At 61.9% G+C, this 57,526-nt stretch carries 50 protein-coding genes and 1 pseudogene (1 of these 51 cut by a window edge); 23 read left to right on the top strand and 28 right to left on the bottom strand.

The genetic code is table 11. The features are described 5' to 3' along the window. From PUQ42_RS04345 to PUQ42_RS04280, 14 genes are all read left to right on the top strand, one after another. On the top strand, positions 1–640 hold the final stretch of the coding sequence (locus PUQ42_RS04345) for a DNA/RNA non-specific endonuclease (RefSeq protein ID WP_273371313.1). It extends 881 nt beyond the left edge of the window; only the last 640 of its 1,521 coding nucleotides appear in the window; its start codon lies beyond the left edge, outside the window; the stop codon is at positions 638–640. A 15-nt stretch (positions 641–655) separates the two neighbouring features. After that, the gene (gene mnmL / locus PUQ42_RS04340) at positions 656–1,630 is read left to right on the top strand and encodes a tRNA modification radical SAM protein MnmL/YtqA (RefSeq protein ID WP_273371311.1); all 975 of its coding nucleotides are present in this window, start codon (positions 656–658) and stop codon (positions 1,628–1,630) included. Positions 1,631–1,705: 75 nt separating this feature from the next. After that, entirely contained in the window at positions 1,706–2,602 is an 897-nt protein-coding gene (locus PUQ42_RS04335; RefSeq protein ID WP_122120115.1) for a YitT family protein, read from the top strand. Between the two features lie 9 nt (positions 2,603–2,611). Continuing rightward, positions 2,612–4,873 carry a replication restart helicase PriA gene (gene priA / locus PUQ42_RS04330; RefSeq protein ID WP_273371309.1) on the top strand — a complete coding sequence of 754 codons (2,262 nt, stop codon included), beginning with the start codon at positions 2,612–2,614 and terminating at the stop codon, positions 4,871–4,873. Further along, positions 4,857–5,579, top strand: coding sequence for a ComF family protein (locus PUQ42_RS04325; RefSeq protein WP_087309675.1), 723 nt, complete (start codon positions 4,857–4,859; stop codon positions 5,577–5,579). The genes priA and PUQ42_RS04325 overlap by 17 nt, the downstream gene beginning before the upstream one ends. A 124-nt stretch (positions 5,580–5,703) precedes the next feature. Then, entirely contained in the window at positions 5,704–7,296 is a 1,593-nt protein-coding gene (dnaB, locus tag PUQ42_RS04320; protein WP_273371306.1) for a replicative DNA helicase, read from the top strand. A gap of 21 nt (positions 7,297–7,317) precedes the next feature. Then, positions 7,318–8,859: a YifB family Mg chelatase-like AAA ATPase gene (locus PUQ42_RS04315; protein ID WP_273371304.1), complete on the top strand. Its 1,542-nt coding sequence runs from the start codon at positions 7,318–7,320 to the stop codon at positions 8,857–8,859. A gap of 269 nt (positions 8,860–9,128) precedes the next feature. After that, positions 9,129–10,229, top strand: a complete 1,101-nt coding sequence (gene murG, locus PUQ42_RS04310; RefSeq protein WP_273371302.1) for an undecaprenyldiphospho-muramoylpentapeptide beta-N-acetylglucosaminyltransferase — start codon at positions 9,129–9,131, stop codon at positions 10,227–10,229. Continuing rightward, complete coding sequence (gene murC, locus PUQ42_RS04305; protein WP_273371300.1) at positions 10,229–11,611, top strand: UDP-N-acetylmuramate--L-alanine ligase; 1,383 nt, start codon at positions 10,229–10,231, stop codon at positions 11,609–11,611. The genes murG and murC overlap by 1 nt, the downstream gene beginning before the upstream one ends. 12 nt (positions 11,612–11,623) lie before the next feature. Next, positions 11,624–12,736, top strand: a complete 1,113-nt coding sequence (locus PUQ42_RS04300; RefSeq protein ID WP_273371297.1) for a cell division protein FtsQ/DivIB — start codon at positions 11,624–11,626, stop codon at positions 12,734–12,736. Between the two features lie 14 nt (positions 12,737–12,750). Further along, positions 12,751–14,268 carry a cell division protein FtsA gene (gene ftsA / locus PUQ42_RS04295; RefSeq protein WP_122120122.1) on the top strand — a complete coding sequence of 506 codons (1,518 nt, stop codon included), beginning with the start codon at positions 12,751–12,753 and terminating at the stop codon, positions 14,266–14,268. A 268-nt stretch (positions 14,269–14,536) separates the two neighbouring features. Beyond that, positions 14,537–15,871: a cell division protein FtsZ gene (gene ftsZ / locus PUQ42_RS04290; protein ID WP_087309685.1), complete on the top strand. Its 1,335-nt coding sequence runs from the start codon at positions 14,537–14,539 to the stop codon at positions 15,869–15,871. 16 nt (positions 15,872–15,887) lie between these two features. Beyond that, positions 15,888–17,171, top strand: coding sequence for a gliding motility-associated protein GldE (gldE, locus tag PUQ42_RS04285; RefSeq protein ID WP_273371292.1), 1,284 nt, complete (start codon positions 15,888–15,890; stop codon positions 17,169–17,171). Continuing rightward, positions 17,168–17,734 (top strand): 4'-phosphopantetheinyl transferase family protein, encoded by a 567-nt coding sequence (locus PUQ42_RS04280; RefSeq protein ID WP_122120125.1) that lies wholly within the window; start codon positions 17,168–17,170, stop codon positions 17,732–17,734. The genes gldE and PUQ42_RS04280 overlap by 4 nt, the downstream gene beginning before the upstream one ends. A 439-nt stretch (positions 17,735–18,173) precedes the next feature. Here the strand turns inward: PUQ42_RS04280 and PUQ42_RS04275 are convergent, their stop codons facing one another. From PUQ42_RS04275 to PUQ42_RS04230, 10 genes are all read right to left on the bottom strand, one after another. Then, entirely contained in the window at positions 18,174–19,367 is a 1,194-nt protein-coding gene (locus PUQ42_RS04275) for a C1 family peptidase (RefSeq protein ID WP_122120126.1), read from the bottom strand. 26 nt (positions 19,368–19,393) lie between these two features. After that, a complete protein-coding gene (topA, locus tag PUQ42_RS04270; RefSeq protein ID WP_273371286.1) occupies positions 19,394–21,691 on the bottom strand; it encodes a type I DNA topoisomerase in 2,298 nt (765 codons plus the stop codon). A gap of 78 nt (positions 21,692–21,769) precedes the next feature. Then, positions 21,770–23,548, bottom strand: coding sequence for a DUF4270 family protein (locus PUQ42_RS04265; protein ID WP_273371283.1), 1,779 nt, complete (start codon positions 23,546–23,548; stop codon positions 21,770–21,772). After that, on the bottom strand, positions 23,532–24,338 hold the full coding sequence (locus PUQ42_RS04260) for a glycogen/starch synthase (protein ID WP_273371281.1): 807 nt from the start codon (positions 24,336–24,338) through the stop codon (positions 23,532–23,534). Before PUQ42_RS04260 ends, PUQ42_RS04265 begins: the two co-directional genes overlap by 17 nt. Before the next feature lie 40 nt (positions 24,339–24,378). Further along, positions 24,379–25,428: a tRNA preQ1(34) S-adenosylmethionine ribosyltransferase-isomerase QueA gene (gene queA / locus PUQ42_RS04255; protein WP_087309699.1), complete on the bottom strand. Its 1,050-nt coding sequence runs from the start codon at positions 25,426–25,428 to the stop codon at positions 24,379–24,381. A gap of 63 nt (positions 25,429–25,491) precedes the next feature. Further along, positions 25,492–26,181, bottom strand: coding sequence for a tRNA pseudouridine(55) synthase TruB (gene truB / locus PUQ42_RS04250; RefSeq protein ID WP_273371340.1), 690 nt, complete (start codon positions 26,179–26,181; stop codon positions 25,492–25,494). 26 nt (positions 26,182–26,207) lie between these two features. Beyond that, positions 26,208–26,999, bottom strand: a complete 792-nt coding sequence (locus tag PUQ42_RS04245) for an undecaprenyl-diphosphate phosphatase (RefSeq protein ID WP_273371278.1) — start codon at positions 26,997–26,999, stop codon at positions 26,208–26,210. An 18-nt stretch (positions 27,000–27,017) separates the two neighbouring features. Next, entirely contained in the window at positions 27,018–27,278 is a 261-nt protein-coding gene (locus tag PUQ42_RS04240; RefSeq protein ID WP_087309705.1) for a DUF3098 domain-containing protein, read from the bottom strand. After that, the gene (locus tag PUQ42_RS04235) at positions 27,279–28,160 is read right to left on the bottom strand and encodes a cell division protein FtsX (protein ID WP_087309707.1); all 882 of its coding nucleotides are present in this window, start codon (positions 28,158–28,160) and stop codon (positions 27,279–27,281) included. Next, on the bottom strand, positions 28,150–30,690 hold the full coding sequence (locus PUQ42_RS04230; protein WP_273371274.1) for a YfhO family protein: 2,541 nt from the start codon (positions 30,688–30,690) through the stop codon (positions 28,150–28,152). Before PUQ42_RS04230 ends, PUQ42_RS04235 begins: the two co-directional genes overlap by 11 nt. An 87-nt stretch (positions 30,691–30,777) precedes the next feature. Here PUQ42_RS04230 and PUQ42_RS04225 point away from each other — a divergent pair, with 87 nt between their 5' ends. Beyond that, positions 30,778–31,767, top strand: coding sequence for a polyprenyl synthetase family protein (locus PUQ42_RS04225; protein ID WP_087309710.1), 990 nt, complete (start codon positions 30,778–30,780; stop codon positions 31,765–31,767). Positions 31,768–31,802: 35 nt separating this feature from the next. Continuing rightward, positions 31,803–33,092: an MFS transporter gene (locus tag PUQ42_RS04220; RefSeq protein ID WP_122120133.1), complete on the top strand. Its 1,290-nt coding sequence runs from the start codon at positions 31,803–31,805 to the stop codon at positions 33,090–33,092. A gap of 230 nt (positions 33,093–33,322) precedes the next feature. Here PUQ42_RS04220 and rplS read toward each other — a convergent pair whose 3' ends face one another. Further along, the gene (gene rplS, locus PUQ42_RS04215) at positions 33,323–33,700 is read right to left on the bottom strand and encodes a 50S ribosomal protein L19 (RefSeq protein WP_122120134.1); all 378 of its coding nucleotides are present in this window, start codon (positions 33,698–33,700) and stop codon (positions 33,323–33,325) included. Positions 33,701–34,243: 543 nt separating this feature from the next. Here rplS and surE point away from each other — a divergent pair. From surE to PUQ42_RS04200, 3 genes are all read left to right on the top strand, one after another. Then, positions 34,244–35,050, top strand: coding sequence for a 5'/3'-nucleotidase SurE (gene surE / locus PUQ42_RS04210; RefSeq protein WP_122120135.1), 807 nt, complete (start codon positions 34,244–34,246; stop codon positions 35,048–35,050). 69 nt (positions 35,051–35,119) lie between these two features. Next, positions 35,120–36,103 (top strand): sensor histidine kinase, encoded by a 984-nt coding sequence (locus PUQ42_RS04205; protein ID WP_273371266.1) that lies wholly within the window; start codon positions 35,120–35,122, stop codon positions 36,101–36,103. 1 nt (position 36,104) lies between these two features. Then, entirely contained in the window at positions 36,105–36,740 is a 636-nt protein-coding gene (locus PUQ42_RS04200; protein ID WP_273371264.1) for a response regulator, read from the top strand. A 119-nt stretch (positions 36,741–36,859) separates the two neighbouring features. Here the strand turns inward: PUQ42_RS04200 and cls are convergent, their stop codons facing one another. Then, complete coding sequence (gene cls / locus PUQ42_RS04195) at positions 36,860–38,275, bottom strand: cardiolipin synthase (protein WP_273371262.1); 1,416 nt, start codon at positions 38,273–38,275, stop codon at positions 36,860–36,862. 176 nt (positions 38,276–38,451) lie between these two features. Next, positions 38,452–39,465, bottom strand: coding sequence for a DUF4837 family protein (locus PUQ42_RS04190; RefSeq protein ID WP_273371260.1), 1,014 nt, complete (start codon positions 39,463–39,465; stop codon positions 38,452–38,454). Positions 39,466–39,583: 118 nt separating this feature from the next. Between PUQ42_RS04190 and PUQ42_RS04185 the strand changes: the two genes are divergently transcribed. Further along, entirely contained in the window at positions 39,584–40,156 is a 573-nt protein-coding gene (locus PUQ42_RS04185) for a polysaccharide deacetylase family protein (protein ID WP_087309813.1), read from the top strand. Between the two features lie 154 nt (positions 40,157–40,310). Then, positions 40,311–40,877, top strand: coding sequence for an elongation factor P (gene efp / locus PUQ42_RS04180; protein WP_087309726.1), 567 nt, complete (start codon positions 40,311–40,313; stop codon positions 40,875–40,877). A gap of 76 nt (positions 40,878–40,953) precedes the next feature. Here efp and argH read toward each other — a convergent pair whose 3' ends face one another. The 9 genes from argH to PUQ42_RS04135 form a co-directional block, all read right to left on the bottom strand. Further along, the gene (argH, locus tag PUQ42_RS04175; RefSeq protein ID WP_273371256.1) at positions 40,954–42,270 is read right to left on the bottom strand and encodes an argininosuccinate lyase; all 1,317 of its coding nucleotides are present in this window, start codon (positions 42,268–42,270) and stop codon (positions 40,954–40,956) included. Then, the gene (locus PUQ42_RS04170) at positions 42,267–43,331 is read right to left on the bottom strand and encodes a M20 family metallo-hydrolase (protein WP_273371255.1); all 1,065 of its coding nucleotides are present in this window, start codon (positions 43,329–43,331) and stop codon (positions 42,267–42,269) included. Before PUQ42_RS04170 ends, argH begins: the two co-directional genes overlap by 4 nt. Positions 43,332–43,377: 46 nt before the next feature. Beyond that, complete coding sequence (gene argB, locus PUQ42_RS04165; RefSeq protein WP_273371252.1) at positions 43,378–44,145, bottom strand: acetylglutamate kinase; 768 nt, start codon at positions 44,143–44,145, stop codon at positions 43,378–43,380. Further along, the gene (locus tag PUQ42_RS04160; protein WP_087309738.1) at positions 44,142–45,098 is read right to left on the bottom strand and encodes an N-acetylornithine carbamoyltransferase; all 957 of its coding nucleotides are present in this window, start codon (positions 45,096–45,098) and stop codon (positions 44,142–44,144) included. The genes argB and PUQ42_RS04160 overlap by 4 nt, the downstream gene beginning before the upstream one ends. A gap of 227 nt (positions 45,099–45,325) precedes the next feature. Continuing rightward, positions 45,326–46,456, bottom strand: coding sequence for an aspartate aminotransferase family protein (locus tag PUQ42_RS04155; RefSeq protein WP_273371250.1), 1,131 nt, complete (start codon positions 46,454–46,456; stop codon positions 45,326–45,328). Between the two features lie 196 nt (positions 46,457–46,652). Then, complete coding sequence (gene argC / locus PUQ42_RS04150) at positions 46,653–47,615, bottom strand: N-acetyl-gamma-glutamyl-phosphate reductase (protein ID WP_122120140.1); 963 nt, start codon at positions 47,613–47,615, stop codon at positions 46,653–46,655. Further along, on the bottom strand, positions 47,612–48,829 hold the full coding sequence (gene argG / locus PUQ42_RS04145) for an argininosuccinate synthase (RefSeq protein ID WP_087309745.1): 1,218 nt from the start codon (positions 48,827–48,829) through the stop codon (positions 47,612–47,614). Before argG ends, argC begins: the two co-directional genes overlap by 4 nt. A 20-nt stretch (positions 48,830–48,849) precedes the next feature. After that, entirely contained in the window at positions 48,850–49,470 is a 621-nt protein-coding gene (locus tag PUQ42_RS04140; protein ID WP_273371247.1) for a GNAT family N-acetyltransferase, read from the bottom strand. A gap of 63 nt (positions 49,471–49,533) precedes the next feature. After that, the gene (locus PUQ42_RS04135; protein ID WP_273371244.1) at positions 49,534–51,738 is read right to left on the bottom strand and encodes a RelA/SpoT family protein; all 2,205 of its coding nucleotides are present in this window, start codon (positions 51,736–51,738) and stop codon (positions 49,534–49,536) included. Positions 51,739–51,830: 92 nt separating this feature from the next. On the opposite strand from PUQ42_RS04135, the gene trhA reads away from it, so the two are divergent. Together trhA and PUQ42_RS04125 are read left to right on the top strand one after the other, a co-directional pair. Then, a complete protein-coding gene (trhA, locus tag PUQ42_RS04130) occupies positions 51,831–52,487 on the top strand; it encodes a PAQR family membrane homeostasis protein TrhA (RefSeq protein ID WP_122120143.1) in 657 nt (218 codons plus the stop codon). Next, positions 52,447–53,145, top strand: a complete 699-nt coding sequence (locus PUQ42_RS04125) for a class I SAM-dependent methyltransferase (RefSeq protein ID WP_273371241.1) — start codon at positions 52,447–52,449, stop codon at positions 53,143–53,145. Before trhA ends, PUQ42_RS04125 begins: the two co-directional genes overlap by 41 nt. A gap of 13 nt (positions 53,146–53,158) precedes the next feature. Here the strand turns inward: PUQ42_RS04125 and PUQ42_RS04120 are convergent, their stop codons facing one another. From PUQ42_RS04120 to PUQ42_RS04095, 6 genes and pseudogenes are all read right to left on the bottom strand, one after another. Beyond that, positions 53,159–53,932, bottom strand: coding sequence for a class I SAM-dependent methyltransferase (locus tag PUQ42_RS04120; protein ID WP_273371238.1), 774 nt, complete (start codon positions 53,930–53,932; stop codon positions 53,159–53,161). Next, positions 53,929–54,129, bottom strand: coding sequence for an exodeoxyribonuclease VII small subunit (gene xseB / locus PUQ42_RS04115; protein ID WP_087309755.1), 201 nt, complete (start codon positions 54,127–54,129; stop codon positions 53,929–53,931). Before xseB ends, PUQ42_RS04120 begins: the two co-directional genes overlap by 4 nt. A 111-nt stretch (positions 54,130–54,240) precedes the next feature. Further along, on the bottom strand, positions 54,241–55,503 hold the full coding sequence (xseA, locus tag PUQ42_RS04110; RefSeq protein WP_273371235.1) for an exodeoxyribonuclease VII large subunit: 1,263 nt from the start codon (positions 55,501–55,503) through the stop codon (positions 54,241–54,243). A 15-nt stretch (positions 55,504–55,518) separates the two neighbouring features. Beyond that, positions 55,519–56,430, bottom strand: coding sequence for a 1,4-dihydroxy-2-naphthoate octaprenyltransferase (gene menA / locus PUQ42_RS04105; RefSeq protein ID WP_273371232.1), 912 nt, complete (start codon positions 56,428–56,430; stop codon positions 55,519–55,521). A gap of 207 nt (positions 56,431–56,637) precedes the next feature. Continuing rightward, positions 56,638–57,195: a TonB-dependent receptor gene (locus PUQ42_RS04100; protein WP_232009134.1), complete on the bottom strand. Its 558-nt coding sequence runs from the start codon at positions 57,193–57,195 to the stop codon at positions 56,638–56,640. A 55-nt stretch (positions 57,196–57,250) separates the two neighbouring features. Continuing rightward, positions 57,251–57,526, bottom strand: a pseudogene (locus PUQ42_RS04095) (peptide chain release factor 1); the annotation flags it as partial.

Below are 57,526 nucleotides of genomic sequence, written 5' to 3'. Positions count from 1 at the left end.
GCACGCCTGCTATGAGGTAAAAGGTACGAATCGGACGGATGCCTACGGCAAGGATCCCGATATTCGCTCCGATATTCAGTACAACAGCGATGCAACGGGTGGCGGCTGCAACAAGGGGCACATGCTCGGTTCGGCCGAGCGGTTGGTGACGAGGGCCGTCAACCGCCAGGTCTTCTACTATACGAACATTGCCCCGCAGTACTCCTCCTCCTTCAATACGGGCGACGGCGGATGGAACATCCTCGAGGACTGGATCGACACGAAGGTCTGCGCCGATACGACCTACCTGGTCATCGGCACCTATTTCGAGAAGTATACCGACCGCTACGGCAATACGGCCTCGCCCAAGAAGATCTCGTTCGGCGGGCGGAACGACGTTTCGTGCCCGACGATGTTCTACATCGCGGCCCTGCGCACCAAGTCGGGCCGGACGGGCAAATCGGTCATGGAGTGTTCGGCCGACGAGCTGATGTGCGCCGTCTTCGTGCGCTGCCACAACAACAACCTCATGGGTGTGCGGGTTTCGTCGAAGGACATGATCAGCCTGGCGGAGCTGGAACAGCTCACCGGATTCCACTACTTCGCCAACGTCCCGAACGTCCCGAAGACGGAGTATAACCCCGCCGACTGGGGGCTTTAACCGCACGCGGGGACGATGATCTATCCGTGGGGTGACAGCCGGCGGTTCAACTCCTATGCGGGGTACTTCCGCCGGCGGTTCGGCGGCCGGGTGCAGAAGCTTTCGGTCGATGCGGGCTTCACCTGTCCGAACCGCGACGGAAAGCTGGGGCGCGGCGGGTGTACGTTCTGCATCAACGGCGCCTTCACGCCGTCGTACTGCTCGCCGTCGAAGAGCATCACGCAGCAGATCGACGAGGGGATCGAGTTTCACCGCAACCGCTACCGCACGGCACAGCGCTACCTGGTCTATTTCCAGTCCTACTCGAACACCTACGCGCCGTTGGAGCGCCTGCAGGAGCTTTACGGCGAGGCGCTGCGCCATCCGGATGTGGCGGGGCTGGTGATCGGCACGCGTCCGGACTGCATCGACGAGCGGACACTCGACTATCTGGCCCGCGTGGCCCGCGACCGCTACGTGGCCGTCGAGTACGGCATCGAGTCGACCTTCGATACGACGCTGCGGGCCGTGAACCGCGGCCACGACTTTGCCGCCGCCCGGCGGGCCGTGCGGATGACCGCCGAGCGGGGCCTCAGCGTCGGAGGGCACTTCATTCTGGGGCTCCCGGGCGAGACCGACGCGATGCTTCTCGAACAGACGGCACGGATCAACGCCCTGCCGCTCACGACCGTGAAGTTTCACCAGCTGCAGGTTTTCCGCGGCACGGCCATGGCCGCCGAGTACGACGCCCACCCCGAACGCTTCCGCTTCTGGACGCTCGACGAGTACCTCGATCTCTTCGTGGAGATCCTCCGCCGCCTGCGCCCCGATCTGGTTGTCGAACGCTTCGCTTCGGAGGCCCCGCCGCGCTACCACTACGGCCGCAACTGGGGCCTGGTGCGCAACGAACAACTTCTCTCGATGTTGGAGCGAAGATTGGAGGAACGGGATGTTTGGCAAGGCGAAATTTTTACTACCTTTGTGGAGGATAAAGAAAACAATCCCCAATAGGAGCGTCCGAAGGCGGCGGAATCCGGATCTCCGGGATCGACCGTACGGGGCCTGTTGCCGAATAATCAATCGCCCATGAAACCTAGAATTACACTGGAACTGGTGCTGAGGACCGTCAAGGAGTATTTCCTGATGTTTTTCGGCATGATGTTGTATTCGTTCGGCTGGATCGGCTGCATCCTTCCGGCCAACGGTGTCGGCGGTGGTGCCGCGGGACTTTCGCTGGTGCTGTGCACGGCGCTCGAGAACATCGGCTTCCACATCCAGATCGGTACGATGGTCTTCCTGATCAACGCCGTGCTGCTGATCGTTGCCGGGTTCATCGTGGGGTGGAATTTCGGCATCAAGACGATCTTCTGCGTGCTGGTCATCTCCGTGGGGATGAACTTCTGGCAGGATGTGCTTCCCGAGGGCAATTTCCTGGGCATCGACAACCTGCTGGCCATCGTCATGGGCGGTATTCTGGCCGGTGCGGGTATTGCGCTCTGCTTCTCGCAGGGGGGCTCGACGGGCGGTACGGACATCGTGGCGATGATCATCAACAAGTACCGTACGATCAGCTACGGCAAGATCCTCATCTATTCGGATTTCGTCATCATCGCCTCGTCGCTGCTCGTCGGCAAGGGCATCAGCGCCGTGATCTACGGCTACGTGATGACGGCCGTAGTGGGCTATACGGTCGACATGATCATGGCCGGCAGCCGGCAGTCGAGCCAGGTGCTGATCGTCACGCACGACTACGAGAAGATGGCCGACGCCATCGCGCAGAACATCCACCGCGGCGTGACGCTGATCGATTCGCAGGGGTGGTACTCGAAGGAGAAGTCGAAGATCGTGATGGTGGTCTGCCGCAAGAGCGAGACGGCGATGATCCTGAAGTTCGTCAAGACGATCGATCCGGACGCCTTCCTCACCGTGGGTTCGGTGATGGGGGTCTACGGCAAGGGTTTCCAGGCCATCAACAAGGTCTGACGCGATCGAATGCCGCAATATGCCGATATCATCCTGCCACTGGCGCAACCGGCCTATACGTTTGCTGTGCCCGAGGGGCTGACGCTCCGCGAAGGGCAGGCCGTAGCGGTTCGGTTCGGCCCGCGCAACAAGTTCTGTACGGGGATCGTCTGGCGGCTGCATGAGCGGCGTCCCGATTTCCCGCGTATCAAATCCGTACAACGTATTCTCTACGACGAGCCGCTTCTTTCGGCCCCGCAACGGCGGCTGTGGGAGTGGATCGCCTCGTATTACATGTGCTCGGTGGGCGAGGTGATGCGCTGTGCGCTGCCGTCGCTGATGAAGCCCTCGGGCGATACCGAGGAGGAGTTTTCGGAGGAGGAGTTCCGCCCCCGGATGGAGAGTTACGTCTCGCTGGCGCCGGAACTTGGCGGCGAGGAGGCCTTCCACGAGGTGTGCGAACGCCTCGAACGGCGGGCTCCGCGCCAGTACGAGGCGCTGCTGGAGATCGCCTCGGCGGGCGACGAGACGCGCATCTCGACGGGCGAGGTGGCGCGGCGACTGCTGCAGGCCGATTCGACGGTGCTGCATACGCTCGAACGCAAGGGGCTGATCCGGCGCACGGAGCACGAACGTACCGTCGAACGGGGCGGCTCGACCTTCCGCCTGCCGCAGCTGAGTCCCCACCAGCAGCAGGCACTCGATACGCTGCGCGCCCAGTTTGCCGCCGGGCGGAGCACGGCGCTGCTGCAGGGAATCACGGGCTCGGGCAAGACCGAAATCTATATCCACCTGATCGCCGAAGTGCTGGCGCGGGGGGGCGACGTGCTGCTGCTCGTGCCGGAGATTGCGCTGACGGCCCAGCTGATCGAACGCATGGAGCGGATCTTCGGCAGTCGCGTGACGGCCTACCACTCGAAACTCACGAACCGCCGCCGTACGGAGACCTACCTGCGGCTGAGCCGGTCGCAGGGGGGCGAGTTTGTCGTCGGGGTACGGTCGTCGATCTTCCTGCCGCTGAAACACCTGCAACTGATCGTCGTCGACGAGGAGCACGACGCCAGCTACAAGCAGGTGGATCCGGCGCCGCGCTACAACGCCCGGGACTGCGCCGTGGTGATGGCGCGGCTGACCGGGGGCCGCACGCTGCTCGGCAGCGCCACGCCGTCGTTGGAGTCGTGGTCGAATGCCGCTTTGGGCAAATACGGAAAGGCGGTGCTGAACGAACGCTACGGCGAGGCGCGGCTGCCGGTGGTCTACATCTCGGACACGCTGCGTGCGGCCCGCCGGGGCGAGCGCCACGCCCACTTCAACAAGCTGCTGCTGGACAAGATCGGGGAGACGCTCCAGCGCGGCGAACAGGTGATGCTGTTCCAGAACCGGCGGGGGTTCTCGCCCTATGTCGAGTGTACGGAGTGCGGGTGGACGGCGCGCTGCCCGAACTGCAACGTGACGCTGACCTACCACAAGAGCGGCCGGAAGCTGGTCTGCCACTACTGCGGCCATACGGAGGAGGTGCCGGCGAAGTGCCCCTCGTGCCGTGTGACGGATGTGGTCCCGGTGGGCTTCGGAACCGAAAAGATCGAGGAGGAGATCGCGCGGATCTTCCCCGAGGCGCGTGTGGCGCGACTGGACCGTGACAGCGTCACCTCGGAGCGCGCCTTCAACGCCATTATCGACGATTTCGCGGCGCGGCGCACCGACATTCTGGTCGGTACGCAGATGATCACCAAGGGGTTTGACTTTGCGGGGGTCTCGCTTGTCGGAATCCTCAATGCGGACAACCTGCTGAATAACCCCGATTTCCGGGCTGCGGAGCGGGCCTTCCAGCTGATGATGCAGGTCTCGGGCCGGGCCGGGCGGCGCGGTGACGGGGGTGAGGTGGTGATCCAGACGGGTGACCCGACCAATCCGGTGATCCGCCAGGTGGCCACGGGCGACTACGAGGCGATGGTGCGCACGCAACTGGCCGAGCGGCAGCAGTTCTTCTACCCGCCCTACGCGCGGCTGACGTCGCTTACGCTGCGCCACCGCGATCCCGAGACGCTGCGCAGCGGCGTCATGGAGCTGGCGCAACGGCTGCGCGTGCGCTTCGGGCGGCGCGTGCTGGGGCCGATGACCCCGCCGGTCGACCGCATCCGGGGCGAATACCTCGTGGGGCTGCTGCTCAAGATCGAGAGCGGGGCCTCGTCGGCCCGGGCCCGCGAACTGCTGGGCGCCGAGCTGAAATCTTTCTCTGAAAATCCGGCCTGCAGGGCCATAACCGTCGTGGTGGATGTCGATCCTCAGTGAGTTGCTGCACGATGTGGCGTCGTTGTTCTTCCCGGCGCGGTGTGCCGTCTGCGGCGAACCTCTCGCGCGGGGCGAGCGGACGGTCTGCACGCTCTGCCGCGCCACGGCCCCGCTGACGGGCTTCTGGCGCGAGGCGGACAACCCCGTCGTGCGCCGATGCTGGGGGCAGGTGCCCGTCGTGCAGGCCTCGGGATTCCTCTATTTCGTCCACCGGAGCGGCTGGCGGCAGCTGATCCACTCGTTCAAGTACCGCGGTGCGTGGCGTACGGCGCGCGAGATGGGCGAGTGGTACGGGCGCTACCTGCGCGAGAGCGGGCTCTACGGCGATGTGGATTGTGTCGTTCCGCTGCCGCTGCACCCTTTCAAGCGGTGCCGGCGGGGCTACAACCAGTCGGAATACATTGCCGAGGGGATTGCCCGCCAGCTGGGCGTCGGGGTCGAGCGGCGGAGCGTCTACCGGCGGCGCAACACGCAGAGCCAGGCTCGCAAGTCGCGCCGCGAACGGGCCGGGAATGTCGAGGGGGCCTTTGCCGTGCGGCATGCGGAGCGATTGTCCGGTCGCCACGTGCTGCTGGTCGACGACGTGATGACGACGGGCTCGACCCTGTTGTCGTGTGCCGCGGAGATCCTGCGGGCGGTTCCCGACTGCCGGATCAGCCTGGCGGCGCTGGCCGTTTCGCAGCGTGAACTGGGTGTCGGGGAGTGATCCGGCCGCGCCTCTCGCTGCGGTGGTGGCCGCGGCGGGGCGAATCTGAAAAAAGTATGCCCGGGAGGTTTTGATATGTCGGGCCGAATCCGTATTTTTGAGGTCCGAACAGAGCGGAAAATTCATGGCAAGAGACTACAACAATACAACCCAGCGCGGCAGCGCCTATTCGCGCAACCGCGAGGCCTACGAGGCCCTGACGGAGGGTGCGGGCAACGTGCCGCCCCAGGCTGTCGAGCTGGAGGAGGCGGTGCTCGGCGCGCTGATGCTCGAGAAGGACAGCATCATTGCCGTGCAGGAGTTCATCACCCCGGAGGCCTTCTACACCGAGGAGCACCGGTTGATCTACAAGGCCATCGAGGAGCTCTCGATGGAGCTCAAGCCCATCGACCTCTACACGGTGACCGAGCGGCTGAAGGCCAAGAAGGAGCTGAAGAAGGTGGGCGGCGCCGCCTATCTGGCTCAGCTGACCCAGAAGGTGGACTCGGCGGCCAACGTGGAGTTCCATGCCAAGATCATTGCCCAGAAGTATGTCCAGCGCGAGTTGATCCGCTCGGCCACGGAGATCCAGAAGCGGTCGTACGACGAGTCGACCGACGTCACGGAGCTGATCGGTTTTGCCGAGGGCGAGATCTTCAAGGTGGCCGAGGGACACGTCAAGCGCTCCGTGCAGTCGTCGAAGGAGATCCTGGCCCGGGCGCTCGAGCAGATCGAGGAGGCCTCGAAGAATACCAGTTCGTACAGCGGCGTGCCGTCGGGCTTCGCGGCGCTGGACCGCGTGACGCTGGGCTGGCAGCTGTCGGACCTGATCATCGTGGCGGCGCGTCCTTCGATGGGTAAGACGGCCTTCGTGCTGTCGATGGCGCGCAACATGGCCGTCGACCACGAACAGGGCGTGGCCTTCTTCTCGCTGGAGATGTCGGCCGTGCAGCTGATGATGCGTCTGATCATCGCCGAGACGGGCCTCTCGGGCAACGACGTCAAGTCGGGTCGTCTGACCCCCGAGCAGTGGCGCCACCTCGAGTCGGCGACCAAACCGCTGGGTGCCGCTCCGCTCTATATCGACGATACGCCGGCCCTGTCGGTCTTCGAGTTCCGCTCGAAGGCGCGGCGTCTGAAGATCCACCACGACATCAAGATCATCATCATCGACTACCTGCAGCTGATGACCGGCAACCAGGATACGAAGGGCAACCGCGAACAGGAGGTGGCCTTCATCTCGCGTACGCTCAAGGCGATCGCCAAGGAGCTGAACGTGCCGGTGATCGCCCTTTCGCAGCTGAGCCGTGCGACGGAGATGCGCGGCGGTTCGAAACGCCCGCAGCTGTCGGACCTCCGCGAGTCGGGTGCCATTGAGCAGGATGCCGACATCGTGGCCTTCATCCACCGTCCGGAGTATTACGGCATCACGCAGGATGAGAACGGTATGCCCACGGCGGGTATGGCCGAGATTATCCTTGCGAAGCACCGTAACGGTGCGGTGTGCGACGTGCCGCTGCGCTTCCTCAAGGAGCAGGCGCGCTTTGCCGACCTGGACGATTCGATGCTGCCGCCGGCCGATGCGACCGAGAGCCAGCAGGCCTACGACGATTATGCGAGCGGTTCGAACAACTTCCCCGCCGGGGCGGCTCCGGCAGGCGGCGCCCTGAGCGGTGCCATGGGGGGCGAGTTCGACGTCAACCGTTCGGCCAATCTGAACGACGAGGCGCCGTTCTGATCCGAAAAAAACGCGTCCATCATGTTTGTCCGTACATACGCCGGAGCCCTGTTGGGAATCGACGCCGTGAAGGTGACCGTCGAGGTCAACATCACGGGCGGCGGGCTGGGTCTGTATCTGGTGGGGCTTCCGGACAACGCCGTCAAGGAGAGCGAACAGCGCATCCGGGCGGCGTTCGAGAACTCGGGCGAACGGATGTCGGGCCGCAAGGTGGTTGTGAGCCTGGCTCCGGCCGACCTGCGCAAGGAGGGGTCGGGATTCGATCTGCCGATCGCCGTGGGAATCCTCGCGGCGATGGAGCGCATCGCGGCCGACGCGGTGGCCGATACGATGCTCGTCGGCGAGTTGTCGCTCGACGGCTCGCTGAGACCCGTGCGCGGGGTGCTTCCGCTGGCTGTTGCGGCGCGGCGCGAGGGGTTGCGGCGGTTGATTCTCCCGGCGGAGAATGCCGCCGAGGCGGCCGTGGTCGAGGGGATCGAGGTGGTGGGCGCCGCCACGCTCGGCGAGGTCATCGCCCACCTGAACGGCGAACGGACGATCGCGCCGACCCTTCCGTCCGCAGAGGATCCGTTCGACGCCTCGCGGATGCACTATGCCGAGGATTTCGCCGATGTCAAGGGGCAGACCCACGTCAAGCGGGCGTTGGAGATCGCTGCGGCCGGAGGCCACAACGTGCTGATGATCGGCGCCCCGGGTTCGGGCAAGACGATGCTGGCGCGGCGTCTGCCGACGATCCTCCCGCCGCTGACGCGCGAGGAGGCCCTCGAGACGACGAAGATTCATTCCGTAGCCGGGAAGAGCGGCTTTGCCGGCGGACTGATGACGCTGCGCCCCTTCCGGGCTCCGCACCACCTCACCTCGCAGGTGGCGCTGATCGGCGGCGGACAGTCGCCGCGTCCGGGCGAGGTGTCGCTGGCCCATAACGGCGTGCTGTTCCTCGACGAGCTGCCCGAATTCGGACGGAGTGTCCTCGAGGTGCTGCGCCAGCCGCTCGAGGAGAAGCGCATCGTGGTCTCGCGGGCGAAGTACAGCGTCGAGTATCCGGCCAACTTTACGCTCGTGGCGGCAATGAATCCCTGCCCGTGCGGCTACTACAACCATCCGACCAAACCCTGTACCTGTTCGCCGGGGGCCGTGCACCGCTACATGGGGCGCATCTCGGGTCCGCTGCTGGACCGCATCGACCTGCAGGTTGAGGTGACGCCCGTCACCCCCGCGGAACTGGCCTCGGCGGCCCCGGGCGAACCGAGTGCCGCGATTCGCGAGCGGGTGATCCGGGCCCGGGAGTTTCAGGCCGAACGCTTCCGCGACGTCGAGGGGGTGCATACCAACTCGATGATGAATTCGCGTCTGCTACGCGAGTATTGCCGGTTGGACAGTGCTTCGGAGGCGTTGCTTCAGCGGGCCATGGAGCAGTTGTCGCTGTCGGCTCGGGCCTACGACCGGATTCTGAAGGTGGCCCGCACGATTGCCGATCTGGCCGGTCGCCGGGAGATTGCCGCGGCGGACGTGGCCGAAGCGATCGGCTACCGCTCGCTGGACCGCGGGACCTGGGGCCGATAAAGGACCGATGGAGAGACGGCGAAGGACGGCAAAGAGATGATGAAGAGGTGACGAACGGGAGAATAAAGAGGCGACGAACGGGCGATGACGATGAAAGGGAGGCGAGGCGGTGATGAAAGGAGGATGAGGGAGTTGGCTAAAGGGCGGGGCGGACAAATGGCCCGAACCCAAAAACCCGAGTAAAGAGTCGGATGTAGAAACCGAAGACGTGGGTTTTCCGGGTTCCGATTCGGCTGGAGAAAATGGAAAAGTTGAAACGGAAAAACGATATGAAACGAATTATTCTTTCGGGCGGCGGTACGGGCGGCCATATCTATCCGGCCGTGGCGGTTGCCGAGGCGTTGAAACGCCGTCTGGGCGACGAGGTCGAACTGCTGTTCGTCGGCGCCGAAGGGAAGATGGAGATGGAGAAGGTCCCGGCGCTGGGTTACCGGATCGTCGGTCTGCCGATCGCCGGTCTGCAGCGCCGTCTGGACTGGCACAATCTGCTCGTGCCGCTGAAGGTGCTGCGAAGCCTGCGGATGGCGCGGCGCGTGATCCGTGATTTCGGGGCCGATGCCGTGGTGGGCTTCGGCGGCTATGCGAGTGCTCCGGTGCTGTGGGCGGCCCAGCACATGGGCGTCCCGACGGTGATCCAGGAGCAGAACTCCTACGCCGGGGTGACGAACAAGATCCTGGCCCGGCGGGCACGGCGCATCTGCACGGCCTATGAGGGGATGGAGCGCTTCTTCCCGTCCGACCGCATCACGCTGACAGGCAATCCGCTGCGGGGACGCTTCTCGAAGCAGGGGGCCGATCGCACCGAGGCGCTGAAATACTATGGACTGACGGCCGATCTGCCGACGATTCTGGTCGTAGGCGGATCGCTCGGGACGCGTTCGCTCAACGAGATGATGAAGCAATGGATCCTCGATACGGGGGGTAAGGCACCCGTGCAGGTGATCTGGCAGACGGGCAAGTATTACGAGCGGGAGATGCAGGCCTTTTTGGCGGCCCACCCCGCGGCGCATGTCTGGCAGGGGGCCTTCATCGAACGCATGGACTACGCCTATGCGGCGGCCGATCTGGTCGTCTCGCGCAGTGGTGCCGGCACGGTTTCGGAGCTGTGTCTGGTGGCTCGTCCGGTGCTCTTCGTGCCCTCGCCCAACGTGGCCGAAGACCACCAGACGAAGAATGCCCGGGCCCTTGAAGCGAAGGGGGCGGCCGTGGTGGTTCCCGACGCGGAGTGCTGCACGCGGGCCATGCCGCTGGCCCTGGAGCTGTTGGGCGACCGTGAGCGGCTGGCGGCGATGAGCCGCAATCTGGAGCTGCTGGCCAAACCCCACGCAGCGGACGATATTGTCGATGAGATCCTCAAAGTGATAAAATGATGGAACGCAAGAGTGTCTATTTTCTCGGAATCGGGGGCATCGGAATGAGTGCCCTGGCGCGTTATTTTCTGCACGAAGGGTGCCGGGTGGGCGGTTACGACCGCACGCGGACCCGTCTGACCGATCAGCTGGAGGCCGAAGGAGCCGCCGTCCACTACGAGGACGACGTGCGGCTGATCCCGGCGGAGTTCCTCGACCCGGCCCGCACGATTGTGGTCTACACGCCGGCCGTGCCGCACGACCACAGCGAATACACCTACTTCCGCGAACACGGCTTCCGTATCGAGAAGCGTTCGCAGATGCTGGGACATCTCTCCGAGGGGAAATACGTGATGGCGGTGGCCGGCACGCACGGCAAAACGACCACCTCGACCCTCATCGCATGGTTGAACCGTGCGCTGACGGGCGGCGGCTCGGCCTTTCTGGGCGGCATCTCGAAGAACTTCGACGGCAATCTGGTGCTGGGCGACGGCAAACGGCTGGCCGTCGAGGCCGATGAATTCGACCGTTCGTTCCTGCACCTGTACCCCGACGTGGCGGTGGTCACCTCGGCCGACCCGGACCACCTGGACATTTACGGTACGCACGAGGCTCTGAAGGTGGCCTTCGTGCAGTTCATCCGCCAGATCCGCCCCGACGGCTACCTCATCATCAAGCAGGGGCTTGATCTGACGATCGACAATTCGGAGATCACCGTCTATCGCTACGCCTATGATACGCCGTGCGACTTCTACGCCCGCAACGTCGAGCTGATCGGCGGCGGACACTATCGCTACGACATCGTCACGCCGTCGGGGGCGATCGAGGGGTGTACGCTCGGCGTCCCGGGGTGGGTCAACATCGAAAACTCGGTGGGTGCCGTGGCGGCCGTCTGGTGTGCGGCCCATTTCGTGGGTCAGGAGCTGGACGCCGATCGGATTCGTGAGGCGCTGGCCACCTTCTCGGGGGTGAAGCGCCGCTTCGAGTTCTATGTCAATACGCCGAAGCAGGTCTACATGGACGACTATGCGCACCATCCGCGCGAACTGGCCGCCACGCTGACGTCGGTGCGGAAGATGTTCCCCGGACGGCGCATCACGGCACTGTTCCAGCCTCACCTCTATACCCGCACGCGGGACCTCTACGTGGAGTTTGCCGAGGCGCTGTCGCATGCCGACGAGGTGGTGCTGCTGCCGATCTACCCGGCCCGCGAGGAGCCCATCGAGGGGATCACGTCGGAGATCATCGCCCAACGGGTGACGGTCCCGTGCCGCATCGTCGACCGCGAACATCTGGCCGAGACGGTCGCCGCGATGGATACCGACGTGGTGATCAGCTTCGGAGCCGGGAATATCGACACCTGCTGCGAGGCGCTGGCCGAGGTGCTCAAACGGAAATCCTGATCCCGAAGCCCGATGGCGAAACCGACCCTGAAATATCTCCGACCGGTCATTCTGGGAGCCCTGTGGCTGGGTGTTCTCGTCTACATGGTGTGGGCGGGGATCTCGGTGTACCGTGCACGTAGGGTCCGGCAGGTCCGGAGTCTGGAGATCGAGGTGGTCGACAGTACGTCGCAGGGCTATCTGGTGACGGGCCGGCAGGTGCGGAGCTGGATTGCACAGAGCGGAATCGGCACGATCGGCACGGCAGTTGGAGAGGTGGATCTGCACGCAATCGAACGGCTGATCGCCCGCAACGGCTTTGTGGAGCGGGTGGTGGCCTACGTCTCCGATCCGGGGGTGCTGCACGTGAAGATCTCGCCGCGCGAGCCGCTGCTGCGACTGCTGACCGACGGGATGAACGCCTATGTCACCTCGGCGGGATATGTCTTTGCGGCACCGCGGGCCTCGTCGCTCTACGTGCCGGTGGTGACGGGCTCCTACAGGCCTCCCTTCCCGACGGATTATGTGGGCGATGTGCGCGATTACCTGGACAAGCGGTTGCGGCAGTGCGACGAGCGGATTGCCGAACTCGAACGGTCGAAGATCCCGGTTTACCGGCGTGAACAGACCTACGAGAATGAGTATCGGATGATTCGTCGCGAACGGCTGAAGCGCCGCTGGTGGAAGGGCGAGAGTGCCGAGGCTTTCGACAAACGCGTCGAACAGCTGCGGGAGAAGAAGGCGCAGGCGCGTCGGACGTGGCGTTACCGCACGCGGGTGATTCGCGACGAGCTCGAACGGATCGACCGCCAGCAGGAGGCCGAGCTCCGCAAACAAAAAAAGTTGGAGAAAAGCTACGAAGATTTCATGAAACTCCTTACCTTTGTGGAGACTGTCGAAGAGGATGATTTCTGGAGGTCGGAGGTGGTGCAGATAGCCGCTTATACGACCCCCAGCGGAGCATTGGAGGTAGAGCTGACCCCGCGCAGCGGCAACTATACGATCCTTTTCGGTCGGTTGGAGGAGGTGGACCGCAAGTTCGACAAACTGTTGCGCTTTTACCGCAACGGTCTTTCGACGCTGGGCTGGGACACCTACCGGGTGATCGACATCCGATACGACAATCAGGTAGTCTGCAAAAAGTAAAGGAACAATATACCGTGGAAAGAAAAAATTATACCGTAGCGATCGATCTGGGGTGCTCGTCGGTGAAGGTAGCCGTCGGGGAGCGGACTCCGGAGGGCTTGCTCGATGTGGCGTGTGTCGTTACGAAGCCCGTGAAGGAGGGCGTTCATGCGGGCCTGATCGAGAACATCGAACTGGTGAGTCAGGCTATCCGGTCGGCGGTTTCGGAGGTCGAAGAGCAGTTCGGCATCCGCATCACGGAGGCTTATGCGGGGATCTCCGGTGAGTTCGTGCGCTGCGCCCGCCACACGGACCACGTCTTTGTCTACGATCCTCAGAACGGCGTCAACCAGAAGGATGTCGACGCCCTGTTTGACCGGATGCGCAACGTCCAGGCGCCCGATGACGAGACGATCATGGAGCGTGTCCCCCAGAACTACGTGGTCGACGACAGCCAGGAGGTGCATAACCCCGTGGGGTCGTTCGGCAAGAAACTCGGCTCGACATTCAACTTCATTCTCTGCCAGAAGACGCCGATACAGCGTCTCGACATGGCTCTGAAACGTCTCGGCATCCGGATGCTGGGGGTGGTCTCCGATGCGATGGCCACGCCCGAGGCCGTGCTGCTCCCCGATGAGAAGGAGGAGGGGGCTGCGGTGGTCAACGTCGGCGCCGGTGTGACCGACGTGACGGTCTACTACCGCAACGTGATCCGCTACATCGCCTCGATCCCGATGGGCGCCTCGGCCATCAACAGCGACATCCGCACGATGAGCGTGCCCGAGAAGCTGGTCGAAAGCCTCAAACTCAAATATGGTTCGGCAGTGGCCGAACTGGCCCCCGAGGACAAACTCGTCCGCGTCAACGGACGTACGCCCCGCGAGGCAAAGGACATCCTGTTGCGGAACCTGGCCACGGTGATCGAGGCCCGGGCCACGGATATCGTGGAGTTCGTGCAGCAGGAGATCAAGGATTCGGGTTTTGCCGACAAACTGGTCTACGGCATTGTGCTGACGGGCGGCTCGGCCAAACTCAAACATCTCGACGAGCTCTTTCGCCGCATAACGGGCATGGATGTCCGTGTTGCGCTCCCCGAAGAGGGGATCACCGGGACGTCGAAGGCCAAGGTGGCCGATCCGGCTCTTTCGACGGTGGTCGGCATCCTGCTTCACGGCGCTGAGCTGGGCGGTTGTATGGTCATCGAGAATCCGGTGGCCCCGGCCGCCACGACGCAGAGCGCTGCTTCGACAGCAGCTGCTCCGGGGATGAATATTCCCAATCCGGTGCGGCCTTCAGGCATGCGTCAGCCCTATACGCCGACGCCTCCGGCCCCGGAGAGCTTCCGCCACGTGTCGCCGCGCCAGCCACAGCCGACTCCTGCGGCCGTTGCTCCCGAACCGGCCGAATCGGAGCCGGTAGCTCCCGCCGAGGAGCCGCAGGAGGAGAAGCATCAGCCCGAAACCCGCCGCAAACGTGACTGGCGCTCGATCTTCCAGAATACCTTCGACAAGATCAACAAGAGCTTCTCGGCCGCCGAGGACGAGGAAATCTGATCGAGGGGGGCGAAGAAGGGGCCGCCGAGGGGTATCTGAGAAGAAGGGGCCGCCGAGGGGTATCTGAGAAGAAGGGCCGCCGAGGGGCATCTGAGAAGGAGGGGCCGCCGGAGAATGTGGGTGCCGAGAAGGGACCGCCGAAGCCGAGTACGGACTGTGATGGCGGACAATGAGAGCAGGAAAAGATATGGAGTGTGGGTTTGGGGAGGCCGGTTTGCCGAAGACCCCGACCCGCCTCGAATGGAGACGATAAAAAGAGAATTCAGATATGACAGACGAATTGATGTCGGAAATCAAGGTTCCGCGTACCGATGGATCGATTATCATGGTGGTCGGCGTGGGCGGAGCCGGAGGCAATGCCGTGAATCACATGTGGAACCTCGGAATCCGGGGCGTCACCTTCATGGTGTGCAATACCGACCAGCAGGCGCTGGACAAGAGCCCCGTGGAGAAGAAGATCCGCCTGGGGTCCGAGGGCCTTGGAGCGGGCAACGATCCCGAAAACGGACGCCGTGCGGCCGTCGAGACACTCCCCGAGATCCGGCAGGCACTTGAGGAGGCCGGCACCAAGATGCTCTTCATCACGGCCGGCATGGGCGGCGGAACCGGTACGGGTGCCTCGCCCGTGATTGCGAAACTTGCCAAGGAGATGGGGCTTCTGACGGTGGCCATCGTCACCTCGCCGCTGGCTGTCGAGGGTAAGATCCGTTACGAACAGGCCTTCCGCGGTATCGACGAACTGCGCGGTACGACCGATTCGCTGCTGATTATCAACAACGAAAATATTCTGGAGATCTACGGACGCCTCTCGCTCAAGCAGGCTTTCGGAAAGGCCGATGACATTCTGGCTTCGGCGGCCAAGGGCATTGCCGAGATCATCACCGTGGAGAGCGATCTGGTGAATGTCGACTTTGCCGATGTCTCGAAGGTGATGCGCGACAGCGGCCGGGCCCACATGGCCGTTGCCACGGCCGAGGGCGACAATCGTGCCGAGGCGGTTGCCGAGGCTTCACTGCGCTCGCCGCTGCTGGACCACAATCTGATCTCCGGAGCCAAGAATATCCTGCTGAACATCTCGGTGTCGAATGCCGACAGCCTGATGTACGAGGAGGTGGTCAAGATTCTGGAGTACATCCAGTCGCATGCCAGCGTGCAGGACGAACAGGGGGTCATCCACAATGCCAACATCATCTGGGGTACGAGCGAGAAGCCGCAGCTGGGCAATGCCATCGAGCTGGTGGTGGTCGCCACGGGATTCGACGGCGACGAGGAGGCCCATGGCATGAAGCCCATTATCCCGGCGCAGCGTACGGCAGAACAGACGACGCCGAAGCCCGAGCAGGCCTCCGTACCTCCGGTGCTGGAGCCGATCAAGCCGGCGGCGCCTAAACCGGTTGTTCGTCAGCCCGAGCAGGTGATGCTGGGTGCGAAATCCTCCCGTTATGGAGATATCGATGCGTTGCTGGCCAAACCGGCCTACCAGACGCGCAATTCGAAGTTCATCGTCCAGATGCCCGGCGGGCGCAAGGAGGTGATCAAGGAGGAGACCCCCGCAAAAAATACGCAGCGTGAAGAGCCGAAGGGTGGATCGCTGTTTGATTAACCAATAGCCGGAAAACTTGGAAGAAGCCGCTTATTCCTGGATCGCCTTTCACGGGTTTACGCCTCATGTCGTCGTACTGTGTGCGGTGACACTCTTCTTGTTGAGTATTTCGGCGCTGGTATCCGGCTCCGAAACCTCGTTCTTCTCGCTTTCGCACAACGATATCCGCCAGTTTCAGAAGAGTCGCAGCCCCCGGGCCGCGGCTGTCCTGCGCATGCTCTCGGATGTCGATCTGCTGCTGGCCACGATTCTGGTGGTCAACAACCTGGTCAATATCTGCATTGTCATCCTCACGGCAGGGATCATCGATTCGCTGTTCACCTTCCTGCGTTTCGAATTCCTCTTCAAGACGGTGCTGGTCACCTTCCTGCTGCTGTTGTTCGGCGAGATTCTTCCGAAGGTGCTGGCGCAGACCATGCCCGTGCGTTTCGCCCTCATGGTGGCCCGTCCGCTGTCGGTCCTGCGGTGGATCTTCTACCCGCTCTCCTACCTGCTGGTCCATGCCAGCAGCCGCATCAGCGAGAAGGCCGCCCACAAGAGCGAGATTTCGCTCGACGAGCTGGCCGACGCCGTGGACATGACCCAGAGCTCGAGCCCCGAGGAGCACGAGATGCTCTCGGGCATCGTCAACTTTGTCAACACCGAGGTGCAGGAGATCATGAAACCGCGCGTCGACATGACGGCTCTCGACATCACGGACGACTACGAACATGTGAAGCATACGATCATCGAGTCGGGCTTCTCGCGCATTCCGGTCTACGAGGAGGATATGGACAACATCCGCGGAACCCTCTACGTGAAGGATCTGCTCCCCTATATCAACAACGGGAAGGATTTTGCCTGGCAGCAGCTGATGCGCAAACCCTACTTTGTCCCCGAGCATAAGAAGATCAACGATCTGCTGGCCGATTTCCAGACGAACAAGGTGCACATGGCCATTGTGGTTGACGAGTACGGTTCGACGCTGGGGCTGGTTTCGCTTGAAGACATCATCGAGGAGATCGTCGGGGAGATTTCGGACGAAAGCGACAACGAAGAGACCTTCTATACGCGTCTCGATGCCAAGACCTACCTCTTCGAGGGCAAGACCCATCTGGGCGACTTCGAGCGGATCCTCGAACTCGACGAGGATACCTTCGCCGACGTGAAGGGCGAGGCCGATACCCTGGCCGGTCTGATGCTCGAACTCAAGCGGGACTTCCCGCGCAAGGGGGATACCTTCCTCTCACATGGTATCCGCTTCACGGTTCAGGAGATGGAGGGGCATCGGATCGACAAAATCCGCGTCGATCTTCCATGATACCCCGTCTGATCATCGAACGGCCGATGACACCCGACGAAACGGCCGCATGGACCACTCCCGGGGAGCAGGTCCGTGCTGCCACGTTCCGCAACGAACGCCGCCGCAGCGAATACCTCACCTGGCGGACCCTGGTAAGACGCGAGCTGGGACGGGATGTCCGGATTGCGTATAACGACCTGGGAGCCCCGATTCTTCCCGACGGGGAGGCCTTCGTTTCGGTCTCGCACTGCGACGGACGGGTGGCTGTCTGCCTCTCCCAACATCCTTGTGCCATTGATATCGAACCGTCCGGCCGGGATTTCTCCCGTGTGGCCGACCGTTATATGACGTCGGCCGAGCGCTGTCTGTCAACGGATCCGTTGTGGCCGGGCTATGTGTGGTGTGCCAAGGAGACTCTCTACAAACTGGCCGGTCGGAGCGGGCTCGATTTCCGCGAGGATCTCCATATCGAAGCGGCTGATCTGGCCGGTGGCCGGCTGGTCGGGCGTATTGGTTCCGGTATGCCGGTGACGCTCTCCTCGGCCTGTTCCGACGGTTTTCTGGTGGTCTCTTTTTGTTGAGAGGCTCTTCTTGGAATTTTATCCGAACGTCGGACTGCCCCCGTTTCTTCTCTGGGTATAGTGTAATCTATTGTAATACAGCATGTTGCTCGGATGTATCCCTTGTGTGTGCAGCCGACATTCAGGGTGTTCTTCAAAAAATTTATATATTTCGTAAAAAATCTTAATAAAATATTTGCAAGTTTGCTTCCGTCGCATTACCTTTGCCGTCGCTTTAATGATAAAATATTTTAATAATTATTTAAAATTATTTACTATGAAGGCAAAGCTTGGTGAGTGGTTACGTACTGCTCTGATTATGTTGGGAGAGAGCATCAAGTATCGTGAGATGTAAATCTCCCTTTAACAACGACTTAAATTTAAAACTTCAATAAAAAGGGAAGCGCCCGGCTCCATGGTGAGTCGGGCGCTTCCCTTTTGGGGAGATCGGTTGGTGGGTTTACCAGCCGAGTTTCTTGCGGATCTCCTTGGGGACGGCGTTGCGGTTGACCATGATCGAGGTGGTCTTGTAGGCGACGAACGGACGCGAGAAGTACCAGAAACCGTCGTAGGGCGGTACGACGTTCCACGAATTCTGAACCTTGTAGTATCGGTTCCCGATCTGATCCGTGGCCGTGCCGACGATCACCATGCCGTGGTCGTCCGTGGTTTCGTAGTTGTCGAAGGCCTCCTGGCGCATCTGCTGGTCGATCGTGCGCTCCTTGCCGGGTTTGTCGAAGCTATAGAGGGCAGCCTCCTTCTCACGGTCTGTGAGTTTGCCCCATTTCTCGGCCTCCGTGCCGCTCATCCCTTCGAGACTGGCCTCGGGGATGATGCCGATGCCCTTCGTACGGCTGAATCCCTTTTCGCTGACGTCCGTGCCCCAGGCTACCGTATAGCCGTTTTCGAGGGCATGGTCGATGGTCTGCATCATCTCGTCGAGCGGCAGGTTCCAGACCGAAGCCCACATCCAGTTGTCGGGCACCTCGATCATGAAGGGTTCGTAGAAGGGGTGGTGCGTGAAGGAGGAGAGATCGACGTAGTCGTCCATGCGGATTGGAAGCGATTCGGCAAACGTCTGCGGGGTATACTCCTTGCCCTGGTAGGTGAAACGCTCGGGCAGGGGACCGAAGTATTCGTCGAGAATGGCGTTGAAACCGCGTTTCCAGGCCGTGGAGAGGGGCTTCTTCTCGCCTGAAGCCTCGATGACGGCATCGAGATAAGCCTTCAGTACGGCCGAAATCTCATGGAAGTCGGGCTTCTCCGTACCGTAGTTCAATCCGGGATAGACCTCGAAGGGGACGATTCCGTGGCGTTTGATTCCCTCGGTCACATCGTGCGAGGCGCCGCCTTCGGCGAAGTTGAGCTTCCCGTGCAGGCGGACGTATTTCTCGCCCTTGTCCATGAATGAGTGGCGGACGATCCACATCTCCGAGAGGTGCATCTCGGGACCTCCGGCGCGGAGGATCTCGCTCTCGAGCATCGTCATCGTCGAGTAGCACCAGCAGGTGCCGCTGCGGCTCTGGTCCTTGACCGGCGTCGTGCGGAGGATCTTGCCTTCGGTGAAGCGGTACCCTTGGGTCGAATCGGGTGTCTGGGCTGCGGCTCCGAGTGCGAGGCAGAGTGCGAGAGCCGTCGTAAGCAGGTTTTTCATCGTATCCTTGAGGTTTTTGGTATGATCTATTTTTTCGAGGCCGCAACGATCTTCAGGCACTCCTCGAGGGTCAGCTCCTCGGGTTTCGTCCCTTTGGGGATGCGGTAGTTCTTGCCCTTGTAGGCGATGTAGGCGCCGTAGCGGCCGTTCTTGACGAGCATGTCGGGATCCTCCTCGAAACTGCGCAGCGGCGTGTGGGCGGCAGCTGCGGCAGCCTGATGTTCGCGGACGATCTCCACGGCCCGTTCGTGGGTCAGCGTGTAGGGGTCGTCGCCCTTGGGCAGCGAGGCGAACGAGCTGCCGTAGCGGACGTAGGGTCCGTATTTGCCGATTCCGATCGTCAGTTTTTCGCCGTCGAGTTCGCCGACCTCGCGCGGCAGGGCGAAGAGCTCCAGCGCCTCGTCCAGGGTGATCGACTCGATGAGCTGCCCCTTCTTGAGCGAAGCGAAGCGGCTCTTCTCGCCCTCGGCCCCTTCGATCTCGACCATCGGGCCGTAGCGGCCGATGCGGGCCTTGACCGTGTGGCCCGTTTTGGGATCGGTGCCCAGGATGCGGACCTCGCGGGGTTTGGTGTTCTGCGAGGTGATGGCCGCGTCGACCATCTTGTGGAACGGTCCGTAGAAGTCGCCGATCATCTTCTCCCAGGTGATGTCTCCTTCGGCGATGCGGTCGAACTCCTTCTCGACGTTGGCCGTGAAGTTGTAGTCGATGATCGGTCCGAACTGCTCCTCGAGGTAGTCGTTGACCACCATGCCGATATCCGTGGGCGAGAGGCGGTTCTTCTCCTTGCCGTAGTTCTCCGTGAGGGTTTCGCCGGCGATCTTGCCCTCCTTGAGCGTCAGCTGCGTGTAGCTGCGTTTCTGTCCGTCGCGGTTCTGCTTGACGACGTAGCCGCGGTTGATGATCGTCGTGATGGTCGGGGCGTAGGTCGACGGGCGCCCGATGCCGAGCTCCTCGAGGCGTTTGACCAGCGAGGCCTCGTTGTAGCGGGCCGGAGCCGACGTAAAGCGCTCCGTCGCGGTGATCTGTGCGGCCTCGAGGCGGTCGCCCGTGGCGAGTTTCGGCAGACGTCCTTCGCCGCTTTCGGCCGCCTGGTCGTCATCCGTCGACTCGGAGTAGAGGCGCAGGAAACCGTCGAAACGGATCACTTCGCCCTGGGCCACGAACTGGTGCTGCGATCCCGACATGTCGATGGTGATCGTCGTGCGGTCCAGCTCGGCGCAGACCATCTGCGAGGCGACCGTGCGCTTCCAGATCAGGTCGTAGAGCCGTTTCTCCTCGGCCGTGCCCTCGATCGACTGGCGGTCGATGTACGACGGACGGATGGCCTCGTGTGCCTCCTGGGCCCCTTTGGTCTTGGTCTTGTAGTTATACCAGCGCGAGTATTTCTCGCCGTAGAGTTTGATGACCTCCTCCTTGCACTGGGCCAGCGCCTGCTGCGAAAGGTTCACCGAGTCGGTACGCATGTAGGTGATCAATCCCTGTTCGTAGAGCCGCTGTGCGACGGCCATTGTCCGCGAGACCGACATGCCCAATTTGCGGCCGGCCTCCTGCTGCAGCGTTGAGGTGGTGAACGGCGGGGCGGGGTAGCGCTGGGCGGGTTTCTCCTCCGACTTGGCGACGGTGAACGTGGCGCCGATGCACGACCGCAGGAACGATTCGGCCTCCTCGGCCGTCTCGAAGCGGGTCGGGAGTTCGGCCCTGAAGAGGGTCTTGTCGGGATTCTCTGCGGCGTGGAACTGTGCCACGACCCGGAAATAGGGGGTCGAATGGAAGGCGATGATCTCGCGTTCGCGCTCGACGATCAGCCGTACGGCCACCGACTGCACGCGTCCGGCCGAGAGCGACGGCCGCACCTTTTTCCACAGCACGGGCGAGAGTTCGAAACCCACCAGGCGGTCGAGGATGCGGCGGGCCTGTTGGGCGTTGACCAGGTTCATGTTGACCGTACGCGGTTTCTCGATGGCCTCGAGGATGGCGCGTTTGGTAATTTCGTGGAAGACGATGCGTTTGGTCTGGTCGACGGGGAGCCCCAACACTTCGGTGAGGTGCCATGCGATGGCTTCTCCTTCGCGGTCTTCATCGGAGGCGAGCCAGACGGTCTTCTTTTTGGCCAGTTTGTTGAGTTCGTCGACAACCTTTTTCTTGTCGGCTGGGATTTCGTAGATGGGTTTGAAGCCCTCTTCGATATTGATGCCGAGGTCCTTTTTCGCCAGATCGCGGATGTGTCCGAAGCTCGATTTGACGACGAAGTCCTTCCCGAGGAACTTCTCGATGGTCTTGGCTTTGGCCGGGGACTCGACGATTACTAGATTCTCCTGCATGAATGGTATATTGATGGCTTGTAAATGCGAAAACCTAAGTTTTGCACTTAGGTTCCGCCAAAGGGTTTGTCAGTACGGTTACTTGATCAGGTTGTAGGCCAGATCGAAACGGATCGGACTGTTGAGTTCGTTGTCTACGGTCGAGGCTCCCTGCATCACGCCGAACGAGTTGGTGAAGATGCTGTAGGCTTCCGGCCCGATGTAGACCGTGCGGTTGGCCACCTTGTTCCAGTCGACGGTCTTCTCCCAGGCTTCGTAACCCGTCTGGAAGGCGGCCAGATCTCCGGCCGGGATGCTGCCCTGTGCATCGGCCTGCGGCAGCATGGGATAGACGGCGCCGGCGGCCTCCTTGACCTTGATGTAACTGTTCCACAGCTGCTGCAGATAGCCCGTGATGTTGAGTACGTAGCAGCCGCGGCTGCGGTTGATGTATCCGCCGTAGGCGAGCGTCGTGCTGTAGTTCTGTTCGTAGCTGTAGGCGTAGTCCGAAACGGGCGACAGCGATTTGTAGTTGGTGTAGAGGCCCAGCCGGTTCGGTGCGGCGTTCATCTCCTCGATGAGCGACAGCAGGGGCGAGGCGCCTCCGTCCGTCGACGGATTCGGGTCGAGATCGCCCCAGTCGTAGCTGCTTTCGGAGAAGTAGATCGACATGCGGGCCTGACTGAAGGCCAGCGTGCGGAAGTTCTTGCCGTCCTTGGCATTCTCCTGGGCGATGACCTCCTCGAGTTTGGCGAAGAATTCGGGGGTGAAGGTCATCTCGGTAATGGCACCGCCCATTCCCTCGACGCGCAGCTGCGTGACGGGCTGACGCGTATCCTCGGCGCCGGATTCCGGCTCCTGGGCGTTGGTCGCGGCGTCGAACTTCAGTTCCGGGACTGTGATCTGCGCATAGTCATGCTGGATTGAGTTGACCGAGACGTTTCCGTTCGAAGCGTATGAGTCATAAAAGTAGAGGACCATGCCGATCGTATCCTGGATGAGGGCTGGATCCCCCTTGACGCGGTTACGTCCGTAGATCGAGAGTCCCGAGGCATCGAGCTGCGTGGCAAAGATCGTTCCGACGTTGCTCTTGCCCGTCTTGTCGAGCCGGTAGGCGGGATCCGGGGCAATATAGAGTCCGGGGAACTCTTCGATGAAGTACTTGAGGCTGTCGGTCGTGTAGATCGAGTATTTATCCTTGTAGGTGCCCTCCTGCAGCATGAGTCGTCTGATGTAGGCTTCGCCCTGTTGGGTTGCGGTCATGGTGACGGCCGAGGTGGTGGAGGGGGACTTGTCCTCGCCGCCGAGCGTGAAGCGGAAGAGCGGCTCCTCGTCGGTGTTGACGGTCTGCTTGTCGGGGGTGAAGCCCAGATAGAAGACCGTATCGCTCCGCTCACGCTGGGTAATGTAGTCGTTGTTGCGGATCTCGTAGACGGCAAAGTGTTGTTCGGTCAGGGAGTCGCGTCCGAGGCTCTTGATGCTCAACAGGATCTGGGCCGAGTCGAAGATCGGCATATAGCCGAAGTAGCCTTCCGGCACGGCATAGTAACTGACCATCTGGGTGAGGAATCCGGCGGTCCGCGTTCCGATCGAATCGTTCATCTGGGTGCCGAAATAGCCGTACGAGAGGTTCGAACCGACGATCGAGTCGGTTTTGAAGAGCCGGGTTTCGACATACCGTCTGGGATTCAGTCCGTCGATGGTTTTGGTTGTTCCGTCGATGGTCACGAATCCGGCGCGCATCTGCTGGTTGTCGGGGATAAGGTTGCCGCCGAGCGTATCGTCGACCTTGGTGCAACTGCCGAGCAGGAGGGCTCCGGCCAGTCCGATCAGGGAGTAGCGGAGCGCACAGCGGCGGGCGTTATGGAATCGCTTCATAGAATCGGTTGTAATTATCGAAAAAGTCCTCTGCGTCGGGGCTTTGGTATTCGAGCAGGGGTTTTCCCGAGTTGCGGGCCCACTCCAACACCTTGGGGTCGAGATCCTGCGATGCGGCGACTACCCCGTCGGCATAATGCATAACGAAACGGCAGAGATTTTCGTATGAAGGGAGGTCGAGAAGGTCGAGATTTTTGTCTTTGACCCCTTCACCGGCGATCTTCTCCTTGATTTGCGGGTCGAGATTCCCGGGGAACGAGTCTCCGTAGAGGGAGACGACGACCTTGACGTTTCGGAAGAGGGGGTCGTCGGCAAAGACCTTCTTCAGATAGACGGGGACCACGCCGGCGAACCAGCCGTGGCAGTGGACCACGGTCGGGGTCCAGCGCAGTTTCTTGACGGTCTCCAGCACGCCGCGGGCGAAGAAGATGACTCGTTCGTCGTTGTCGGGGAAGAAGTTGCCGTCGGGATCCGTCAGGACGGCTTTTCTGGAAAAGTAGTCGTCGTTGTCGATGAAGTAGATCTGTACGCGGGCGGCGGGGATCGAGGCGACCTTGATGATGAGCTGGTGGTCGTTGTCGTCGATGATGAGGTTCATGCCGGAGAGGCGGATGACCTCGTGCAGCTGATGCCTGCGTTCGTTGATACAGCCGTAACGGGGCATGAAGGTGCGGATTTCGTTTCCTCGCTCCTGCATGGCCTGTATCAGTTCACGGCAAAGCCGGGCCCCCTCCGTTTCGGGGAGATAGGGGGTGATTTCCTGACATACGTACAGAATCTTGTTTGCCATGGTTCCGGGGGTTTATACCTGCAAAGATACGAAAAATTTTTTAAAGAATGAGCATGGCGTCGCCGTAAGTGCCGAAGCGGTACCCCTCTTCGCGGGCGATCTTGTAGGCGTTCATGACGGTTTCGTACCCTCCGAAGGCGGCCACCATCATCAGTTGGGTGGAGTAGGGGAGGTGGAAGTTGCTGACCATGGCGTTGGCGACGGTGAAGTCGTAGGGGGCGAAGATGAACTTGTTGGTCCAGCCCTCCATGGGGGTGATCATGCCGTTGGTCGAGACGGCGGTTTCGAGCGTGCGCATGACGGTCGTACCGATGGCGACGACCTTGTGTCCGGCGCGTTTGGCCGAGTTGACGGCCTGGGCGGCCTCTTCGGTGACGAAGAACTGTTCGGAGTCCATCTTGTGTTTGGAGAGGTCCTCGACGTCGACCGTGCGGAAGTTTCCCAGCCCGACGTGCAGGGTGATGAATGCGCTGTCGATGCCCTTGATCTCCATGCGTTTCATCAGGTGCTTGGAGAAGTGCATGCCGGCCGTCGGGGCGGCCACGGCGCCTTCGTGGCGGGCGAAGATGGTCTGATAGCGTTCGGCGTCTTCGGGTTCGACCTTTTCGCGGACCCACTTGGGCAGCGGCGTTTCGCCCAGCGAGAAGAGCGTTTTCTTGAACTCCTCGTACGAACCGTCGAAGAGGAAGCGCAGCGTACGGCCGCGTGAGGTGGTGTTGTCGATGACCTCGGCCACGAGCAGGTCGTCGTCGCCGAAGTAGAGTTTGTTTCCGATGCGGATCTTGCGGGCGGGGTCGACCAGCACGTCCCACAGGCGCAGGTCGCGGTTGAGTTCGCGCAGCAGGAAGATTTCGATTTCGGCGCCGGTCTTCTCCTTGTTTCCGTAGAGGCGGGCGGGGAAGACCTTCGTGTCGTTGAAGACGAAGAGGTCCTTTTCCTCGAAATATTCGATGATGTCCTTGAAGATGCGGTGCTCGATGGTTCCCTTGGCGCGGTTGATGACCATCAGACGGGCTTCGTCGCGATTCTCGGCCGGATATTTGGCCAGCATCTCGGGGGAGAACTCGTAGCCGTATTGCGATAACTTCATAGCAAAAAACGCTTTTTTACGTTCAGAAAAATAAGACAGATTATTCTCTATACGTAAAAAACGTCATTTTGTTTCAAGATTTTGCAGATTTTCAAGGAATTCGTCCAGCGACCAAGCGTTTTCGACGGTAAAACCGCCGCTTCGGGTGCGGCGCAGGGCCGTCAGGTGGGCGCCGCTCTGCAGTGCCTCACCGATCTCGCGGGCCAGCGAGCGGATGTAGGTACCCTTGCTGCAGCGGACGCGGATGCGGATCTTCGGCAGCTCGCACTCGAGCAGCTCCATCTCGTAGATGGTGATCAGCGCCTGCCGCACGGCCACCTCCTCGCCGGCGCGGGCCAGTTCGTAGGCGCGCGTTCCGTCGATCTTCTTGGCCGAGTAGACGGGCGGGGTCTGGAGGCGTTGGCCCGTCAGGTCGGCCAGCGCCTTCTCCACGGCCCGGCGGGTGATGTGCTCCCAGGGATAGGTGTGGTCGATTTCGTGTTCGAGGTCGAAGCTGGGGGTCGTGGCGCCGAGCATGACGTCGGCGATGTACTCCTTCTCCTCGGCCTGCAGGGCGTCGACCATCTTGGTGGCGCGGCCGATGCAGACCAGCAGGACGCCCGTGGCCAGGGGGTCGAGCGTTCCGGCGTGGCCGACCTTGATGCGGCGGTAGCCGAGTTTGCGGAGCGAGAACTTGATTTTGCGGACCACGTCGGTCGAGGTCCAGCGCAGCGGTTTGTCCAGTACGGCGATGTAGCCCTCCTCGAAGTTGATGCCGTGCAGATCGGGGGTCTGTTTCATCAGCAGAGATAGCTTATGATGGATACCAGTCCGGCAGCGGCGCAGTATACGGCGAACCAGATGAGCCGTCCGCGCTGTACGATCTCGAGCATGAAGCGGCAGGCCAGACATCCGGTGATGAACGAGGCGAGGAATCCGGCCATGAGGGGCACGGTTCCGACGCCGGCGGTGAGTTCTCCCTTGACCGCCTCGAGGAACGTCTCGCCGAGGATCGGCAGCAGCACCATGAGGAACGAGAACTGGGCGACAGCCGCTTTTTTGTTGCCCAGGAGCAGCCCGGTGGCGATGGTCGACCCCGATCGCGAGAGTCCGGGCATGGCGGCGCAGGCCTGCGCCAGACCGATGATCAGGGCGTCGCGGTAGGAGATTGACTCCTTCTGGCGGGGTTTGGCCCAGTAGGCGAAGGCGAGCAGGACGGCTGTCAGCAGGAGCATGGCGCCGACGACAACCAGAATATAGGGGGCGTTGAGCAGGGCATCGAGCTGGTCCTTGAGCAGAAACCCGACGATGCCGATGGGGATCATCGAGAGGAGGATCTTGAGGACGTAGGCCTGTTCGTCGTTGAACCTGCGGGAGAAGAGCCCCGTGAGGAGTCGGCGGATCTGGTTCCACAGGACGACGATTGTGCTCAGAACGGTTGCGGCATGGAGTGTGACGTCGAAGGTGAGGTTCTCTTCGAGCTGGACGCCGAGCAGCTCCTTGGCGATCTGGAGGTGACCGCTGCTCGAGACGGGAAGGAATTCGGTGATTCCCTGTACGATGCCGAGCAGAATGGCTTGCAGTGTATCCATCGTGTGAAGGCGAACGGGTTAATTGAAACGTTTCAGGATGGCGTAGATCTCGAAGGCGAAACCGCCGATCACGAGGATCGGTGCGAGGGTGATTCTCCGCCAGGAGAACATGGCGTAGTTGAACTCGTCGGGGGAGTCGCTGCCGCCTCCGGCCATCAGGAGGAATCCGACGAGGATGGTGGCAAGGCCGATGACCAGCAGGATGTAGTTTTTACGCGAGAGGGGCATGCGGGGGTTTTCCGGCTGCTGCTCGGGCGTTTTGGCGGGATTCTTTTTCATTTAATAAAGGTATATCTTGTTTGACTTCATGTTGACGAATTTGTTGAGGGCCACCCAGGTGAAGAGTCCCGAGATGAGCACGCCGCCGAGGATCATGGCGCCGAGGATGATACCCAGCCGGCGCATTTCGGCCAGCGTGAGCAGTTCGGGCACCGCCTCGTTGAGGCCGTAGACCGCGAGGCCGAAGAGCAGCGAGGCGGCCACGCCGGCGATGATCCCCTGCGTGATGCTGTTTCCGAGGAAGGGCTTCATGATGAACCACTTGGTGGCGCCGACCAGCTTCATCGTGTTGATCAGATAGCGTTTCGAGAAGATGGCCAGCCGGATGGTGTTGTTCAGCAGCACGAGCGAGACGACGAGCAGCGCTCCGCCGAAGAGGATCAGGATGAGGCGGATCTTGCTCACCGTGGCGTGGAGGCGTTCGGCGACCCGGGCGGGATAGGAGACCCGCTCGACGCCGGGGATGCGTTCGAGGGCACCGATCAGGTCGTCGAGCAGGGCCTGGTCGGCCGATGCGGCGGTGAGCGTCAGTTCGAACGAGTCGAGCAGCGGATTCTCCTCGAGCACCTCCTCGAATTCGGCGCCGAACATGCGGCGGAACTCCGTATCTTCGGCCTTCGCCTCCTTCGACGAGAAGGTGATCGTGGCGATGAGATCCTCGGCTGCGAGCCGCTTTTCGATCTCGGCGCGCTGCTCCTCGGAGAGGTCGTTCGAGAGTTCGACCGTCACGGCGACGCTCTCCTGAAGGGTCCTTGCGACCTGCAGGGCGGCGGCCATCAGATAGCCGACCGATCCCAGCAGAAAGAGGACGAGCGTGATGCTGAGGGTCGAGATGATGTAGGAGTTCCGAACCTTGCGTTTGAGTCTTTTGTCATCCTTCATGGTGTGCGGATTTTTTCTTGCGAAGGGCAAATACGATGATGGCGGCCAGGGTTCCGAGCAGGATCAACGCCGAGCAGATGCCCGTGACGGCCTCGACGGTGTTCCAGGCCGGGGCGCGGAAACGCCACTCGACGGTGTGCTGCCCGGCCGGCAGGCGCATGGCGCGCAGCACGTAGTCGGCGCGGAAGGCGGGGCTTTCGATACCGTCGACATAGGCTTTCCACCCCTTGTCGTAGTAGATTTCGGAGAAGACCGCGACGGCCTCCTCGGGCGTGGAATATTCGTAACGGAGGTAGTTGGGGCGGTACTCCACCAGATTGATGCGGGCCGTGGAGTCCTGTCCGAGGGGCATCTGCCGAGCGGCGACCGCTTCGGCCTGTGCGGTGTTTACGACGGCCGTCGTGCGGAGGTTGACCTGCCCTAACAGGTCGATCTCCTCCCGGGCCGAAGCGGCGCCGGCCAGCGAATCGACGAACCACGCCGCACCGTAGGCTGTCGTGCGGCGCTGGGCCTGCGGCTGGCCGTCCTCGCCGGGGACGATCACGTAGCGGGTGTTCAGCATGTCGAGCACCGCGGGGTTCAGATCGTTCAGATAGCGGTCGATCAGATCCTGATAGCGGGCCAGTTTGGCGCCGTGATAACCGCCTACCGAGCGGTGGAAATAGGAGGTCGTGGCGTCGTTGAAGGGGCTGACCGTGAGGTTCAGCACGCGGTATCCGGGATCCTTGTCCTGCATGATGGCCCGGTCGGCGGCCGAGGGGGAGACCTGCGTGCTGCGGGGCGAGACGAAATCCTCCGAGGAGAGGAAGCGGCGGTCGACCGGCACCAGGTCGATCAGCATTACACAGGCCAGTGCGGCGATCAGCACGTTGCGGCCCATCTTTTTCAGCCCCCAGAGGGCGATGCAGCCTGCGGCCAGGAGCACCATGAGGAGCGAACGCCAGGCGTCGGCCTGCATCATGGCCTGCCGGTCGGCTGCGATTCCGCGGGCCACGGCGTCGCCCCATTCGACATCCATGCCGCGGTCGACGTAGCTCTGGAGGCCGTTGGCCTGGAAGAGCTGGCGGAAGGTTTCGCCCATCTGTTCGGCGCTGGCCGCGCGCCCGAAGTCGAAGAGCGAGCCTCCGGCCACGGCGAAGAGCAGGCAGAGACCTCCGGTGACGCCGGCGGCCCAGGCCAATCCCTTCCAGAAGCGCTCGCGGGGGATCTCCTCGCGCCAGATGCGCATCAGGGCGAAGGCACCGAGCAGCGGCACGGCCCACTGGATGACGACGAGCGTCATCGAGACGGTGCGGAACTTGTTGTATCCGGGCAGGTATCGGAAGGCCAGTTCGGTGAATCCCATCCAGTTGCGGCCCCAGGCCAGCAGCAGCATCAGCAGCGAGACGGCCAGGATCCACCAACGGTTTCGGCCGCTGGTCCAGATGGCACCGAGCAGGGCCAGGAAGATGGCCGCAGCCCCGAGATAGGTCGGGCCGGCGGTGTAGGGCTGTTCGCCCCAGTAGGCGGGAAGTTGGGCGGCCCAGCTTCCGAGCGAGGGGGCGCCCAGCTGCCGGCCGATGTCGGTCAGTTCGGCGGCGGTCTGTCCGTCGGCTGGGATCGGCGCGGCCGATTCGCGGCCCATGAAGTCGGGAATCAGCAGATTGAAGCTCTCGGCCTTGCCGTAGCTCCAGGCCGTGGCGTAGTCGAGGTCCAGACCGCGGGAGTCGCTTTCCGAGGTGGCGCCGCCGTTGTCTGCGGCGGCCAGCTCCGAGCCGCCGCGGATGGTCTCCTTCGAGTGCTGGGCGGTGTACCAGAGCGGGGCGAAGTTCGATCCCAGGGCCAGCAGTCCGGCCGCGGCGAGGGCTGCCGTGCGTACGGCGAATTGTTTGAGGTGCTTCTCCCGCAGCGCGACGATGCCTTCGCTGATCCAGAGGGCGGCCATGGCCACCAGGAAATAATAGGTGATCTGCGGGTGGTTGGCGCCGATTTCGAGCGAGGTGGCCAGCGCCGTCAGGACCATTCCGGCCCAGACGTTGCGGCGCAGGGTTGCCCACGCCCCGCCCATCATCAGCGGGGCGTAGACCAGCGCCCACATCTTGGTGATGTGGCCGGCGCCGATGATCAGCAGGAAGTAGGTCGAGAAGCCGTAGGCCAGTGCCGGGACGACCCCGACCCAGGGGTTCACGCCGCAGATCAGGAGCATGAGCCACATCGAGAGCATGGCGAAGAAGAGGAAGGCCGCCGGGGTGTCGATCCAACGGACGACCTTTCCGACGTGGTTTTTGACCAGCTGAGCGGGGTAGGCGACGTTGATCAGATAGGCGGGCATTCCGCCGAACATGCCTCCGGTCCACTGGGGGTCCTCGCCGGTCTGGGCCCTCATCCGGGAGATATCCCGGGCCATGCCTTCGTATTGGATGACGTCGTGCTGCGGGAGGACCTCGCCGCGGAACTGCGGGGCGCAGTAGAGAGCCGCGGCCACGAAAAAGATCAGGATGGCAGCGATCGCGGGGATCATCCCGACGATGTTCTTGCGGTTGAAATTCATTTCATCGACTCTTAATCAACGGCCAAAGGTACGAAAAAAGCGCGAGAGTCCGAGTCAGGATTGGGAAAAATGACTATCTTTGCGAGTATGATTACGCTTGAAAACATCCGCAAGCCCGTCACGGCGGAACTGGCCGCGTTCGAAGAGTTTGTCGAACGGCAGTTCACGGCCGAGGGCGAATTGCTCTCCGATATGTTGCGCTATGCGCTTTCCGCGCGGGGAAAGGGGATCCGGCCGACGCTGGTGATGCTCTCCGCGGCGATGAATGCCTCGGTCAAGGGGGCCTCGACGGGGCGTCGGGCCTGCCTGGCGGCCATGCTGGTGGAGATGATCCACGTGGCGTCGCTGATCCACGACGACGTGATCGACGAATCCGACACGCGCCGGGGCCGGGCCTCGGTGAATGCCCGCTGGCAGTCGCACAAGGCCGTTATTCTGGGCGACTACATCCTGGCGCGGAACATGAATATCGGGCTTCAGAGCGGGCAGTTCGACCTGGTGACGCACATCTGCGGATCCATGGCTGCATTATGTGAGGGAGAGGTGTTGCAGGACGAATGTGCTGCCAACCGGACGATGACACGCAAGTCCTATCTCGAAATCATCTACAAGAAGACGGCCTGTCTGCTGGGGATCAGCTCCTCGGCCGGCGCCCTGGCCGTGGGGGCAACCCGCGACAAGGTGACGACGATGCGCCGTTTCGGCGAGGCGCTGGGCATGGCTTTCCAGATCCAGGACGACATCCTGGACTATACGCCGACGGCCCAGACCGGCAAACCGGCCTGCAACGACCTGCGTGAAGGCAAGATCACGCTTCCGCTGCTGGTCATACTCGAGGACGCCGCGGAGCAGCGGCGTGCGGAGCTCCTCGAACGGCTTGCCCATTGCCACGAGGATGATGCCGCGGTGGAGTACCTCCGCTCGACGGTGGAGCAGGAGGGGGGCCTCCGTCAGGCCGGCGAGGTGATGCAGGGCTATATCACGCGGGCTGTCGAGATGCTTTCGGACTACGAAGATTCGGAGTATCGTTCGGCGCTTGTGAACCTCTGCGCCTATGTGGCGGAGCGGGACCGATGACTCGAACTCAATTAACCTAACATTTCTAAAACCATATGGAACAAACGCAAAAGAAAAACTACACGTTGCCCATCATCATGATGTTCGCGCTGTTTGCGATGATTTCGTTCGTGACGGGCCTCACGAACCCGTTGGGCGTAATCGTGAAGAACCAGTTCTCGGTGGCGAACTGGATGTCGCAGCTGGGTAACGCCGCCAACTTCATTGCCTATGCCTTCATGGGTCTGCCGGCGGGTCTGATGCTCAAGCGCATCGGTTACAAGAAGACGGCACTGGTGGCCATTGCCGTGGGCTTTATCGGCGTGGGCATCCAGTTCCTCTCGGGTGAGGCGGGCAGCTTCGGCATCTATCTGGCCGGCGCCTTCATCTCGGGCTTCTCGATGTGCATGCTCAACACGGTGGTCAACCCGATGCTCAACACGTTGGGCGGCGGCGGCAAGAAGGGCAACCAGCTGATCCAGTTCGGCGGTTCGCTGAACTCGATCTCGGCGACGATCGTGCCGATTCTGGTGGGTTACCTGATGGGCAATGCCGCCAATGCGACGATCAGCGATGCGGCTCCCGCCCTGTTCATCGCCATGGGCATCTTCGCCGTGGTCTTCGTCGTGCTGCTGGCCGTGAAGATCCCCGAGCCGTATGCCATCGAGGAGGCCAAGTCGGCCAAGAAGGACAAGCACAGCGCCATGTCGTTCCGTCACTTCGTACTCGGTACGGTGGCCATCTTTATTTACGTAGGTGTCGAGGTGGGTATTCCCAACTTCATGAACCTCTTCCTGACGGCCTCTCCGGATGCTGCGACGAGCGGTATGGGAATCGCCGCTGCGGCAGCCGGTTCACTGGTCGGCACCTACTGGTTCCTGATGATGATCGGCCGTCTGGTCGGCGGACTGATCGGCGGTAAGGTTTCGAGCCGCACGCAGCTGATGGCAGTCTGCCTGGTGGCAATCGTTTTCGTACTGCTGGGCATCTTCGCCCCGACGACGGTCGAGGGCCGCATGCCGGTCTTCACGGGTACGGGCTTTGCCATGATCAAGGTGCCGATCGGTGTGATGTTCCTCACGCTGTGCGGTCTGTGTACCTCGGTGATGTGGGGTGGCATCTTCAATCTGGCGGTCGAGGGCCTCGGCAAGTACACGTCGATGGGTTCGGGTATCTTCATGATGATGGTCTGCGGCGGCGGCATCCTTCCGCTGATCCAGGGCTATGTGGCCGACCTGGCAGGCTATCTGTCGAGCTACTGGGTGATCATCGCCGGTCTGCTTTACATGCTCTATTATGCCGTAGCCGGATCGAAGAACGTCAACAAGGATATTCCGGTGGACTAGTTCCGCGGAGTCCGGATTCGGAAAAACGGGGCGCTCTCGATGGGGAGTGCCCCGTTTTTTTGAGGGAGGGGGCTGAGGAGGGAGGGAGCTGAGAGGAGGAAGGCTCGGCGGACAGACGGGTGTGCGTTGACGGATGCGTGTTGACGGGTGCTCCATGCCGTTTCGAGGTGCAAAAAAAAATGTCTCACGGTTGTCCGTGAGACATTTTTTCGTGCGATTTCCGCCGAAGCCTATTTCTCCGTGCGGGTCATGCGCTTCTCCTTGATGCGGGCCTTCTTGCCGGTCAGATCGCGGAGATAGTAGATGCGGGCGCGACGTACGACACCGACCTTGTTGACTTCGATCTTGTCGATGTGAGGGGAGTAGAGGGGGAAGATACGCTCTACGCCTACGCCGTTCGAAACCTTGCGGATGGTGAACATCTTGGTTTTGCCCGAACCCTTGATCTGGATCACGACACCGCGGAAGTTCTGCAGGCGCTCCTTGTTACCCTCGATGATTCGGTAAGATACGGTGATCGTGTCACCGGCCTTGAACGACGGTACGTCAGCATCCGTCTTGGGCCACATCTGCTCGTTGACGAGCTTGATGATTGCGTCCTTGTTCATTGTTGCAACAAATTTTTTAAAGTTTCGCACTCGACATTCCCGCTGCGGTCTGGCTACCATACCGGACTTTTTCCGATAATCCTGCGGTGTGAGAGGTGTTCGGCGAAGGCTTGTCCACTCCGTTGGATTGTCCGTTTCCCGGCCCTCCACCGGCTGCGAGCCTCCCGTTGCTCACCCCCCCCCTCCCCGCGTTGCTCTACCGCCCAATGAAAGAGGTCGATATACGCCCTGTCGGGAGCGCAAAGATAAGGAGAAAAAACGAAACAACATAGGAAAGCGCGAAAAAAGAGCGATTTATTCGTATCTTTGTCTCCGCTGTCCGCCCCGGAGAGCTCCTCCCGAGCCGCTCCAACTCCGGCAGGACCCGACGAAGAGTCCGCCGCAGATGCCATGCCGGCATTGTCCCTCCCCGGTGAGGGGCCGGCTAAGGTCCCGACGAGGATGCCCCGGACGTGGCCTGCCGACGGGAGGCTGCGATCCCCGAATCGCAGCCCGACTGCGCGGGACAACGCTTCGGACGGCAAGACCGAAAAAACGAAGAAGATGGAAAACGAACGATTGATACTGGTCACCAACGATGACGGCTACGCATCGAAAGGCTTTGCCGCAGCTATCGAGGTGGCGCGGAATTTCGGCCGGGTGGTGGCCGTGGCCCCCGAGACGCCGCAGAGCGGCATGAGCCAGGCCATCACGATGTATAATCCGCTCTACCTGCGCAAGATCCGCGAGGAGGAGGGACTTGAGGTCTACTCCTTTTCGGGGACGCCGGTCGACTGCGTGAAGATGGCCTTCGACTACCTGTTGCGCGAGCAACGGATCGACCTGGTGATCTCGGGCATCAACCACGGCTCGAATTCGGCGGTCAATATTCTCTATTCGGGGACGATGGGTGCAGCCATCGAGGGGAGTTTCTACGGATGTCCTTCGGTGGGGCTGTCGCTCGACGACCACGGCGCCGATGCCGATTTCGACGGGGCGGTGCTCTACGGGCGGCAGATCATCGGCGACCTGCTCGCCGGGGAGATCCTGCTGCCGCTGTGCCTGAACGTGAACGTTCCCGTCGGGCGTCCCGAGGAGCTGCGCGGCATCCGGCTGTGCCGTCAGAACCGGGGCTTCTGGCGCGAGGAGTTCTACCGCCACGAGGATCCGCGCGGGCGGGAGTATTTCTGGCTGACGGGGGCCTTCGTCGACGGCGAGCCCGAGGCGGAGGATACGGACGAGTGGGCCCTGCGCAACAAATACGTCTCGGTGGTTCCCGTACATACCGATCTGACGGATTACCGCCAGCTGAAGCATCTGCGGCGCTTTTTCCCCGCGGCGTGCGACGGAGAGCCCGAATCCCGAAAATAACGGCCGAATCGTGCGGCCGATTGGCTGCCGTTTCGTATCTTTGTAGGGAGTAGAAAAAGAGTACCGCCTATGCTCATCCGGATTCTGTTGGTCATTTCGATCGTCATCCAGTGCGTGGCCACGGGTTATGCACTGCGTCTGGTCCACACCACGAAGTACAATTCGGTGTGGATCCTCTTCATCGTGGGCTTCTCGCTGTTGTCCGTCGAACGGCTGATCCAGCTGCTCGTGGAGTCGGGCGTGGAGGTGATCTCGCGGTGGTGGTTCGCCTATCTGGGCATCGTAATCTCGGTCTGCCTTTCGATCGGGGTGATGTATGCCCACAAGCTCTTCAAGTACATTGCGCGGCTGAACCGCCAGCGGTCGCTGCTCAACAAACGGATCCTCACGGCCGTATTGCGCACCGAGGAGAAGGCTCGTTCGCGCTTCTCGAAGGAGCTGCACGACGGACTGGGGCCGCTGTTGTCGTCGGCCAAGATGTCGCTGTCGGCCCTTTCGCGCGGTGAGCAGAGCCCCGAACAGCGCGAGATCATCGCCAATACGACCTATGTGATCGACGAGGCGATCCGTTCGCTGCGCGAGATCTCGAACAACCTCTCGCCCCACGTGCTGAACGATTTCGGACTGGCGCGCGGCGTACAGAACTTTATCGACAAGAGCGCGGCGATGCACAACGTGAAGATCCGCTTCACGACCAACCTGCGCAGCGAGCGTTATGATACGGACATCGAGGTGATCCTCTATCGGGTGATCTGCGAGCTGATCAACAACTCGCTCAAACATGCCGCCTGCACGGAGGTGAACCTGTCGTTGTCGCAGAATGGACCGGAGCTGGCGCTCGACTATTCGGACAATGGCCGGGGATTCAATCCGCAGGCGATGATGGACTGCGGCATGGGGCTTTCGAACATTGCCTCGCGGATCAACTCGCTGGGCGGGACGTTCGACATCACCTCGTCGAAGGGCAAGGGGATGCGGGCCGCCATCCGGGTGAATACGCAGCAGGAGCCGGCTCCCGCACCGCGCAAACGCAAACGCAAACGCCGCCGCTGACATGAACTGCCGCATCATCCTCGTAGACGACCATTCGCTCTTCCGCAACGGATTGCGGGGGCTGTTGGAGCATTGCGCCGGGTGCCACGTCGTGGGCGAAGCCGCCAGCGGCGAGGAGTTTCTGGCGATGATCGACCGTGTGGAGGCGGATATCGTCTTCATGGACTTTGCGATGCCGGGGCTGGACGGGGCGCAGACCACCGAACGGGCCCTGGCGCGCCATCCCGAACTGCGTATCATCACGCTGTCGATGTTCGGCGAGGAGAGCTACTATTCGCGCATGGTGGAGGCCGGGGCGAAGGGCTTCCTGCTGAAGGATTCCGACATCGGCGACGTGCTGGAGGCAATGGATGCGGTGATGGCCGGCGGGAGCTACTTCTCGCCGCAGCTGCTTTCGTCGCTGACGGGACGGATGCGCACCCGCGACGACGCGCCGGATGAACAGCTTTCGGCACGTGAGCGGGAGATTCTGGTGGCCGTATGCCAGGGGCTTTCGAATCAGGAGATCGCCGATGCCCTCTTCATCTCGAAGCGCACGGTGGACAAGCACCGGGCCAATATCCTCGAAAAGACCGGCTGCAAGAATACGGCCTCGCTGGTGGTCTACGCCATCCGCAACGGCATTGTGGAACTCTGACCCCCCCCCGGCCGGTAGGGATTGTCGCGTGATTCCGGTTTGTCGAGCCGCTCCCCGAGGGCGGCTTCTGTCGTTCCGGGGGCGTCAGAGTCCGGAAGCAACGTTCCGTAGCCGCGGCCTCAGAGCAGCGGCGAGAAGAGGCGCATGAGCGATTCGGCCCACCGCCGCGGCCGCGGGCGGTTGAACCATTCGGCCGGAGTCAGCGGATGGGAGTTCGAGGCGTCGTGGTCGAAGATGGCGGCCATGCGGGCCGTGAATTCGGCGTCGTAAAGGAAGGCGTTGACCTCGAAGTTGTGCTCGAAACTGCGGAAATCCATGTTCGCGGAGCCGATCACCGTCAGGTCGTCGTCGACAATCAGGAGTTTGGAATGGAGAAATCCCGGGGTGTAGAAGAGAATCTTCACTCCGGCCTTCATCATGTCGTCCAGATAGGAGTGCGAGGCGAGGTCGACCACGCGCGAATCGGAGCGTGCCGGGAGCATCAGCCGTACGTCGATTCCGGCCAGTGCGGCGGTCTGCAGGGCGGAGTTCAGCACCTCGGAGGGGAGGTAGTAGGGGGTCTGGATCCAGATGCGGTGGCAGGCCCGGGTGACGGCGTAACTGTCGGCCTGGAGCAGCGTGCGCCACTTGCCGAAGGGGCCGCTGGGGACGATCTGCAGCACGTCGCGGGTGAAGTGCCGGGTCGGCGGGTAGTACTCGGCTCCGGTGATGCGCTGTTTGGTGGTGGCCGACCAGTCGCTCAGGAACGAGGCCTGGAGTCCGGCCACGCCGTTTCCCTCGATGCGGAAGTGGGTGTCGCGCCAGATGCCCCAGTCGGTGCCGTAGACGTATCGGTCGGCGATGTTCATGCCGCCGATGAATCCCACGCGGCCGTCGATGACGGCGATTTTGCGGTGGTTGCGGTAGTTGATCTTGCTGGTGAAGCGCGGGAAGCGGACGTGGAGGAAGGCGCGAACCTCGATTCCGTCGCGGCGGAGCGACGCGAAGAAGGATTTCTTGACGCTGCTGCTGCCGACGTCGTCGTAGAGGATGCGGACCTGAACCCCTTCGCGGGCCTTGGCGCGCAGGGCGTCGCACAGCCGGCTTCCGGTCCGATCGTTGCAGAGGATGTAGTACTGGAGGTGGATATGGTGGCGTGCGCGGGCTATTTCATCGAGCAGGGCCTCCATTTTGGAGGCACCGTCGGTGTAGGGGGTGATGCGGCTTCCGTAGAGCGGCACGGCGTGAATGGTGCTCTTGAGCAGGTGGGCGAGGGGCTGCCAGTGTTCGGGAATCTCGGGCCGCGAGGGATCCTGGGCCTCGATCAGCCGCATGGAGATGCGTTTGCGGGTCCGGCGGGAGATGATGCGCTGTTTGGAGAGGTTCTGCCCGAAGAAGAAGTAGAAGACCAGACCGACTACGGGTGCGAAGAGGAGCACGATGACCCACGGCAGGGTCTTCAGCGGGTTCCGGTTGTCGGTGATGATGACCAGAATGACGCTGAGGATCGTGACCGAATAGAGCGCGATGAAGAGGTATGTCAGGATCTGCGGCATGTACTTTCCATCCTACGTACGTTCCGTCTGACGTACGTTGCATATCCGGCCGGACCGTTTGCCGGATCTCTTCGTTGTTCGTCGGTTTGCGCCGTGTTCCGCAGCTCCGGTCTGGGGCGTCGGAGCGGTTCATCCGGGGTTTCCGGCAAGGGTCTTCCGGCTTTCGTCACAGCGTTTTATTTCTGCGTGGCGGCGTCGGGGAACTGGATCGTGTAGAGCAGGTGCTCGATGCCGCGGATGTAGTTGCGCTTGCGGGGTTTGTTCAGATCCGGCGCGTAGACGTAGCCGTCGAGGGTGATGACGCGGTTGGTCTTGGTGTCGACGGTGGTGTAGCTGACGAACGGACCGCCCATGAAGTCGCCGTAGACATCCCAAAAGCCTCGCATTTCACACCAGAGCCGACCCTCGAGCCGGAACATGCGGAAATCCGGGGCGAAGGCGTCCGAAGTGGTCATGTAGGAGCCGTCGGAGGGTCCGGGGATCAGCGCCGCAAATTCGTTGCGGGCCTTGACGAGCGCCTCGGGCGTGAGCGATTCGGGACCTTCGTAGGGGTAGGCGTAGATGAAGAAGCCCTGGCTGGCGGTGGGGTATTCGTAACGGGCCCAGAGGAAGTCGTCGGTCTGCTTGGCCAGCACGTAGCCCTTCGGGACGCGGATCTCCATGCCGAAGAGTTTGCGGACGGCGGCTTCGATGCCGGGGTTGTTGAACGAGGTATAGGAGTTGACGTCCCGGTCGCGTTCGGCCTGTTCGAGGACGTGCAGCAGGTTGTTGCGGTTTTTGGAGAGGTATCCGACCACGGCGTTGTCATCGGGGCCCTGGAGCGTGATGACGATCTGGGGTTCGGAGGTGACGTCATACTCCACGGCGGCCGAGGCCTCCTGGAGCGCAGGGTCGATGACCACCTTGAGGATGTTGCGGTGGTCGGCAATCATGTCCTTGAAACCGCGTTCGGTGACGCGCAGCACGTCGAACAGGGGTTCGTCCTGGTTCAGGTAGGGTACCGGTGCGGTGAAGATGGCTCTCAGCGAGTCGCCGAGCTCTCCGTTCCACTCCATCTGAGGGCATACGACGATGAGTTCGTAGGGGCGGCCCTGGGCAGCCTTTTTCTTGCTCAACGTATTGAAGGCGTCACATCCCACCATCGTCAACAGGATCATGACGATCCCCATTCCCTGAAAAAAGCGTTTCATAATCGATTGCAATGAACTGAACATCCACAAATATACAACTATTTTTCCAAAAGGCACGGAAAATGATTATTTTTGCGGACGTATGCGCTTGAAACCGCCAAAAATCATCCGGCGTCTGATGCCGGACCTGATCTGGGAGATCAACGACCCGGACGGGGTCTTTCTGACCTTCGACGACGGCCCCACGCCGGGCATCACCGAGTGGATTCTCTCGACGCTGGAGAAGTACGATGCCAAGGCGACCTTCTTCGTGCTGGGCAAGAACGTGGAGATGTACCCCGACCTTTACCAGCGGATTCTGGATGCCGGACACAAGATCGGCAATCATACCTATTCGCATCAGAAGGGGTGGGGCATGAGCCTCGAGCGCTATACGGAGGATGTCGACTTTGCCAACGATCTGCTGCATACGGAGCTCTTCCGCCCGCCCTACGCGCAGATCACGCCGGCGCAGGCGCGCCTGCTGGGGCAGCGCTACAAGCTGGTGATGTGGGACATCATCTCGCGCGACTACAACCGGCAGCTCTCGCCGCGCACGTGTCTGAAGAACGTGACGAAGTATCTGGCCCCCGGTGCGATCGTCGTCTTCCACGACAGCGAGAAGGCCTTCCGCAACATGCGCTACGCTCTTCCGCGGACGCTGGAGAAGATCCGCCAGCTGGGTCTTCGCTGCAAGGCGATCGAGTTGTAGCCGAGCGGCATGAGGGGCGGATGCGGGCTGTCGGGTTGGCGATTCTGCCTCCGCGGAGGCCTGTCCGGCCGGGATTAGGAATTTCGGGATATTTTGTGTACCTTTGGGGCCGCAAGATCCATCGACGCAAAAACACTTAAAAAATACAATACCTATGGCAACAACCGCAGATATCAAGATCGGCATGTGCATCGAGCTGGACGGCAAGACGTTCCAGATTGTCGATTTCCAGCATGTGAAACCCGGCAAGGGCCCGGCTTTCGTACGTACGAAACTCAAGAACCTGGAGAACGGCCGTGTGCTGGACAACACCTTCTCGGCCGGCGCCCGCATCGAGCCGGTGCGTGTCGAGCGTCGTCCGTACCAGTTTACCTACGAGGATGACCTGGGCATGCACTTCATGCACACGGAGACCTTCGAGGAGATCATCATCGACAAGAACCTGATCAACAACTACGACCTGATGGCCGACGGCCAGATCGTCGAGGTGATGTTCCACACGGAGAAGGAGACGGTTCTTTCGGCCGAGCTCCCGCCGATCGTCGACATGGAGGTGACCTATACGGAGCCGGGAGTGAAGGGCGATACGGCGTCGACGAACTCGCTCAAGCCGGCGACGGTGAACACGGGTGCCACGATCCGCGTGCCGTTGTTCATCAACACGGGCGACAAGATCCGCGTTGACACCCGTACGCGCGAATACTACGAGCGCATCAAGTAGGGGTTGCGGACTGCGCAGCGAAAAAGAGGCCTCCGACACTTTGTCGGAGGCCTCTTTTTCGCTGGAATCACTTGGGTCATTCCATGCCCGGAGTCTCGAATTCGCGCATGACGGCCTCCATCTTGCGGCGGATTTCTGCGGTGCAGAGATTTCCGATGCTCCCCTCGTGGGTGTGGTGTACCTCGCGCGTGGGACGGTACTCGCCGCGCTGGACGGCCATGCCCACCTGACGGTAGGCTTCACGGAAGGGCACGCCCTGCAGCACCAGCCGGTTGACATCCTCCACCGTGAAGAGGTAGTCGTAGCGGCTGTCGTCGAGGATGTGGTCGTTGACCCGCACGTGGGCCAGCATGAAGTCGCACATCCGGAGCGTGCGCTTGATCTCCCCGATGGCCGGGAAGAGAATGTCCTTCATCAGCTGCAGATCGCGGTGGTAGCCGACCGGGAGATTGGTGGTCAGCAGGGCGATCTCGTTGGGCAGCGACTGCAGGCGGTTGCAGCGGCCGCGCATGATCTCGAAGACGTCGGGATTCTTCTTGTGGGGCATGATGCTCGAACCGGTCGTCAACTCGTCGGGCAGCGAGATGAATCCGAAGTTCTGACTCATGAAGAGGCAGGCATCCATGGCCAGCCGTCCGATGGTGGCGGCCACGGCGGCGATGGCCGCAGCGGCGGCACGTTCGCTCTTTCCGCGGCTCATCTGGGCGGCGACGACGTTGTAGTGGAGCGTCTCGAAGTGGAGCAGACGGGTGGTCATCGTGCGGTCGAGGGGAAATGACGAACCGTATCCGGCGGCCGAACCGAGCGGATTCTGGTTGGCGATGTGCCAGGCGGCCGTGAGCAGCCGCATGTCGTCGACGAGCGTCTCGGCATAGGCGCCGAACCACAATCCGAACGACGAGGGCATGGCGATCTGCAGATGGGTGTATCCGGGCATCAGCACGTCGCGGTAACGCTCGCTCTGCTCCTGCAGGCGGTCGAAGACCGTGCGCACGGCGTCGGCGATCTGGCGCAGTTCATCGCGCAGGAAGAGTTTCAGATCGACCAGCACCTGGTCGTTGCGCGAACGTCCCGAGTGGATCTTCTTGCCGACGTCGCCCAGCCGGCGGGTCAGCATCAGCTCGACCTGCGAGTGGACATCCTCCGTGTCGGGTTCGATGGCGAAGCGTCCGGCCTCGATCTCGGCGGCGATCTCCTGCAGACCGGCCGTCAGCGTGCGGAGCTCGTCGGCCGTGAGGAGCCCGATCTTTTCGAGCATGGCGATGTGGGCCAGTGACCCCTGTACGTCGTAACGGGCCAGCTGGAGGTCCAGTTCGCGGTCGTTGCCGACGGTGTACTCTTCGATCATCTTGTCGGGTTCGAAACCCTTGTCCCAAAGTTTGGTGCTGCTCATGCGTACAGTTTGGCTAATTGTTCGATGTATTGTTCGTAGATGGTGATGGCCTCGTCGACCTCCGCGACGAGGACGAATTCGTCGGCCGAGTGGGATCGGGCCGACTCGCCGGGTCCCATCTTGAGCGACGGGAAGGGCATCAGCGTGCGGTCGGAGGTTGTGGGCGAGACAAAGGTCTGCCGTCCGACGGCCCGTGCGGCGCGGACCAGCGGGTGGTCGTCGCCCACGGCGGCGGCGCGGATGCGCGTCGAGCGCGGTACGACGTCGGAGTGCAGCACGGCGCGGAGCTGTTCGACGACCTCCTCGTTCGAGTAGGCGTCGGTCGTACGCACGTCGACGACGAAGCGGCACGTGTCCGGAACGACGTTGTGCTGCGTGCCGGCCTCGATCTGCGTCACGGCGATGCCGACGGGGCCGAGCAGCTGCGATTCGCGCTCGAAACGGAACGTGCGCAGCCGGGCGATGTCGTCCATCGCAATGTAGAGGGCATTGATTCCTTCGCCGCGGGCGGCATGTCCGCTGCGGCCGTGGGCCGTGCAGTCCAGGACGACCAGCCCGCGTTCACCCGTGGCGGCCTGCATGCCGGTGGGTTCGCCGACCAGCGCCATGTCGATCGGTCCGAGGACCGGCAGCAGGGCCCGCATGCCGTGTTCGCCCATGCACTCCTCCTCGGCCGAGAGGGCCACAACGAGGTTGAAGGGCAGCCGGCGCGTGCGGAACGTGAGGAAGGTCTCGGCCAGCGAGACGACCGAGGCTCCGGCGTCGTTGCTTCCCAGCCCGTAGAGCCGCCCCTCTTCAAGGGTCGGCGCATAGGGATCGCGCGTGTAGGAGGCGGCCGGTCGCACCGTGTCGTGGTGCGAGTTCAGCAGCAGCGTGGGGCGTCGGGGGTCGAACCCCTCGGCGCGGGCCCAGACGCTGTTGTAGAGTCGTTCGGGGGCAGCTCCGTGGTCCGCCAGAAAGGCGAAGAGCAGATCGCCCGTGCGGGCCTCGTCACGCGACGTGGAGGGCGTTGCGATCAACGCCTGCAGCAGTTCGACGGCTTCCTTGGTTTTCGGCTTCATGCTATTTTTGAGATTTGTCGGGACTTACAGGGACGGGACCCAAAGTTTAGCGGATGACGGTTCCGATGCCGTCCGCGAGGTGGGTCGAGCTGCGGATCGTGACGCTGTGCACCCCCTGGCTGACGGCCTTCAGGGCATTCTCCACCTTGGGGATCATCCCCTTGCTGATCGTCCCGTCGGCCTTGAGTGCCGCGAAACTTTCGGCCGTGATTTCGGGAATGACCGAACGTTCGTCCTCCGGATCGCGCAGCACGCCGGCCTTCTCGAAGCAGTAGACCAGATCGACCGGTGCCAGGCGTGCGGCACCGAGAGCTACGGCCGAAGCGACGCTGTCGGCGTTGCAGTTGAGCAGCGTGCCGTGCCCGTCGTGCATGATGGCCGAGAAGACGGGCACCAGCCCCCCATCCAGCAGCCGTCCGAGCAGTTCGGAGTCGACCCGTTCGATGTCGCCTACGAAGCCGTAGTCGATCGGTTCGGGGTTGCGGCGGCGGGCCGTCACGACGTTTCCGTCGGCTCCGGACAACCCGATGGCGTTGCATCCGACGGCCTGCAGCCCGGCGACGATCTGTTTGTTGATCAACCCGGCATAGACCATCGTCACCACGTCGAGCGTGCCCTTGTCCGTAATGCGGCGTCCGTCGACCATCTGCACCTTCAGTTCGAGGCGTTCGGCAAGACGCGTGGCCAGTTTCCCGCCGCCGTGGACCAGCATCTTGGCCCCTTCGACGGCGGCGAACTCGCGGAGAAAACGCTTCAAAGCTTCGGGGTTGTCGATGACGTTGCCCCCGATCTTCATGACCGTGACCGATTTCATTGCAGCCCCTCCAGCAGACGTTTCAGCACCACCTGGGCCGAGATTTCGCGGTTGGCGGCCTCGGGGATCACCAGCGAGCGCGGCGATTCGATCACTTCGTCCGTGACGATCATGTTGCGCCGCACGGGCAGGCAGTGCATGAAGTAGGCGTTGTTCGTCAGAGCCATCTTCTCCGAGTCGACCGTCCACGAGCGGTCGCGTGAGAGGACCTTGCCGTAGTTCGGATCGGCATAGGCGGCCCAGCTCTTGGCGTAGACGAAGTCGGCACCCTCGAGGGCCTTGCGCTGGTCATACTCGACGCGGGCCGAGCCGACGAATTTCGGATCGAGTTCATAGCCTTCGGGGTGGGTGATGACGAAGTCGTAACCGGCAGCGTTCATCCACTCGGCGAAGGAGTTGGGCACGGCTTGCGGCAGGGCGTTGGGGTGGGGAGCCCAGGTCATGACGACCTTCGGGCGTTCGGTCTGCTTGTACTCCTCGATGGTGATCAGATCGGCGAAGCTCTGCAGCGGGTGGCGCGTGGCGGCCTCCATCGAGAAGACCGGGCGGCCCGAGTAGCGGATAAACTGCTCCAGGACACGCTCCTCGTAATCCTCGGCCTTGTTCTGGAAGCGGGCGAACGACCTCACGCCGATCACGTCGCAGTAGGAGCCCATGACCGGAATGGCTTCGAGCAGGTGTTCGGCCTTGTCGCCGTCCATCACCACGCCGCGTTCGGTTTCGAGTTTCCAGGCTCCCTGGTTGACGTCGAGGACCATGACGTTCATGCCCAGATTCATGGCGGCCTTCTGGGTCGAGAGGCGCGTGCGGAGGCTCGAGTTGAAGAAGAGCATCAGCAGCGTGCGGTTGCGGCCCAGTCCGGTGAACTGGAAGCGGTTTCGTTTGATTTCGAATGCCTCGGCGAGGGCTTGTTTCAGATCGCCGATATCCTGTACACAAGTGAATTTTTTCATCTCATCGATTGCTTTTCCTGTAACGCCGGTCCCCTCAGCCGGGAATCGGCGGCGGGAGGAGTGTCGAGCTTCTCCCGACTCATTTTTGTTGCGGGTTTTCGGGAACCCGGTGCGACCGTCGGGCGGGCCGGGTAGCGGTCTGAGCTCCGGATCTTCAGCCGGATTTCAGCGGTTGGGTTGCGGGGTTCGTCGTCAATCGGAGCCCCGTCCTGCCGGCCTTTCGCCGGTTATCGGTTCTGCATCATCTCGCGGAAGGCCTCGAGAAAGCGGTCGGCCAGCTCACGCGTGAGGCACAGCGCCGGCAGCAGCCGCACGACCGAAGCGCCGGCTCCGCCCGTGAAGATGTGCTTCTCGAAGAGCAGCCGCTTGCGGAGTTCCGACCCCGAGCCGTCGATCTCGATGCCGATCATCAGACCGCGTCCGCGGACCTCCTTCAGCTCCTTCATGGCGTGGAGTTCGTCGAGCAGGTATTGCCCCACCCGGGCGGCATTCTCGACCAGACCGTCGCGTTCGATCACCTTCAGTACGGCGATGGCCGCCGCGCAGGCCAGATGGTTGCCTCCGAAGGTGGTTCCCAGCATGCCGGGGCGCGCCTCGAAGTGGGGGGCGATCAGCACGCCTCCGATCGGGAAACCGTTGGCCATTCCCTTGGCCGTGGTGATCAGGTCGGGGCGGATGCCGGCCTGCTGGTGGGCGAAGAAGCGCCCCGTGCGGCCGTATCCCGACTGGATTTCGTCCAGAATGAGCTGCGTGCCGGTCTCGGAGGCCGCTTCGCGCAGTCCGCGCAGGAAGTCGTCCGTCGGGCAGTGGATGCCCGAGACGCCCTGGATGCCCTCGACGATCACGGCGGCGAACTCCCGGGTCGAGAGCTTCGCGCGGGCCGTCTCGAGGTCGTTCAGCGGGGTGAACTCCACGTTGGGCGTGCGGTTGAAGGGCGACGAGATGGCCGGGTTGTCCGTCACGGCTACGGCGCCCGACGTGCGGCCGTGGAAGGCCCGCTCGATGGCCAGCACCTTGCTGCGGCCCGTATGGAACGAGGCGAGCTTCAGGGCGTTTTCGTTGGCCTCGGCGCCCGAGTTGCAGAGGAAGAGCCGGTAGTCGTCATATCCCGAGACGCGGCCCAGCCGGTGGGCGAGTTCGACCTGCAGCGAGTTCTGCACCGAGTTGGAGTAGAAGCCCAGCCGGCCGACCTGCTCCGAGACGGCCTTGACGTAGTCGGGCTGTGCGTGGCCGATCGAGATGACGGCATGACCGCCGTAGAGGTCGAGGTATTCGGCACCCTGCTCGTCGTAGACGAAGCACCCCTTGCCCCGCACCGGCTCGATCGGATAGAGTGAATATACGTTGAATAGTTCCATGATGAAAGTTCTGTTGTTTTCGTTTTCGGGAGCGGTCGTGCCGCCCGGGGTCGTGTTGTCCGGGGCCGTGTCGCCCGGCCGTGTTACCCTGTTGTGCCATTCGGCCGTGTCGCCCGGGCCGTTACCTCGCTTCGGATCCTCCGGATCCCCACGCAGACGTTCGGCTTATGCTCCCGGCTTCGTGCCTCTCCCCTCGTTAGAAGGCGCTGGCCTTCAGACGCAATCCTTCGCGCTCGTCGAGCCCGAACATGAGGTTCATGTTCTGCACGGCCTGTCCCGAGGCACCCTTCAGCAGGTTGTCGACGACCGAGACGGCATGCAGTTTCGAGCCGTGCTTGGCCACCTGCACGAGGGCCTTGTTGGTGTTGACGACCTGTTTGAGGTCGACATCGTGCTCTACGGCGTGGGTGAAGGCGGCCGTGGCATAGCAGTCGGCATAGAGTTGCCGGGCTTCGGCCTCGTCGAGCGGACAGGAGGTGTAGACGCTGGCCAGAATGCCGCGCGTAAAGTCGCCGCGCATCGGCACGAAGTTGATCTCGCTGTTGAATGAGGGCTCCAGCAGCTGCAGATTGCGTCCGATCTCCTTCAGGTGTTGATGCGTGAAGGCCTTGTAGACCGAGAGGTTCGAGGCCCGCCAGCTGAAGTGGGTCGTGGCCGAGGGTTTCACGCCGGCACCGGTCGAGCCCGTAATGGCGGTCACGTGGATCTCGTCCCGGAGCAGACCTGCGGCAGCCAGCGGCAGCAGTGCCAGTTGGATGGCCGTGGCGAAACAGCCTGGATTGGCGACGCGGCGGGCCTGACGGATCCGCTCGCGGTTCATCTCCGGCAATCCGTAGACGAATCCCTCCGATTCGTCGCGGAAGTCCTGCGCCAGGTCGATCAGCCGCAGCTCTTCGGGGAGTTTCTGCTCCGCGAGCCACGTGCGGCTCTGACCGTGAGCCGAGCAGAGGAAGACGACGTCGACCTCCCTCAGGTCATACTCCGCGCAGAAGCGCATGCGGGTCTCGCCCTCCAGCCCGCCGTGGACCTCCGTGAGGAGGTTCCCGGCGTTGGACGAACTGTGGACGAAGCGGATCTCCGCCTGCGGGTGGTTGATCAGCAGACGGATCAGCTCACCGGCCGTGTAGCCGGCGCCTCCGATGATACCGACGCGGATCATTTTTCGGTCTTTTCGTTGCGTTTCTGGACGTTGTAGTAGATCTTGATCGGATTGCCGAGGACCTTCGTGAAACCCTTCACGTCGTCGGCCGTCCAGGCCTTGTTGACCTCGCCGTACTCGCCGAAGTCGGTCTTCATCAGATCGTAGGTCGAATCGACGCCCACGAGCGTGTAGTTCCGCGGGCGGAGGATCAGCTCGACGGTACCCGTGACGTTGCGCTGCGAGGAGACGAGCATCGCCTCGATGTCGCGCATGACGGGTTCGAGATACTGCGCCTCGTGGAGGAACATGCCGTACCACGTGGCCACCTGATCCTTCCAGTAGATCTGCCACTTGGTGAGCGTGTGCTTTTCGAGCATCTTGTGGGCGGCGATGATGAGCATCGGCGCGGCGGCCTCAAAGCCCACACGGCCCTTGATGCCGATGATCGTGTCGCCGATGTGCATGTCGCGGCCGATGCCGAACTTCGAACCGATGGCCTCCACGGCGCGGATGGCCTCGACCTTGTCGGCGTAGGGTTTGCCGTTGACGGCCGAGAGTTCGCCCTTTTCGAACGAGAGTTTCAGATGCTCCTCACCCTGGGCCGTGATCTGGCTCGGGTAGGCCTCTTCGGGCAGGGTCTGCTCCGAATGGAGGGTCTCCTTGCCGCCGATCGAGGTGCCCCACAACCCCTTGTTGATCGAGTACTCCATCTTCTTGTAGTCGGCCGTGATGCCGTGCTTGCGCAGGTAGTCGATCTCGTATTCGCGCGTGAGGGTCATGTCACGTGTCGGGGTGATGATCTCGATGCCGGGGGCGAGGATCTGGAACGTCAGGTCGAAGCGCACCTGGTCGTTGCCGGCGCCCGTCGAACCGTGGGCCACGGCATCGGCGCCGATCTGCTTGGCGTATTCGATGATGGCGATGGCCTGGAAGATACGCTCCGAGCTCACCGAGATGGGGTAGGTTCCGTTGCGGAGGATATTGCCGAAGACCATGTATCGGATGCTCTTTTCGTAGTACTCCTGCTCGATGTCGAGCGTGGCGTGCTTGACGGCACCGAGCTCCATGGCGCGTTTTTCGATGCGAGCGAGCTCCTCCTTCGAGAAACCGCCCGTATTGGCGATGGCCGTGTAGACATCGTAACCCTTCTCTTCGGAGAGGTATTTGGCGCAGAACGAGGTATCGAGACCTCCGCTGAAAGCCAGCACTACTTTTTTCTTCTTGTTATCCATGATCGTTGCTTTTTTCGGTTTTACTTCAGGTGAAAGATCTTTTTGAACTTGTTCTTCAGGAACATGACATAGGGGACCAGGCGGGACTGCTTTTTGGGCGGCTCCTTGGCCGGGTCGTAGAGCATTCCGGTGCAGAGACACATCCGGCGGTTGTTTCGCTGGAGGATGTCGTAGTTGCAGCACCCCTCGCAACCCTTCCAGAACTCCTCGTCTTCGGTGAGTTCGGAGAAGGTCACGGGGACGTATCCCATGCGTGAGTTCAGTTTCATGACTGGCAGCGACGTGGTGATACTGAATAACTTCGCGTACGGGAATCGTCGTCGGGCCAGCTCGAAGGTTCGTCGTTTGATCTGCTCCGCGAGTCCCATGTGTCGGTACTCGGGGGCGACGATCAGTCCCGAGGTGGCGACGAAATCGCCATGGCCCCAGCACTCGATGTAGCTGAACCCGACCAGTTTTTCACCGTCCAGCGCCACGACGGCTTTGCCACCGGTCATTTTTGCTGCGATGTATTCGGGTGATCGCTTGGCGATACCCGTTCCCCGCTGCAAGGCGGACTCGTAGATCAGCTGGCAGATACGCGGAGCGTAGTGCGCATGCGACGAGTCGGCAAATACGACGCTGATTGAGTTGTTATTCATTTATCGTAAGGTGGATAAAAATGAAAAAAGGTTTCGAAAGGAGTTTCGATCGGAGGCGGGGGATCAGTTGACGCGGTAGGCTCGCTGAACCCCCTTGATTCGCAGGATCTGATGGATCAGCGTATCGACGACCCCCGTACCGGGCACCTCGACCGAGACCGTACCGGCGATGCAACCGTTGCCGGCCGCGGCGAAGTTGATGGATCGGATGTTGAGTTTCAGATCGCGGATGATCACCTCGGTGATGTGGTTGGCCATACCGGTGGTGTCGGCCGCGACGATGCGGATCGAGACGCGGAAGGCTCCCTCGGCCGACTGTCGCCAGCGGGCTTCGACCACCCGATAGGGGTAGTTTTCGCGCATGCGCTTGGCATTGGGGCAGTCGCAGCGGTGGATCGTGATGCCGGAGTTGATCGTCACGAAGCCGAAGATCTCGTCGCCCTTGATCGGGTTACAGCACTTGGCCAGCTTGTACTGGATTTTCGACAGGTCGTCGTCGATGACCAGGGCATCCTGCTGCTGGGGGGATTTTTCCTGAGCGGCGTGCTGTGCGGCCTTCTGGCGTTCGACCTCGGCGGCCGCGGCGCGGCGCTCCTCCTCGGCCTCGCCCGAGAGGTGGCGCGACAAGAGTTCCTTAATGGTTGCGAAGTCGAGCTTCTGGGTGGCGATCAGCCCGTAGACCTCCGTGCCGAGCCGCAGCCGGAAGTGGCGGGCCAGATAGGCCACCGCCTCGTCGATCGAGATCGGGAGTTTCCAGTTCTTGAGTTTTCGCTCGAGCTCTTCGCGGCCCATGCGCGTATGTTTGGCCTGCTCCTCGCGCAGGAAGGACTTGATCTTGTTGCGGGCCTTCGAGGTGACCACGAACGAGAGCCAGTCGGATTTCGGGGTCTGGTTCTTCTGGGTCTGGATCTCGACGATATCGCCGTTGTGGAGCGGTTCGCGGATCGAGACGGCGCGGTTGTTGACCTTGCCGCCGACGCACGTCGAGCCGAGCGACGTATGGATGTCGAAGGCGAAGTCGAGCAGCGTGGCCCCTTCGGGCAGTTTGCGCAGGTCGCCGTTGGGCGTGAAGACGAAGATCTCGCCCGAGGCGGGCTTGGCGTCGAAGCGTTGTGCCAGCGAGTGGGTGGTATCCTCCATCAGCTCGCGCAGACGGCTGAGCCACATTTCGCTGGTCTGGGCCCCCTGGCCGACCCCCTTGTAGCGCCAGTGTGCGGCGATACCGCGTTCGGCGACCTCGTCCATGCGTTCGGTGCGGATCTGTACCTCGACCCAGCGGCCTTCGGCCGAGACGGTGGTGTGCAGCGACTCGTAGCCGTTCGACTTGGGGATCGAGATCCAATCGCGCATGCGGTTGGGGTTGGGCGTATAGAAGTCCGTGACGATCGAGTAGACGGTCCAGCAGAGGGGTTTCTCCTGTTCGCGCGGGCAGTCGATGATGATGCGGATGGCGAAGATGTCGTAGACACCCTCGAACGGCACGTGCTGCTTCTGCATCTTGTTCCAGATCGAGAAGATCGACTTGGTGCGGCTCTTGATGTGGTACTTGATGCCGAGGCGGTTGAGTCGCTGCTCGATCGGCACGATGAAGCGGGCGATGAAGGCCTTGCGCTCGTCGGCACTCTCCTCGAGTTTGTTGACGATGTGTTCGTAGCCCTTCGGTTCGAGGTATTTGAGGGCGATGTCCTCCAGTTCGCTCTTGATCGAGTAGAGACCCAGCTTGTGGGCGATCTGTGCGTAGAGGTTCATCGACTCCCAGCTCTTTTTGCGCCACTTTTCGCGGGGGAAGATCCCGAGCGAGCGCATCACCTCAAGGCGGTCGGCCAGCTTGATGAGGATCACGCGGGGATCTTCGGAGTAGCTGACGATCAGATCGCGGAAGTTGTCGGCCTGCTCCTTGGCGACCTTCAGTTTGAGTTCCGAGATGTTGGCCAGCCCCATGGTGATTCCGACGACCTGGTCGCCGAATCGGCTCTGGATGTCGCGGGTCAGGGCGAGGAACTCCTCGTCGGGGAGCTGCTTGTGTGCGATGCGCACCACGTCGTGCAGGATCGACGAGAGGGTCGAATTCCGTCCGAGGCCGATCTCGGAGATGACGATCTGGGCCACGGCGACGCCATGTCCGATGAGGGGCGAGCCGTCGTAGCGGGTCAGGCCGTCGAGTTTGGACTCGGCATACTCGAGCGCTTCGTCGACCAGACGCTGGGTCTGTTCCGAGAAGTTGGTCCGCACCAGGGTGCAGAGATTTTCGTAGCGTGAAAAGTCCATTTTCGAGTCTCTTTAACCTGACCTGATAACCTTGATGGCAAAGATATGAAAAAAAATTATAAATTTGACACGTTGAATCTAATGGTTGAGTGATGAAGGCAAAAAAAAGGCTTTATGTCCCGACTTTGGGGGAAGAGGTGGCCAATACGGTGACCCACGGCGTGATGGCGATGCTGACACTCGTGTCGTTGCCCTTTGCGGCGGTATGGGCCTATGTGCATGATCCCGACGGGGTTGTGGCATCGGTGAGCGTGTCGGTTTTCGTGATCTCGATCTTTCTGATGTTTCTGGCCTCGACGCTCTACCACGCGATGCATCCGGCGTCGCGACACAAGGAGGTTTTCCACATCCTGGACCACATCTTCATCTACGTGGCCATTGCCGGGAGCTATACGCCCATTGCGCTGTCGGTGATCGGGGGCTGGCAGGGGATTCTGATTGCAGTGCTGCAGTGGGTGATGGTGCTTTTCGGGGTTTTCTACAAGTCGCTGTCGCGGCGGTCGATCCCGGCCGTGAGCCTGACGATCTATCTGGTGATGGGGTGGACGATCGTCTTTTTTCTGCCGCTCTTCATCCGTCATGCTTCCGTGCAGCTGTTGTGGTTGATTGCCGCCGGCGGAGTGTTCTATACCGTGGGGGCGTGGTTCTACGCCCGCAAGGGGTTCCGCTACCACCACATGGTATGGCATCTGCTGATCAATCTGGCGGTTGTCTGCCACTTCATCGGCATTGTCTTCTACCTCTACTGATATTTTTCACGGCGTTTTTATTCTATGGGGCACGGTCCTTTTTTTTGACAGGCTTTTGCGGCATACTCGCTTCCCGGAGGGTTTTTGGGGACGTTTCATGCTGCGTGCCATGAATCACGGGCATGCTCCGCTCTACCGTTGGGGGCTTTCTTTCCTGCCGTGGCAGAGCTTGTGGAAGGTCCTTGATATCGGCTGCGGGGGAGGGGCCGTTCTGACATGGATTCTCGAACTTTGTCCCGAAGAGATCGCTTTCGGAGTGGATCTTTCGCCGGAAAGCGTGGCGTTCTCGCGGCGTCGGAACCGCCGTGAACAAGGTGTACGATGTTTTGTTGAGCAGGGTTCGGCCGAGCGTTTCCCTTGTGCGACAGGGATGTTCGATGCTGCCGTTGCCTTCGAGACGGTCTATTTCTGGCACGACCTTCAACGGACCTTCACCGAAGTGGCGCGCGTCTTGCGCTCCGGAGGTTATTTCCTGATTGTCTGTGAAGCCGGTGATCCCGACGATCTCCGGTGGATCAAATGGGCCCGTCGGGTCGGTAGCATGACTATTTATTCAGCGGCGACCCTGACGCGGCAACTTTTCGAAGCGGGATTTAGCCACGTTACCGAACATCGCCATCCGAAGGGGTGTCTTTGTCTCGTGGCGCGACGCTCCTGACCTCGCCTCCGGGTCAGTGCTTGTAGACCACGTAGATGTGGTCGTCGGGCAGCGCGTAACAACGTCGCTCCTCGTCGGTGAGCGATGCGGCGTAGTCGATGTCGGCCGCTTCGAATCCTGCCTCGCGCAGCCGCTCGACATAATCCTGGCCGTAGATGCGGCGGTGGTCGTACTGCCCGAAGATGCGCGTGCGCTCGTCGGGATCGGTGATCGAGTCGTCCTCGTAAGTGTGCTCGTAGTCGCGGTCGACGGGCGAAAGGAGAATGCCCCAGCCGCCGGGCTTCAGGATGCGGTGCAGTTCGCGCAGCGCCTTGCGGTCATCGGCCACATGTTCGAGGATGTGGTTGCAGAGGACGACCTCCACCGAGTTGTCGGCCAGCGGGATCTGCTGCACGTCGAAGTGCAGGTCGGCCAGCGGGCTCTCGAGATCGGCCGTGACGTACTGTCCGGGATGATCGGCGAAGTGGGGCTTCAGGTGGCGCATGATGCAGACCTCGGGGGCGATGTGCAGCGTGCGCGGGAAGGCGGTCAGCAGATCGGTCTCGCGCGTCAGGTAGAGCCACAGCAGGCGGTGACGTTCGAGCGAGAGGCACCGCGGGCAGAGGGCATTCGCCCGCGAAGTGACGTAGCCGTAGGGGAGGAAGCGGCGGAATTTCGACCCGCAGAGTGGACACTCCACGCCGCGTCCCCGGTAGAAGAGCCCCACGACGGGCACGGCCCACGACGCCATGCGTTGCAGTACGGGGCGCGGGATGTGGTTCAGCGCCCAGCGGATCAGCCGTTTCATGCCTCGAGGATTTTGTTCACCTCCTCTTCGGCCTTGTGCAGACGCGCCTTGCACAGGGCGATCAACTCCGTGGCACGCTTGACCTCGGCGGCCAGACTGTCCACGTCCATCTCTTCGCTGCGGAAGCGGCCGAGAATGCGTTCGATCTCGGCAATGGCCTCCGTGTAACTCGGTTCCTCCTGTTGTTTTTTTGCCATATCGTTGGTGCCGGATTCCCGGCTTCTGAGTTTTGTGTCGTTCGGTTGGTTCCTGCGGCCGCAGACTGAATTTCCGTTTCTGCCGGCTGCTTTTTCCCGGTCGCTTGTTTTCTACTCCTTGTCGGGATCCGCTTCGGACTCCGCGAGCGCCTCGACCGTAAAACGACCGTCGGCCACCTCGACCTCCATTCGCTGCCCGGCTGTCACTTCGACAATCGACCGGACGGCCCGCCCCTGCCCCCTCACCACGGCAAATCCCATGCGGAGGATGCGCTTCGGCGAGCGACTCTCGATAAGCTCCGCCGAGGTGACTATGCGCTGCTGCTCCTGGCGGATGAAGGCCCCGACGGCCTGCCGGAAAGCCTCGCTGCGGCCCTCCAGCTCCAGCCGGCGCTGGCGGATGAGCCCCACCGGCAGATGGCGCAGATCACCCGCCATCTCCTCGAGCCGCAGTTGCTGTGCGCGGGTCAGCCGCAGCACGCCGTCGTGCAGCTGCAGGGCGGCGTTGTCGAGCCACCCCTCAATCCCCGACATCCGCTCGACGAGCCATCCGGCGACGGCCGTCGGGGTCTTCAGCGCCGTATGGGCCACCATGTCGGCGACACTCGTATCCTTGTCGTGGCCGATACCGGTGACGACCGGCAGCGGAAACTGCGCCACATAGGAGCAGAGGCGGTAGGCGTTGAAGCAGTTCAGGTCGCTGCGCGAGCCTCCGCCGCGGATGATCACCACGGCATCGAACTCCTCCAGGCGGTCGGCCACGCGGCACAGCGCGTCGATGATCGACTGCTCGGCGGCTTCGCCCTGCATGAAGGCGTCGAAGAGGTGCGTTTCAAAGCGGTAGGGGCTCTTCGCGAGCTCCTTGCAGAAGTCCTGATAGCCGGCGGCGTTGGCGCTCGAGACGATGGCTACGCGCTGTACGACGACGGGCATCGCCACTTCGCGGTTCATCTCCCAGACGCCGTCCTGCTGCAGCTGCGCGATGGTCTGCTGGCGCTGACGCTCCAGATCGCCCAGCGTGAACGAGGGGTCGATCTCCGTGATCTGCAGCGAGAAGCCGTACAGCTCGTGGTACGTGACCAGCACCTTGGCGAGGATCTTCAGTCCGGGAGCGAGCCGCTGTCCGGTTTCGGCCTCGAAGTAGGCGGTCACGCGCGGGTATTGCGAACGCCAGATGACGGCGCGGGCCTGGGCCGTGGGGACGCCGTTTTCGCCACCCTTTTCGACCAGTTCCAGATAGCAGTGGCCCGAGTAGTTGACCTTCAGGTCGGAGATTTCGGCACTCACCCACAGAGGCAGCGCAAACTGCCCCTCGAGGGCCGCCTTCACGCGGCGCTGCAGCTCGCTCAGGGTAATATGTCGGGATTCATTCATGTTTTTGCGTCATCCTCATCCGAGGAGGATTCCGACGGTAAGCAGCGCTCCGAAGAGCATGATGTTGCGGGCCGTCTCTCCGAGGCAGACGTTCAACTGGTCGCCGTGGTCGATGCGGACCATCTTGCGCCACGTGGCCACGTGCCCCGCCAGATAGATCAGCGGCAGCAGGGCCGCCCATGGGCGGCCTCCGGCCAGCAGTGTCAGGCAGAGTGCGACGGCCGCGGTGCCCAGCAAGAAGTAGCTCCAGCTGCCGAACCGCGTGCCCAACGCCACGACAATCGTGCGCTTCTGACAGCGGGCATCCTCCTCTCGGTCGCGGAAATTATTGATCATCAGCATGGTGTCGATTACCAGTCCGCAGGCCAGCGCCGTGACGATGACCTCCCACGTCCACGTGCCGGTCAGCACATAGTAGGTGAAACTCACGGGGACGAGTCCGAAGAAGAGGATGACGGCCACGTCTCCCAGTCCGTGATAGGCCAGGGGCCATGGCCCAGCGGTGTAGAAGTAGGCGAAGAGGACGCAGGCGGCGCCGACGGCCACCAGTTCCCAGCCGCCCCAGGCGAGCATGTCGTGATGCAGCGCCCAGGCGAGGATGCCGATTCCGGCGGCTGCCGAGGCCAGTGTGAAGCCGATGATGCCGGCCTTCATGGCGCGCAGGGTGATGAAACCCTTGGCGAAGGCGCGGTCGGGGCCCAGCCGGTCGGGCTGGTCGGCCCCCTTGAGGAAGTCCCAGAGGTCGTTGACCAGATTGGCCGTGCACTGCATCAACAGGGCGAAGGCCAGGCACAGCACGGCCGGCAGCGTGTGGAACGAACCGTCGGTCCAGGCCAGCGCTGAACCCACGAGGATCAGAATGACGGCATTGCCGAGACTGTAGGGCCGTATGGCGACGATCCACGCCTTGAGGGAGTTGGTTTTCATACGTTTCCGGTTTTTTGAGGTGATGAATTCATGAAATGCGGGTGTGGGTGTCGGAGTTTTTCTTCAGGTCTCTCCTTGCCCTTTTTCTGGCTCTTCCAGTCTTTACTCTCGGTTCGCTCGCGTTTCGACATGGGTTTCTGGACCCTTGTCTCCTCGTCTTATGTTGTGTCCGGTCCTGTTGGTTTCGGCCCGTCTCCTTTGTTCTTGTTAACGGTAGACCAGCTCCACGCGCCGGGGCATCGGACGCCCTTCGGGGAGCTGAATGCTCAGAATGCCCTGGCTGGCGATGGCCTTGCCGTCCTTTTGGGCCGGCAGCCAGCGCGGCGCCTCTTCGACGGCCTTCACGACCCGGCGTTTGAGGCGGTTGTCGGTCGATTCCAGGGTGTCGTCGATGCGGATCGTCCCCTCCGGTGTGATGGTATAGCGCAGGACGACCCGTGCGACCGGTTCGTCATCGTCCCAGCGCACCTGTCGGGCGATGTAGCTTCCGAAGGTGGTGTCGGCCTGAAAGCGGGCCGGCTCGTCGTAACGCAACGTGATGAGCATCACGCCGTGCATGGCCCGTTCGCCGTAGCGGGCGATGGTCTGTTCGTCGGCCGGCAGCATCTCGACGTGTTCGATCTCTTCGGGCGGGATCGTGCGGATCTGCTCCACGACCTTCCCGTTGACGATATACAACGGTTCGGGTTTCGGCGCTGCGGCGTGTGCCGAAAGGAAAAGGAGGAGAAACACTCCGCCAAGGAGCCCTGTGATCGTTCGTTTCATCATGCGGAACAGGAAATTTCTGTATAAAACGTTGTTCCGGCGCCGGATATTGTCTTTAGAGTTCGCTCTCCTTCAGACGTTCGGCGTTCTCGGCCACGATCAGGTGGTCGATGCAGTCCTGGATGTCGCCGTCCATGAAGGCCGCCAGGTTGTAGATCGTGTAGTTGATGCGGTGGTCGGTGATCCGGCCCTGGGGATAGTTGTAGGTTCGGATCTTGGCCGAGCGGTCACCCGTCGAGACCATGGTCTTGCGTTTCGAGGCGATCTCGTCGAGGTATTTCGAGTATTCGAGGTTGAAGACGCGCGTGCGCAGCTCCTCGAAGGCCTTGTC

The organism is Alistipes megaguti, from assembly GCF_944320325.1.
In the GTDB taxonomy this organism is placed as follows: Bacteria; Bacteroidota; Bacteroidia; order Bacteroidales; family Rikenellaceae; genus Alistipes; species Alistipes megaguti.
The sequence above is the reverse complement of the archived record's forward strand: the minus strand, read 5'-3'. Positions and strand labels throughout refer to the sequence as shown.

Excerpts from the sequence above, each read along its gene's own strand:
- PUQ42_RS04205 (WP_273371266.1), top strand. The coding sequence starts at position 35,120 with ATGCTCATCCGGATTCTGTTGGTCATTTCGATCGTCATCCAGTGCGTG.
- PUQ42_RS04100 (WP_232009134.1), bottom strand. The coding sequence starts at position 57,195 with ATGAAACGAACGATCACAGGGCTCCTTGGCGGAGTGTTTCTCCTCCTT.
- PUQ42_RS04315 (WP_273371304.1), top strand. The coding sequence starts at position 7,318 with ATGTTTGTCCGTACATACGCCGGAGCCCTGTTGGGAATCGACGCCGTG.
- PUQ42_RS04120 (WP_273371238.1), bottom strand. The coding sequence starts at position 53,932 with ATGAAACGGCTGATCCGCTGGGCGCTGAACCACATCCCGCGCCCCGTA.
- PUQ42_RS04240 (WP_087309705.1), bottom strand. The coding sequence starts at position 27,278 with ATGAAAAAGAATCCCGCCAAAACGCCCGAGCAGCAGCCGGAAAACCCC.
- murC (WP_273371300.1), top strand. The coding sequence starts at position 10,229 with ATGGAACGCAAGAGTGTCTATTTTCTCGGAATCGGGGGCATCGGAATG.
- rplS (WP_122120134.1), bottom strand. The coding sequence starts at position 33,700 with ATGAACAAGGACGCAATCATCAAGCTCGTCAACGAGCAGATGTGGCCC.
- argC (WP_122120140.1), bottom strand. The coding sequence starts at position 47,615 with ATGATCCGCGTCGGTATCATCGGAGGCGCCGGCTACACGGCCGGTGAG.
- PUQ42_RS04140 (WP_273371247.1), bottom strand. The coding sequence starts at position 49,470 with ATGAATAACAACTCAATCAGCGTCGTATTTGCCGACTCGTCGCATGCG.
- PUQ42_RS04245 (WP_273371278.1), bottom strand. The coding sequence starts at position 26,999 with ATGGATACACTGCAAGCCATTCTGCTCGGCATCGTACAGGGAATCACC.
- PUQ42_RS04200 (WP_273371264.1), top strand. The coding sequence starts at position 36,105 with ATGAACTGCCGCATCATCCTCGTAGACGACCATTCGCTCTTCCGCAAC.
- surE (WP_122120135.1), top strand. The coding sequence starts at position 34,244 with ATGGAAAACGAACGATTGATACTGGTCACCAACGATGACGGCTACGCA.
- PUQ42_RS04280 (WP_122120125.1), top strand. The coding sequence starts at position 17,168 with ATGATACCCCGTCTGATCATCGAACGGCCGATGACACCCGACGAAACG.
- argH (WP_273371256.1), bottom strand. The coding sequence starts at position 42,270 with ATGAGCAGCACCAAACTTTGGGACAAGGGTTTCGAACCCGACAAGATG.
- efp (WP_087309726.1), top strand. The coding sequence starts at position 40,311 with ATGGCAACAACCGCAGATATCAAGATCGGCATGTGCATCGAGCTGGAC.
- PUQ42_RS04235 (WP_087309707.1), bottom strand. The coding sequence starts at position 28,160 with ATGAAGGATGACAAAAGACTCAAACGCAAGGTTCGGAACTCCTACATC.
- PUQ42_RS04170 (WP_273371255.1), bottom strand. The coding sequence starts at position 43,331 with ATGAAGCCGAAAACCAAGGAAGCCGTCGAACTGCTGCAGGCGTTGATC.
- PUQ42_RS04190 (WP_273371260.1), bottom strand. The coding sequence starts at position 39,465 with ATGAAACGCTTTTTTCAGGGAATGGGGATCGTCATGATCCTGTTGACG.
- PUQ42_RS04275 (WP_122120126.1), bottom strand. The coding sequence starts at position 19,367 with ATGAAAAACCTGCTTACGACGGCTCTCGCACTCTGCCTCGCACTCGGA.
- PUQ42_RS04265 (WP_273371283.1), bottom strand. The coding sequence starts at position 23,548 with ATGAAGCGATTCCATAACGCCCGCCGCTGTGCGCTCCGCTACTCCCTG.
- mnmL (WP_273371311.1), top strand. The coding sequence starts at position 656 with ATGATCTATCCGTGGGGTGACAGCCGGCGGTTCAACTCCTATGCGGGG.
- topA (WP_273371286.1), bottom strand. The coding sequence starts at position 21,691 with ATGCAGGAGAATCTAGTAATCGTCGAGTCCCCGGCCAAAGCCAAGACC.
- PUQ42_RS04155 (WP_273371250.1), bottom strand. The coding sequence starts at position 46,456 with ATGGAACTATTCAACGTATATTCACTCTATCCGATCGAGCCGGTGCGG.
- priA (WP_273371309.1), top strand. The coding sequence starts at position 2,612 with ATGCCGCAATATGCCGATATCATCCTGCCACTGGCGCAACCGGCCTAT.
- argG (WP_087309745.1), bottom strand. The coding sequence starts at position 48,829 with ATGGATAACAAGAAGAAAAAAGTAGTGCTGGCTTTCAGCGGAGGTCTC.
- PUQ42_RS04185 (WP_087309813.1), top strand. The coding sequence starts at position 39,584 with ATGCCGGACCTGATCTGGGAGATCAACGACCCGGACGGGGTCTTTCTG.
- argB (WP_273371252.1), bottom strand. The coding sequence starts at position 44,145 with ATGAAATCGGTCACGGTCATGAAGATCGGGGGCAACGTCATCGACAAC.
- ftsZ (WP_087309685.1), top strand. The coding sequence starts at position 14,537 with ATGACAGACGAATTGATGTCGGAAATCAAGGTTCCGCGTACCGATGGA.
- PUQ42_RS04260 (WP_273371281.1), bottom strand. The coding sequence starts at position 24,338 with ATGGCAAACAAGATTCTGTACGTATGTCAGGAAATCACCCCCTATCTC.
- PUQ42_RS04135 (WP_273371244.1), bottom strand. The coding sequence starts at position 51,738 with ATGGACTTTTCACGCTACGAAAATCTCTGCACCCTGGTGCGGACCAAC.
- PUQ42_RS04335 (WP_122120115.1), top strand. The coding sequence starts at position 1,706 with ATGAAACCTAGAATTACACTGGAACTGGTGCTGAGGACCGTCAAGGAG.
- queA (WP_087309699.1), bottom strand. The coding sequence starts at position 25,428 with ATGAAGTTATCGCAATACGGCTACGAGTTCTCCCCCGAGATGCTGGCC.
- PUQ42_RS04225 (WP_087309710.1), top strand. The coding sequence starts at position 30,778 with ATGATTACGCTTGAAAACATCCGCAAGCCCGTCACGGCGGAACTGGCC.
- PUQ42_RS04300 (WP_273371297.1), top strand. The coding sequence starts at position 11,624 with ATGGCGAAACCGACCCTGAAATATCTCCGACCGGTCATTCTGGGAGCC.
- menA (WP_273371232.1), bottom strand. The coding sequence starts at position 56,430 with ATGAAAACCAACTCCCTCAAGGCGTGGATCGTCGCCATACGGCCCTAC.
- xseB (WP_087309755.1), bottom strand. The coding sequence starts at position 54,129 with ATGGCAAAAAAACAACAGGAGGAACCGAGTTACACGGAGGCCATTGCC.
- dnaB (WP_273371306.1), top strand. The coding sequence starts at position 5,704 with ATGGCAAGAGACTACAACAATACAACCCAGCGCGGCAGCGCCTATTCG.
- PUQ42_RS04160 (WP_087309738.1), bottom strand. The coding sequence starts at position 45,098 with ATGAAAAAATTCACTTGTGTACAGGATATCGGCGATCTGAAACAAGCC.
- cls (WP_273371262.1), bottom strand. The coding sequence starts at position 38,275 with ATGCCGCAGATCCTGACATACCTCTTCATCGCGCTCTATTCGGTCACG.
- PUQ42_RS04325 (WP_087309675.1), top strand. The coding sequence starts at position 4,857 with ATGTCGATCCTCAGTGAGTTGCTGCACGATGTGGCGTCGTTGTTCTTC.
- xseA (WP_273371235.1), bottom strand. The coding sequence starts at position 55,503 with ATGAATGAATCCCGACATATTACCCTGAGCGAGCTGCAGCGCCGCGTG.
- PUQ42_RS04220 (WP_122120133.1), top strand. The coding sequence starts at position 31,803 with ATGGAACAAACGCAAAAGAAAAACTACACGTTGCCCATCATCATGATG.
- trhA (WP_122120143.1), top strand. The coding sequence starts at position 51,831 with ATGAAGGCAAAAAAAAGGCTTTATGTCCCGACTTTGGGGGAAGAGGTG.
- PUQ42_RS04230 (WP_273371274.1), bottom strand. The coding sequence starts at position 30,690 with ATGAATTTCAACCGCAAGAACATCGTCGGGATGATCCCCGCGATCGCT.
- murG (WP_273371302.1), top strand. The coding sequence starts at position 9,129 with ATGAAACGAATTATTCTTTCGGGCGGCGGTACGGGCGGCCATATCTAT.